Below are 56,579 nucleotides of genomic sequence, written 5' to 3'. Positions count from 1 at the left end.
CTGCAGGACAACCGTCGGCCGTGCAAGCCCGGTCTTGCCATTGGTCCGCTGGTAGGGTTTCGCGAAATGCCGCTCGAGCTTCGCGCCCAAGGCAGAGATCGACCAGCAGAGAGCGAAATACACCACAAGAATGGAGCCATAGACCAGATAGGCCGGGCTTCCTCCGCGCGCGATGGTCGTCTGTTCGATCAGGATCTGCGCCGAGCGCAACAGTTCGTTGACACCGAGGACAGCGCCGAGAGAACTCGCCTGGGTGAGGCTGGTGACAAGGCTGACATAAGGGGGCAGAATGACTGGCATCGCCTGCGGGACGATGACCAGGAACAACCCTTTCCAGCCGCGCAGGCCGGATGACAGGGCAGCTTCCCGCTGGCCGCTCGGCACGGACAGCAGGCCGGCGCGAATAATATGCGCGCCGTTCGCGCCGCCCCAGACCGACACGCTGAGCGCGCTCGACCAGAACGGATTGAACGACAGGCCCGCATGCGGCAGCACAAAATAGACCATCAGCACCGTGACCATCAGCGGAATGTCACGAAGGCATTCGACGAGAGCATAGACAGGCCGCCTCAACCACCCCGATTGAGCGGAAAGACCGGCGGCGAAGATCACCGCGAAGAAGGTGCCGCCGGCGATCATGACCGAGGAAAGAAACAGGGTATTCAGGAGGCCGTCCAGCAGGAAGGACTGGAATTCCAGAAGCAGCATCGTCTACCTCCCGCCGAAAGGTCGGCTGAGACGCCGTTCAACCATGTAGCCAAGGCTAGAAATGGTGAAGACGCAGATCAGATAAATCACGCAGATCGAGGCGAACATCTCGATTGCCCGGAAATCGTAGGCGATCCGGTCGACGGCGACAAAAGTCAGCTCCACCAGGCCGATCGCCTGCAGGTATGCGGAATTCTTCACCGTCGCCACGATCGTATTCATCGCCGACGGCAGAGCCGCACGGGTCGCCAGAGGCAGGATGATGAATATCGAATGTTGCCAGCGCTTGAGGCCGAGCGACGCCGACGCGTCATGCATTCCGGTGCCGACGGCCGCGAGACCGGCGCGGAAATTTTCGATCTGAAAGGCACTTGCCCAGGCCGTCAGCGCAATGACCCCGGACCAGAAGATGCTGAAGCGCAATCCGAGGCTGGGAAGGCCATAAAAGATGAAGAAGATCTGCACGAGATAGGGCGTGCCGCGAATGAATTCGACATAGGCCGTGACGGCATATTGCAGCGGCTTGATCCCGCTTTTTCGCAACACCGCACCCACCAGGCCGATAAGGCAGGACAGGAATATTGCGAGAAAGCTGACGATCAGCGTCGTTTTGAGGCCGGTCATCAGATCCGGCAGGGCCTCGAGAATATAAGCAAAGTCCATGGCCGTCATCCTGCTCGAAAACACCGGTGAACATGGGGTCCTGGCGGTCGAAACCGTCAGGACCGGGTTCGCTTACTTTACGGCCGGCGGATCCGTTTCGAAGGACTTTACCATTTCCGCCGCGACGAGCGGATCCTTGACGAAGGTCGGCACCGTCTTTGAGTAAAATTTCTCGTTCTTCAGCTTCTTGACCACACCATTGACGAAAGCCTTGAGTTCGTCCTCACCCTTGCGGACGCCGACGCCATTGAAGCCGAGATCGACGGGCTCTTCCAGCGTGCGGAATTCCGGATAGTTGGCCGCGAGCGTCGCGATGGTGATTGCATCTCCAACATAGCCATCGGCGCGGCCCTGCTGCAGGGCCTGCAGATTGTCTGCATTGGTGTTGAGCTGGACGAATTCCAGGCTCGGGATGCGTTCCTTCAGCCACTTCAGCTGCGAACCGCCCTTGATAATGAGCATCGACTTGCCGTCGAGGTCGGCCAGCTTCTGAACCTTGCTGTCCTTCGGTACGATCACCCGGCTGCTGCCCCAGTAGTAGATATCGGAATAGTCGATCACCTGTTCGCGCGACGGCGTCTTGCCGAGCGTCGCAATGATCAGGTCGATCTTTCCGCCCGTCAGGGAGGGAATGCGGGCGTCCGTCGCCACGCAGCTCAATTCCGCCTTTTCGGCTGCCCCGAAGGCGGCAATGCCGATTTGCTTCGCCATCTCGATTTCGATGCCGGCCGGCTTGCCGTCGGTGCCGGATGCCCCGAATGGAGGAGAATCGCATTTTGACGCCGATGCGGATCACGCCGGCATCCTTGATCGCCTTGGGTACGGCCTGAGCCGAAGCGGGCAACGCCGAAAGCGTAGAGACGGCAAGAGCGCCGAGAGCTAGGGCCGTGCGGCGAAGCATGCAGATGGATGTGTACATGACAGTCGTTCCCTTTGTTTCATTATTTTGCCCACCGAACGTTTGCCCGTCCGTATGCTTTTTGCCGCAACCAGTCCGGATGCAGAAAATCAGACCTGCTAGTGCAGTATCTGGCTGAGAAATGCCTTTGTCCGGCTTTCCCTTGGATTGCGGAAAAACTCCTCGGGCGGCGCTGTCTCGATGATCCTGCCCGCGTCCATGAACACCACCCGATCCGCCACCTGCCGCGCGAAACCCATTTCATGCGTGACGCACACCATGGTCATGCCGTCGCTCGCCAGCTGCGCCATGGTATCGAGGACTTCACGAACGAGTTCCGGATCGAGTGCCGAGGTCGGTTCGTCGAACAGCATGATCTTCGGACTCATGCAGAGCGATCGGGCGATCGCCGCTCGCTGCTGCTGTCCGCCGGACAACTGGCTTGGATAGAAATCCGCCTTGTCGGGAATCCGCACCCGCTCCAGATAGGCGCGCGCCAGCGCCTCGGCATCCTTTCTCGCAACGCCCTTTACCCAGCGGGGAGCCAGCGTGCAGTTCTCGAGCACGGTGAGGTGCGGATAGAGATTGAAGTTCTGAAACACCATGCCGACATCCTGGCGGACACGGTCGATGACCTTCTGGTTGTCCGTCAGCTCCGTGCCGTTGACGACGATGCGGCCCTTCTGATGCTTTTCCAGGTAGTTGATGCAACGGATCATGGTGGACTTGCCGGAACCCGAGAGACCGCAAACGACCACCTTTTCACCACATCGGACGGTAAGGTTGACGTCGTGCAGCACCTGGAGGATGGAGAACCATTTGTCGACGCCGGACAATTCGACGGCGATTTCCGGGTCGGCCATCTCCGATTTCTTCTCATTCGCCGTCATCTGCAACTCCTCCCTGCAGTTCAGCTTAAGATGCCAAAGCCTGGTTTTTCTGCGCGAACCGGGCGGGCCGGAAATTCGCAAGCAGAGGGCTCGCCTCCCCGGTCACGATTTCCCGCGCGATGAGCTCACCGACAATCAGGCCCAGTGTCGCGCCGCTATGGCTGAAGGCGACGAAATAACCCGGAGTGCCCTCCAGCGGACCGATCACCGGTTCCCCATCACCCGGCACAGGCTTCGGCCCGTAGTGATAGCTTTCCAATTCCAGCACGGGGCTACCCTCGAGCACGTTCGAGGCTTCGGAAAGAAGCCGCCGAAGCGTCTCTTCCTTCACCTCGTAAGGCCCATCGGAGCGACGATTGAGTTCGTCCTCCGACCACGCGGAATCGCAGACGACCGCACCGTCCGGCGTCGGACGCAAGGCTACGTTCGGCGTATTGAGGACGGCGCGCACCGCGGATCTGAAAGGCTTCGATTTGACAAGAAGGGCGATCGGGGTTGCGTCGGCAATGGCATGACCCGCCTGTTTTGCCATATCCGGCACGGCCGCACCGCTGGCGACGAGAACTGCGTCCGCCTTTATATACGTTCCGTTTGCAGTCGAGACCCCGGCTGCCCGACCACCCCTGATGTCCACGCTCGCCTTTCCAGCATGGGCCACGGCCTGGCCACCGAGTGCCTTGAACTCTTCGAGGAGGATATCGATCAGGCAAGGCAGATCGACCCAGCCCTCACCCGGATTGAAAATCGCGCCCCGAGGCGAAACCGCGGCCACATTGATACCGGGCGTCACCTTCGCCACTTCTGCGGCGCCAAGGAGCTGGCAGTCATAACCGATCGATTGCTCGTGAGCGTAGGCTTCCGCAATCCGGTTCGACGCGTCATCCGCGTCCCACGTCAAACCGCCCTCGAAGCGCAGCCAGGCAGCGCCTTCATTGCGGCTTGCCAGTGTCCGATAACGATCGATGCCGACGACCCGTAGACGGTGATATTCGGCGGAACGGAAACGGGCCGAATTGAGCCATGCCAGCGACCGACCGGACGCGCCGCTGGCGAACGCCCCTTCCGTGACCAGGGTGACCTGCGCGCCCAGCCGGGCCAGATGAACCGCCGAGGAAACACCAAAAATACCGCCACCGATGACGGCAATCCGCTGGCTGGAGGATGAGGTTATCAACTGCATGTTCCTTCGTCTTGGATTGTCCCAAGGCCTCGTCGATCCGAGTGTAGAGTCACCCGTTCTCACCTATGAGACCGGTATCAAGCGTATTTGAGACCGGTCTCATATGTCAATGGTGTGATTTTCTTGACGCCGTTTTTTTCTCAGCCTATGTCACGGAACATGATGAAGAGAACGACGTCAAAGCGGCTTGTCACCATCTCGGACGTTGCGCAAAGCGCAGGTGTATCCAAGGCGACCGCCGCACGCGTTCTCGGCAGCTACGGGACAGCGAGCCCCGTCGTGAAGGAGAAGGTTCGGGAAGCCGCAAGGAAGCTCGGCTATCAGGCCAACGAGCTTGCGCGCAGCATGACGACCGGAAAATCGAAGACGATCGGGGTCATCGTGGGCGATATCGAAAACCCGTATTTCGGCCAGGCCGTGCGCGGTATCAGCGATGCGGCGCACGCTGCGGGATTCGATGTCATTCTGTCCAATTCCGGCGAGGATGCCGCCAAGGAAAAGGCGGCCGTCCGCGTCCTGATGGGCAAGCGCGTGGATGGATTGATCGTTACGCCGGCCTCGGTATATGAGACGCAGCACCTGCATGAGGTCCAGAGATCCGGTCGACCTCTCGTCCTTCTGGACCGGACCATCCCGGATCTCGCGGTCGACGCCGTCGTTACGGACGACCGGCAGGCGGCCGAGGCCGCCACGCGAGCCCTGATCGAAGCCGGCCATCGCCGCATTGCCTACATCTCCGCCACGGAGTCGGACGACCCGATCTACCGGGGACCGCACCAGATCAATCTGAGCACGGTGATGGAGAGAATAAAAGGCGTCGTCGCGGCAAGCCTGTCTGCCGGTATCGAGCATCCGGAGCGCTATATCCGGCTGGGTGCCAACCGCCGCGGCGAGGGCGACAAGATCATTTCCGAGCTGCTTCAGGGCCCCGACAGGCCGACTGCCATACTCGCGTCGGACAATGTGGTGGCGCTCGAAGTGTTCAAGACCCTTCGCAGACTGGGCATGTCCATCCCCCAAGACCTGTCGCTGATCGCTTTCCACGATGCCGACTGGACGAGTGTGACCAGCCCGCCGATTACCGTGATTGCCCAGCCGGTCTACGACCTCGGCTTCGAAAGCGCGCAAATCCTTGTCCGACGCATTACCGGCGTCGGCGATGCGCCACGCTGCCGGGTGCTTGCGACGACACTCATCAAGCGGCAATCGATTGGGGCTCCGCCTGAGATCCAGGATGGCCGCGCCGTTTTTCAGAACAACGCCGCTAAAATCGGTTGATGCACGTTTGAATTGGCGTTGATTTCAACCACATCGTCGGCGCTCCAGCGAGCTACGCCGAACTCACTGAACGTAGTCGCCGGCGTCAAACGGCCTCAATGCGGGCCCTGCGCCATGCCTCGAACCGCTCAAGCGTTTCCTTGTTTGGCGGATAGACGCCAAGTGTCGATTTGCCTGACTCGATCTCCAGCTTCAGGAACTCTTCCTGCTCCTCCATTTCAATGGCCTCGTCAGCGATCTCGTTCACATATTCCCGGGGGATGACGATGACGGCCTCGCTGTCACCGAAGATGATGTCGTCGGGATAAACCGCGACGCCGCCGCAGGCGATCGGCTGGTTCATGTCGGAAGCATGGTGGGCAACCAGATTGGCCGGCGCCGCCGGTCCCATGCAATAGGTCGGCAGCCCGAGCTGGGCGATATCGGCCGTATCGCGAACGCCGCCATCCAGCACAAGGCCAGCGCATCCGCGGTAGACGAGGCGCCGGGCCAGCATCGCGCCAATCCCGGCAATCTCCGCCAGCGAGCGGCAATCGAACACGAGGACGTGCCCCTCGGGTATCGTGTCGATCGCCTTGCGTTGCTGATTGGACGGATCGGAACTGTAGGTCGAGCCGTCGATATCCTCCCGGGCGGGAATGTAGCGAACGGTGACAGCCGGGCCGATCATCGGCCTGTCGGCGCCGGCGAGCGGTCGCACGCCACGCACGGCAGTGTTCCTGAGGCCACGCTTCAGCAGCAAGCTACTGAGGCTCGCCGAATTTGTCCGCAAAAGCTTTGCGTGAACCGATGGGTCCAAAGCCGTCATGATAACCTCCGTCTGTCTGGCTGCGAGATCTAGCATAACGGCGCGATAGTTCAATAAAGAATTTCTAGCTTCTTATTTGGACATCGGGTGAACGCCGTTGATGACTTTCATCACCGTGGCAGCGGCGTCGAGGACCTCGCGCCTGATTGATCGAGCGCGCTCCGGCGTCGCCTCGCCAATGAACGGCACGCTGACCGTGGCGACCAGGCGAGTTGCGGAATCGAATATGGGAGCAGCAAAAGCGCGCAAGCCAAGGTTCGATTCCTGATTGTCCTCGGCACTTCCACTGCGGCGAATTTCAGTGAGCGCCTCCTTCAACGTCTCGGGATCGGTGATCGTATACGGCGTCCGGGCCTCCAGGCCGCCGGCGCAATAGGCTTCGATCTCGTGATAGTCGGAATAGGCCAGGGCGAGCTTGCCGGCCGCACCGACATGCTTGCGCGAACGGCCGCCGACCTTGATGAACAGAGCGTAGTCGCCGGGGCTGGGGGCCGCAAATATCGTCATCATTTCATGGCCTTCGGGCGCCGCCAGCCTGAAGGATTCGTAGATCCTGTCAGCCGCGGCCACCAGGACCGGCCTCGCCGCCTCGATCAGCGTCACCCTATCCGCACCGGGTGAAATCCGCCGCGCAAGCTGCACGAATTTCGGCCCCAGTTCGTAGGAAGCCCCGCCGTTCACACGAGCCACAAGCCCATGTGCGGTCAGTGAATTGAGGATGCGATACACAGTTGAACGGGGCACCCCGAGCTGCTCGACCAATGCGCCGAGTGAAATGCCGGTCTTCGCGTCAGCAACCGCCTCAAGCAGATGCGCCGTCTTTTCCACCACCGGAGAGCCATGCTTAGGTTCATTCATGAACTTCAAATTCCATATACGGATTACCTGCCTTGACTTCTTGAGATTGAACGAGCATGTTGGCGTCGCAAGTGTCATATTTGACACTACGCACTTGCAGGAGGAAGTAAAGCCATTTGAGCGCGGGGCGTTCCCGCGGACTCGGATGACTTTGAGGAGAAGATCTCCGAGACGCCATGTGCGGCTCGTTTCGATTTGGAGGAGGGCTTTCATGAAGAAGATCACGGGCATCCATGCGCTGGGCATGGGGCTTTTAATGTCGTTGGCGGCAAGCGTCGCAATTCCCGCTCGCGCTGCCCCGGACAAGCTGACGGTCGTGGTGACGGATGAGCCGAAATCGCTGGACCCCTGCGACACGGACCTTTCGGGCAATTCACGCATTCTGCACAACAACATCACCGAAGCCCTCGTCAATCTCAGCCCCAAGGATGGTTCGGTCGTCCCGAGCCTCGCCACCAGCTGGCGGCAGGTCGATAGCCTGACCTGGGAGTTCAAGCTGCGCGAAGGCGTGACCTTCCACGACAGCAAGCCGTTCGATGCCAATGCGGTGATCGCTGCTCTGAAGCGGGCCCAGGATCCGGCGCTGGCCTGCGAAGTGGGGCTCGCCACACTGAAGGGCCTCAAACTCGCCGCAGAAGCCGTGAACCCGACGACCCTCCTCATCAAGACGGACGTCGTAGAGCCGATCCTGCCGAACAAGATGTCCGCCCTGGACATCGGTTCGCCGGCAACCCCGGGCGACGCCAAGACGCGCACGCCGGCCGGTACGGGGCCTTACAAGCTGGTCGCATGGACGCCCGGCCAGTCCGTCGGTCTGGTGGCCTATGAAGGCTATTGGGGCGACAAGCCGGCAATTCGCAACGCGACGATCATCTGGCGCGCCGAGTCCGCGGTGCGCGCCGCGATGGTCGACACCGGCGAAGCGCAGATCGCCTATGAAATCGCACCCCAGGACGGCACGACCGGACAGGATCATGCTTTCCCGAATGCCGAGACGTCGCTGTTGAGGATCGATGCGCAGATCGCGCCCCTCAACGACAAGCGCGTTCGCGAAGCACTCAATCTTGCGATCGACAGGGACGGTCTCATCGGAACGATCTTCCACAAGGACGCTCAAAAGGCGATGCAGGTCGTGCCACCTTCGGTCTTCGGCTTCAATCCCGACATTTCGGTTTGGACCTACGATCCGGAAAAGGCGAAGTCCCTGCTTGCAGCCGCCAAGGCGGATGGCGTGCCGGTCGACAAGGAGATCGTCATCTACGGCCGCATCGGCATCTATCCGAACTCGTCCGAAAGCCTGGAGGCCATTCAGGCCATGCTGGCGGATGCCGGTTTCAACGCCCGGCTTGAAATGCTCGAGACAAGCCCGTGGCTGAAGCGGCTGCTGAAGCCTTGGAGCAAGGACCGCCAGCCTTCCATCCTGCAGACGCAGATCGACAACGCCGAGGGCGATGCCGTGTTCACGCTGCCGAACCGCTTCACCACCGATGGCAACCAGTCGACCATCACGGACGCCGGTCTCGACAAGCTGATCGCCGATGGCTCGAAGGCAACCGGAGACGAGCGCAAGAGGCTGTTCCAGCAGGCGTTCAAGTACATCGCCGTCGATGCGGTCAACATCGCGCCGCTCTTTCACATGGTCACGATCGCCCGTGTCGCCAAGAACGTGAACTATACGCCTGATGTGCAGGCCGGCAACGAGATCAAGCTGAAGTCGATCAGCTACCGTTGATCAGCCCGGCCGACGGCTTGTATGTCGCTTGAGGAGAGCGGATGTCCTTCACCTATTTCCTGAAACGTGCGGCCTTCGCGGCGCTGGCGCTGGCGGCCCTGATGACCTCCGCCTTCTTCCTCGTGCGGTTGACGGGTGATCCCGTCAATCTCTACCTGCCGATCGACGCTTCGGATGCGGCGCGCGAAACCATGCGCCTGCGTCTTGGGCTCGATCGCTCGCTCCTGGCCCAGTTCTTCGATTGGGCTTGGGATATCCTTCGCCTCGATTTCGGAACCTCTCTCTGGCACAATCGCCCGGCCATGGATGTGGTGCTGGAGGCGCTGCCGAACACGCTGGCGCTCGGCGCCATCGCCTTGGCGCTGGCCTTCGCCGCCGCGATCGTCATGGGATCCATTGCTGCCGTGAATGCCGGTGGCTGGATCGACCGGGGCGTCAATGTCCTGTCGCAGGCAGCCGCAAGCGTGCCGGATTTCTGGCTCGGCCTGATGGGCGTGCTTCTGTTTGCGGTCACCTTCCGCATTTTGCCGACTTCAGGCTTCGGCGGCCCGATTTATTGGGTGCTGCCCGTCGCCTGCCTGTTTGCCCGCCCTTTCGGGACGCTGGTGCAGATCGTCCGCGGCTCGATGATTGAAGCCCTGAATGCGACATTTGTCCGGACGGCACGGGCCAAGGGCGCGCGTGACGGACGGGTCACCTTCGTGCATGCGCTGCGCAACGCTCTCCTTCCGGCGGTCACGGTGACCGGCGACCTGGCCGCCCAGTTCGCCGGCGGTGGTGGCGTCGTCGAGGTGGTCTTCGGGTTTCCCGGCATCGGCAAACTGCTGATCGACGGCATTCTGAAACGCGACTTCGCGATCGTCCAGGCATCGATCTTTGCCGTCGCGGTCGTGATCTTCGTCATCAATATCCTGGTCGACATGCTTTATGCCTCGATCGACCCGCGCGTGAGGGTCGAATGACAGATACGTCTGCCGAATTCCTCCCGACCCGCGAGCGCCGCAGCCGCCGTATTCTCTGGCTCCTGCGTGCGCTCGCGGGTGACCCGATGGCCGTCGCCGCGGCGATCTGGCTTTTGATCGTCGTGCTCGCCATCCTCACCGATTCCCTGTCGCTGCTGGGCGACAACCGCATTTCGCTGAAGGCGCGCAACCTGCCGCCGTTCGACTTCAGCCAGCCCTGGACCTTGTGGCTGGGTGCCGACGCACTCGGACGGCCGCTCCTCGTCCGCCTCATCCAGGCGGCTTCGACGACGATCGGCATCGCCGTAGTGACCGTGCTGACAAGCCTGATCGGCGGAACGTTGCTGGGCGTGACCGCCGGGTATTTCGGCGGCGTCGTCGGAAACGTCATCATGCGGATCTGCGATATCATCCTCGGTTTCCCGACCCTGCTGGTGGCACTCTTCGGCCTCTATCTGTTCGGTCCGAGTGTCGGCAACCTCGTGATCGTGCTCGCCATCACCCGCATGCCGGCCTATATCCGCGTCGCAAGGGCAGAAACGCTGGAGGTCCGCGAACGACTTTTTGTCGATGCGGCGCGCGTCTTCGGCGGGGGGCCGACCTGGATCCTGCGCACCCACATTCTCCCGAGCGTCGCACCCACCATGCTGACGCTCGCCTCGGTCAACCTCGCCATGGTCATGCTGTTCGAATCCGGGCTGAGCTATCTCGGCCTCGGCATCCAGCCACCTTCGGTAAGCTGGGGCCTGATGGTCGCCCAGGGCCAAGGCTATCTGTCGTCCGCCTGGTGGCTCGGCTTTTTCCCCGGCCTCGCCGTCATGCTCACCACCATGTCCTTCAACCTGCTCGCCAACTGGTTCCGGATCGTCAACGATCCGTCGCAGCACTGGCGTCTTGTGAGCCGGAGGCGCTGATGGCTCTTCTCGAAGTCAAGGATCTGCAAGTCAGTTTTGATACGGCGTCCGGCCGCATATTCGCACTCAACGGTGTCTCCTTCTCACTGGAACGCGGTGAAGTTCTGGCGCTTCTTGGCGAAAGCGGCTCCGGCAAGTCCGTGACGGCATCTGCCATCATGGACCTCGTTCCCAATCCTCCGGGCGCGATCGACCGGGGATCGATCCGCTTCGATGGGGCGGAACTGCTGAAGCTCTCGCGCACCGCGCGGCGAGATCTGTGCGGCAGCCGGATCGCCCTCATCTTCCAGGATGCGCTTGCGGCGCTCAATCCCGTCTATCCGGTGGGCTGGCAGATCGCGGAGATGTACCGCATCCACGGTCGCAACCCCGCAGGCGGCGTCGAAAAGGCCGTGATCGACCTCCTGACGGCAATCGGCATTCCCGATCCTGAACGTCGGGCGCGGCAATATCCGCACGAATTTTCCGGTGGCATGCGCCAGCGCATCATGATTGCGATGGCTGTCGCGCTCGAACCGGATGTCATCGTCGCCGACGAGCCGACGACGGCGCTCGACGTCACAATCCAGGCGCAGGTCGTTGATCTTCTGGCAACGATCCGTAAACGCAGCGATGCCGGAATGATCTTCATCACCCACGATCTGGGCGTGGTGGCCGAACTCGCCGACCGCGTGGCCGTCATGTATGCCGGCCGCATCGTCGAGACCGCAAATGTCTTCGAACTCTTCGAAGATGCACGGCATCCCTATAGCGTCGGCCTGCTCGCCTCGCAGCCGCGCCTGGATACCGATGAGGACGAACTGGTGCCGATCCCCGGTTCGGCGCCAAATCCCGTCGCCCTTCCTTCAGGCTGCGCGTTCAGGACGCGCTGTCCGCGCGCCGAAGGGCTCTGTGCCGAGGTCATCCCTCCCCTTGAAACCGTGGGGCCGGGCCGCCAGGCCGCCTGCCATTTCCCGGTGTCGCCAGCATGAATCAGCCCCTTCTCAAAGTCGAACACCTTTCCCGGCACTTCGGCAGCGGCGCGACGGCCGTGCGCGCAGTCGATGACGTCAGCTTCGAGATCGCCCGCGGGGAGACACTCGGGCTTGTCGGCGAAAGCGGTTGCGGCAAGACTTCCCTGGTCAGGACCCTCCTGAAGCTCGGGCCGGCGACCAGCGGCAGCGCCGTTCTCGATGGCGTGGAAATCACCAAAGCGAGTGGAAGGGAGTTGCATGAATTGCGCCGCAAGATGCAGGTCGTCTTCCAGGACCCCTACCAGTCGCTTAATCCGCGCCTGCGGGTCGACCGGCTGATCTCCGAACCGTGGTCGCTGCATCCGGACGCCGTGCCGAAGGCCCGCTGGCGGGAAGAAACGGTCAAGCTGCTTGAATCCGTGGGGCTGCGTGCGGAACATGCGGACCGCTATCCTTCCGAATTTTCAGGCGGCCAGCGTCAGCGGCTTGGAATCGCGCGCGCCCTGACACTCGACCCGACGCTCCTCGTCTGCGACGAGCCGGTCTCCGCCCTCGACGTCTCGGTTCAGGCACAGGTCGTCAACCTGCTCGCGAGGCTGAGGCGCGAGCGCAATCTCGCGATGCTTTTCGTCGCGCACGACCTTGCCGTCGTGCGGCACGTTTCGGATCGCGTGATGGTCATGTATCTCGGCAAGATCATCGAGACCGGGCCGAAGCAATCGATCTTCGGCGCGCCGGCACATCCCTACACGCAGGCCCTGATGTCGGCCGTTCCGACGCCGGACCCAAGGCTTCGCGGGCATCGCAAGCGCATCGTCCTGGAAGGTGACCTTCCAAGCCCTGCCAACCCGCCGAGCGGATGCCGATTCCGGACGCGCTGCTGGAAGGCTACTTCGATCTGCGCCGAACAGGAGCCTGGCCTGACGGCAAGAACGGTTGCCCCGGGGTTGCTGACGGCCTGCCACCATGCCAATGCCAATGCCGAAGCCGCATATTGACCATGGCGGCCGATTTTTTCGGCACCTTCCGCTTCGACAACGTCTGCTTGCGCCCTTGAGACCCTATCTGTCCGGCTTGATACCCTGGTGGAAGGAGGCGCGCTCTATCCCGTGCCGTTGGAGCTTGTCGTAAAAGGTCTTTCGCGGAATTCCGAGCGCCTCGATCGTACGGCGGACATCACCTCCGTTGCTGGCCAGCGTCTCGCGGAGGATTTCCGCCTCATGCTGGTGGAGACGCTGGGGCAGCGTCAGGGTGGCCGCCTGCGGTGGCACCGTCGCCCTGTCGTCCTCCCCTGCCAGCCCGAGGACGAAACGTTCTGTAAAGTGGGACAGTTCGCGGACGTTGCCGGGCCAATGATGGGTTTCGAGGTGATGGCGGATAGACGATGACAGGGCGGGCGTTTGGCGGTTGAACCGCTTGGCGGCCCGCTCGCAAAAGAATCCGAAGAGCAGGAGGATGTCTTCGCGCCGTTCACGCAGCGGCGGAATGGAGATCGTGACGACGTTGAGCCGGTAATAGAGGTCTTCGCGAAACGCGCCGCGCTGCGAGGGATCGCCAAGATCGACCTTGGCGGCCGCCACGACCCTCAGGTCGATCGGCCGCGTCTCGTTGGTGCCGAGAGGTGCCACTTCCCGCGCCTCCAGGACCCGCAGCATATGGATCTGCGTGGCGGGTGGCATACTTTCGATCTCGTCGAGGAAGAGGGTGCCGCCGCTCGAATACTCGATCCTGCCGACGCGCTTCTTCTGCGCGCCGGTAAAGGCACCGGGCTCGTGGCCGAACAATTCGCTTTCGATGATGGTTTCGGGAAGCGCGCCGCAATTGAGCGCGACGAAACTGCCCTTGGACCGCCGGCTCCATCGGTGGATCAGATTGGCAACAACCTCCTTGCCGCTGCCGGTCTCTCCAGTCACCAGAACGTCGACGTCGGTATCGGCAATCTGGCGAAGCGTTCTGCGCAGCCGCTCCATGGCCGCGGTCTGACCGATGAGCGGCAGGTCGTCGCGTGCCTGTTCGGCTGCGTCGCGGAGCGTTCTGTTCTCCAGTATCAGCCGCCGTTTTTCGGCAGCCCGGCGAATGGCCTGCACCAGGCGGTCGGCAGCGAAAGGTTTGGTGATGAAGTCGTACGCACCGTCCTGCATCGCCTTGACGGCCATCGGGATGTCGCCATGGCCGGTCATCAGGATGACGGGAAGGTCCGGATCGAGTTTGCGGATGCGGTCGAAGAGCTGCAGCCCGTCGATCTCGGGCATACGGATGTCGGAAACGATGACGCCGGCAAAACCATCGTCGATCCGGACGAGCGCGTCGGATGCCCTCGAAAATCGGGAGACCGAAAAGCCCGCAAGCTCGATCGTCTGGGCGGTCGCCTTGAGAAGGTCGGCATCGTCGTCGACCAGAACGACAGGTGTTGGATTGTTCATGATACCGCCTTGCGCAGATAGACGATGAAAGTCGTGCCCGTTTCGCCGCTTTCGACCTCGATGCGACCGCCATAGTCCGCGACGATGTCCTTCGAGATGACCAGACCGAGGCCGAGGCCCTTTTCCTTGGAGGTGTTGAAGGGCGAAAAGAGCGAACTCCTAATCGATGGATCGATACCGGGGCCATTGTCGGAGACCCGGATCACGACCTCATCCGCCAACGTCTCCACGGAGACATTCACACTTGCCTCGGCTTTACCCTCCAGCGCTTCCAGGGCATTCTGGAACAGATTGATCAGCACCTGTTCGAAGCGGACGCGATTGCCGGTGACGGCGAGGCCGGGCGGCGGCAGGTCGATCTGCAGTATGTCGAGCCGGCCGGCAAAGCGGCTCCTCAAAAGAACCACCGCGCCTTCGATGGCGCTCCGCAGATCGACGGCTTCCGGCGGCGTTCGTCCCTTGCGTGCGAAGGCCTTGAGTTCCTCGGTGATCATGCCGATCCGCTCGGTCAGGGCGGCGATCTCGCCGAGGTTTTCCTCCGCCGATTCCTTCCGGTTCCGTTGCAGGAAGACACGTGCATTGTCGGCATAGGCCCGGATCGTCGCGACCGGCTGGTTGATTTCATGGGCAACTCCGGCAGCAACCTGACCGAGGATCGCAAGGCGATTGGCCTGCACGAGTTCCTGCTGCACGACCTGCAGCTTCGACTCCGTACTGCGATGGTCGGCGATCTCTTCCTGCAGGAGGTCCCGAGCGCGGCTCAAATCCACGGTTCGTTCCGCGACACGGCGCTCCAGTTCCTCGCGCAGGGCTTTTTCCGCGGCGATACGATTGGCGATCACCTGCCGCCGCCTCAAAAGGAATGCGATCAGTGCCAGGATCGGAACGAGCACCGCAAGTGCAAGCAGCCGCGCTTCGCGTACCGCCGCTGCGACGGAAGGCTCGGTCGGCACGAGATATTCGAGGCGCCAGGACGTCGATGGGACCGGCGTCAGAATGCGGAGATACTCACCTTCGCTTGTGCCCGGCAAAACCGCCGAAACGATCGATACCCCCTCCGAAAGCGTTTCCTGCCGCACGATCGGCAGAGGCGCCAACGGCGCGTTCCCAAATTGCAGGCTTTGGCGGATGGCGCCAAGCCGGTCCGCAGGCAGAGGCGCTACCGTCATGAAGCGCCAGGACGGAATGCTGGTGATCAGGACGACACCGTCGGCGTCGGTGACATAGACGGGACGGTCGGCGTCGTGCCAATCACCTTCGAGCTGATCGAATTCCATCTTCACGACAACGACGCCGAGCGCGCCGGCCTGATTTTCGGCGCGCCGCGAGATGTACAGTCCGGGACGCTTGCTGACGCTGCCCAAGGCGAAATGCTCTGCCGTTCCGTTCTCCATCGCCCGTTGAAAATATTCCCGGAAGGAATAGTCGTTGCCGACGAAGCTCAAGGGTTCGCGCCAGTTGCTGGATGCGACGGCTATGCCATCCCTGCCAGTGACGTAGAGAACGGAGGCATTGGTGCCGGCCACGAGCCCCTCCAGCTTTCGGTCCAGGGCAGCGATGGCCTCTGTGTTTCGGAACGCCAACGCCTCGGCCACCTGTTGATCCTCGGCCAGAAGCAGGGGAAGCGCCCGCGGCCTTTCCAGCACCGCGCGCAACAGCGCAACCTTGAGATTGGCATCGGCGCGACCCTGGTCAAGGAGCGCTTTCACGGCGGAACTGCGGCCGTAAAGACCGGCGGCAAAAAGAGCGGAGAGCAGGAGCGCGGCAGCGGCAAGGGCAAAGACAGGCCATGGCGTCCACGTGAATGCGGGATTCTTGACAGGTTTCTCTCGATGGCGTTGCTCAAGCATCGCCGGATGTGTGCATAAGTCCGCATAAAAAGCAAAGGCCGATGGCGGAAATCCGCACGGCAAATTTCAAAGACGACTGCCGCCGTTCGATCCGACGACGAAGAATCAATGAGTTAGGCGTCAACCGTCCCTCTGGCATGCATGTTGCTCCGGCAAAGCCAGCAGCACACCTGCAGCAACAGTAACGCCACCGCCCCGGGAGGCCAATTGGTTGGGGCGCCATGGAGGACATGATGAACGCAATGATTTCCGATGTGCCAACGCACGACAAACTTCCTTTCTACCGCCACCTTTATTTCCAGGTTCTCGTGGCAATCGCCGCCGGCATCCTGCTCGGTCATTTCTACCCGGATGTAGGCGCGTCGCTGAAGCCGCTCGGCGATGCCTTCATCAAGCTGGTGAAGATGATTATTGCGCCGGTGATCTTCCTGACGGTCGCAACCGGCATCGCCGGCATGGCCGACCTGCAGAAGGTCGGGCGTGTCGCAGGCAAGGCGATGATCTACTTCCTGACCTTTTCGACGCTTGCGCTCGCCGTCGGTCTGCTCGTCTCGAATATCGTCCAGCCCGGCGCCGGCATGCACATAGATCCGGCCACGCTCGACGCCAAGGCGGTGGCGACCTATACGGCGAAAGCCCATGACGCCACGATCACCGGCTTCCTGATGAATATCATCCCGGAGACGATCGTCGGCGCCTTTGCACAGGGTGACATCCTCCAGGTGCTGTTCTTCTCGGTTCTGTTCGGCATCGCGCTCGGCATGGTCGGAGAACGCGGCCGTCCGGTTCTCGATTTCCTGCAGGCATTGACCGCGCCGATCTTCCGTCTCGTGACCATCCTGATGAAGGCTGCCCCGATCGGCGCCTTCGGCGCCATGGCTTTTACCATCGGCAAATACGGCATCGGTTCGATTGCCAACCTGGCCATGCTGATCGGCACGTTCTATCTCACCTCGCTTCTTTTCGTTCTGGTCGTCCTCGGCGCCGTCGCCCGATACAACGGCTTTTCGATCATTTCCCTGATCCGCTACATCAAGGAAGAACTGCTGCTTGTGCTCGGCACCTCCTCGTCGGAAGCGGCGTTGCCCGGACTGATGGCAAAGATGGAACGCGCCGGCTGCAAGCGCTCGGTCGTTGGTCTCGTTATTCCGACTGGTTATTCCTTCAATCTCGACGGCACCAACATCTATATGACGCTTGCCGCACTCTTCATCGCCCAGGCGACCGACACGCCGATCACGCTCGGCGACCAGGTCCTGCTGCTGCTGGTCGCGATGCTGAGCTCGAAGGGAGCGGCAGGCATTACCGGAGCCGGCTTCATCACGCTGGCGGCGACACTTTCGGTCGTTCCATCCGTGCCGGTCGCCGGCATGGCGCTGATTCTCGGTATTGATCGCTTCATGTCGGAATGCCGGGCGCTCACGAACCTGATCGGCAATGCGGTCGCGACCATTGTTGTCGCGCGCTGGGAAAACGAGCTGGACCGGACACAGTTTGCCGCCGCCATGGCGGGCGGCGTCGACGCCGAAGAGGCGGTACTGATACCGGCGGGCCAGCCTGCCGAATAATCACCTTTTTCTATCGCAATCGCCAAGGTCGCCCTGGGGTGGCCTTGGCCAATTTTCTGGCACCACCGATAGGCACGGTGCGAAGAGCACGTGCCCTCCCCGCGCCGATTCAACGCTGCGCTATTCTTCCGGCGCTCCTTCGAGCAGACCGTCATAGACCTCGATGAGTGCATCGGTGATCGCCTGCCCCAGCGCATTGCCGGCGACGCGCACCTCGTCTTCCGTGCCGCTCCGCGAAGCTTTGGCCAGGTCAAAACCCTGTTCGCTGACGATCTGCTTGGCCACTTCGATGGCCCAGAGCCCGAAGTCCCCGCGATTGTCTATCTTGATTGAGTCATCCATCGTGATCTGCCTGTTGGTGGATCCGGCTTCTATATCGCCTCGGCAATGATGGCCAGCCTCTATGAGCAGAATATCCGATCGGCCCGAAAGAAACGGACGGAGGATTTCAGGCTGGTTGAATACTCTCGACAGCCCGCCAAATCGCTGGAATTCCAGATCGTCAATAAAAGGGGGCAAATTTTAGAAGGCACCGACGCTGCTGTGCAGGTGTGTCGGTTTAGAGAAGGCTAACGCGACAGTCGATCGCCATCCATGCGCAGGGTCACGAGCAATCCTTCCGCGGACCAGACGTGCTCGAGAGCGCCACCCAGATGGCCAGCCAGCGTGCGGCGGAGAAGCTTGCTTCCGTATCCACCGGGCCCCTCAGGGGTGCTGACTTCAGGCCCGCCTCTTTCCGTCCAGCGAATTTCGACGTCATTCCCAACCATCGTCCCCGATACATCGAGCGCGCCTTCCGGCACCGAGAGTGCGCCATATTTCAAGGCGTTGGTTGCCAATTCGTGGACGACGAGCGCCAGGCCCGTCGCAGCCGCCTGACCGACGCCGAGACGAGGGACGGCCACCCTGATCCGTCCGGCAAAAGCTCCGTCGTCATCATAGGGGGCGAGCAAAACGGTAAAGATGTCTCCGAGAAGCGCGGCATCGCCCTGGCCACTCGGTAGCGGACGAACAAGATCGTGGGCGCGACCGAGCGCGGTCAGCCGGTTGGTCAGTTGCTTCGTCATGTCTTCGATCGACGCAGACGATCGTGAGGTAATCAGGGTCAGACCCGACGCGATAGCAAGCAGGTTCTTGACGCGGTGGCTCATTTCGCCAGCAAGGAGTTCATGGCTTTCCTCGGCCTGCTTGCGCCCCGTGACGTCCAGAAAGATCCCCGTCATTGCCCGGTTCTTGATGCCCGCATCACTGCCTTGCCCCCGTGCTGATACCCATCGCACCTCCGATCCGACCAATATCCGGAAGTCGATCTCGTAAGGGCCGATCACGGCGCGTGTCGCGACAAAGGCCGCCCTCACCCTGTCCCTGTCGGCCGGATGTATTTTCTCGGACAGGTGCTCGAACGTCAGGGCGACATCGTGTGCGACGTCCCAGAGAGTAAAGCCGTGACCGTCCATAACAAAACGGTCGGTGTCCACGTTCCAGGACCACAAGGCCACGCCCGCCGCTTGGATTGCGCCGCGCAGTTGCTCCAGTCCCCATTCGGGGCTGCGCGTGGTCACGGTGTTGTTCACACTTGCTTCTGCTTCGCGCGCTTCGCGAGCATGATGCCGAGAGCGGTATTCCGGTCGCGCTCCTCCCTGGCAAGGCGGGCTTCCCGAAGGCGCAGGGTCTTCGCCTCCCGTACCTGCGCGACATAATCAAGCTCTTCGACCGCGTGGTCGCGAGCGAAAAACTGCGATTGAACCTGGTCAAAGGCCATCTCGGCCTGCTGCCGGGTCTTGCTGTGCGTCATGATTATTTCCTGTTTGCAAATATGCAGGGTCGAAAACCAAAAAAGGCCGGACATGATGCCCGGCCCTTTAAAAAATCAGCTTCCAGCAGTGCCAGTACATCCGTGGTCAAAGCGGAAGCCGCTTTTGGTCAGGCAGCCTGCAGGTTGCAAGCCGACATCTTACCGGACTTTACGTCGCGTTCGAGTTCGTAGCCGATCTTCTGGCCCTCGACGATTTCCCGCATTCCGGCGCGCTCGACGGCAGAAATGTGCACGAACGCATCAGCGCCGCCATTGTCAGGCTGGATAAAGCCGAAGCCCTTGGTGGAATTGAACCATTTAACTGTGCCTGTGGTCATGATGATGAACCCTTTCAAAGCAAGATTGAGTGACCCCGGAGCCAAAGCCCTGAGAATGGATGATAGCGATTGATTTTGAAAGGGAAGTTCGTCAGGCGCGGTGCTAAGCGCGCGGAAACCAAAGTTCAGCAAGCAAAAGATCGATGAACCATAAATAGAGGCTGCCTACCCATAAGTCAACCTTTAGTTTTGGCGCCTCGTGGAGACTGCTCTGGTCTACGGAGATTTGCGTTCCAGGCACGCCCCAATATGGCGGGCGGCGGTGGATCTTGCAGGAAAGGGTTAGCGCAGCGGATCTCAACCCGCTCGGTTGAGCGCTGAACTGCCGTGGCAACGCACAGGTCTGTGGTTGGCCTGTCCATATGTCTTGCCTGCTGGCGCAGGACCGCCATATAAGGCGCGATGACGTCTGATTCAAAGATATTTGTCGGCCTGCGGTCGACCCGCAAAAAACCGGCTCCGAGCGCCGAACCGAACCATCCGAAATGCCAGTGGGACGGATGCGAAAAGGGTGGCACTCATCGTGCTCCTGTAGGGCGGGATGCCGAGGGCCTTTATCTGCTGTTCTGTCCTCAGCACGTAAAGGAATACACCAAAGGTTATAACTTCGCGCCAAATCTCTCCGACCCGTTGGTGGCGCGCTATCAGCGGGAAGCGGCAAACGGCAGCCGCCCGACCTGGGGCACCGGTGTAAAGCAGGCCTCGGAGATGCCGCTGCCCTCCATGGCTCGCTCCGGTTCGGCAAAAGCGACGAACGCACGCAAAAGCGCTGCGCAACGCCAAGCCGCAAAAGTAGATCTTCAGCGACGTAAGCTCAAGGCACTGGAAGCCAAGGCTTTCGAGACGCTCGGCCTTTCACCGGACGCAACGCCGGAGGAAATCAGAAGCCGCTACAAGCAGAAGCTCAAGATGCATCATCCGGACGCGAACAATGGAGAGCGCAACTCGGAGGATCAGCTCCGGGCCTCGATCGACGCCCATAAGATCCTCAAGCTCAACGGCTTCTGCTAGGGGTGCGGCAAGTGACCCGCCGACGTCCCCGATGCCGGCGAACCCTCCTGCGGCAACGAGACGGCGTCGCTGCGGACGCAGCATCACCACCAAAGCACGAATCGCGCTAGCACTCTCACCACAAGAGTGCTAAGGATGTCCGATCGGGAACCCGCCATTGGGCTGCGCTCCCGCCAAGGAACCCAAAATGAACAATACCAATTTTCGGCCGTTGCACGACCGTGTCGTCGTGCGCCGTATCGAGGCCGAAGCCAAGACCAAGGGCGGGATCATCATTCCCGACACCGCCAAGGAAAAGCCCCAGGAAGGCGAAATCGTCGCTGTCGGCACCGGCACCCGCGACGAGAGCGGCAAGATCGTTCCCCTCGATGTCAAGGCAGGCGACCGCATCCTGTTCGGCAAGTGGTCCGGCACCGAGATCAAGTTCAACGGCGAAGACCTGTTGATCATGAAGGAAGCAGACGTCATGGGCGTCATCGCCTGATCTTCGGCCGCTTCCTTATTTCCTTTTGACGAAGACCATGGGGCCAACGGCCCGGGAGTTTTTCCATGTCTGCCAAACAGATCAAATTCGGCCGTGATGCACGCGAGAAGCTGCTGCGCGGCGTCGATATCCTCGCCGACGCAGTGAAGGTGACGCTCGGTCCGAAGGGCCGCAACGTCGTGATCGACAAGTCCTACGGCGCACCGCGGATCACCAAGGACGGTGTCACCGTCGCCAAGGAGATCGAACTTGACGACAAGTTCGAGAACATGGGCGCCCAGATGGTCCGCGAAGTCGCTTCGAAGACCAACGACGTCGCCGGCGACGGCACCACGACTGCTACCGTTCTTGCCCAGGCGATCGTTCGCGAGGGCGGCAAGGCCGTTGCAGCCGGCATGAACCCGATGGACCTGAAGCGCGGCATCGACCTTGCCGTTACCGCCGTCGTGAAAGACCTGCTTGCCAAGGCCAAGAAGATCAACACATCGGAAGAGATCGCCCAGGTCGGCACCATCTCGGCCAATGGCGAGAAGGAAATAGGCCAGTATATCGCCGACGCGATGCAGAAGGTCGGCAATGAAGGCGTCATCACGGTTGAAGAAGCCAAGACCGCCGAAACCGAACTCGAAGTCGTCGAAGGCATGCAGTTCGACCGCGGCTACCTGTCGCCCTACTTCGTCACCAATGCCGAAAAAATGGTGGCTGAGCTGGAAGATGCCTACGTGCTCCTGCACGAAAAGAAGCTTTCCAACCTGCAGGCCATGCTTCCTATCCTGGAAGCAGTCGTCCAGAGCGGCAAGCCGCTGCTGATCATTTCCGAGGATGTCGAGGGCGAGGCTCTTGCAACGCTCGTCGTCAACAAGCTGCGTGGCGGCCTCAAGATCGCTGCCGTCAAGGCTCCGGGCTTCGGCGATCGCCGCAAGGCCATGCTGGAGGATCTGGCGATCCTGACCGGCGGCACCGTGATTTCGGAAGACCTCGGCATCAAGCTCGAGAACGTCACGCTCGAGATGCTCGGCCGCGCCAAGAAGGTCTCGATCACCAAGGAGAACACCACCGTCGTCGATGGTGCGGGCACCAAGGCGGACATTGACGGACGCATCGGGCAGATCAAGGCCCAGATCGAGGAAACCACCTCGGACTACGACCGCGAAAAGCTGCAGGAACGTCTGGCCAAGCTGGCTGGCGGCGTTGCCGTGATCCGCGTCGGCGGTTCGACGGAAATCGAAGTCAAGGAAAAGAAGGACCGCATCGACGACGCCCTCAATGCAACGCGCGCTGCCGTCGAAGAAGGCATCGTGCCTGGCGGCGGTACGGCCCTGCTTCGCGCCTCGATCGTTCTCGACATCAAGGGCGAGAACGACGATCAGAATGCCGGGATCAGCATCATCCGCAAGGCCTTGCAGTCCCTGGTTCGCCAGATTGCTGAGAATGCCGGCGGCGAAGGCTCGATCGTGGTCGGCAAGATCCTGGAAAGCGATACCGACAACTACGGCTACAACGCCCAGACCGGCGAATTCGGCGACATGATCACCATGGGCATCGTCGATCCGGTCAAGGTGGTTCGCACGGCTCTGCAGAACGCGGCTTCGGTCGCCGGCCTGCTGGTGACGACGGAAGCCATGATTGCCGATCTGCCGAAGAAGGATGCCGCCGGCGGCGGCATGCCTGACATGGGCGGCATGGGCGGCATGATGTAAACGGGTTCCCGTCGGGAACTCGATCACGTCTTCTGCTGTGAAGGGCTCCGATCGATCGGGGCCCTTCATTCGTATATTCGGGAAAATATCGATCGGCAGCCCCGGTGGTGGCGGACGCGGTGTGGGCCGCAGTTGTTTGCCAGCCGCCCAGACTGCAGAGCAAGATGAGGGTCAAATGGTTGTATTGAACAGGCCGCGCAGTTCCGCGCCCTATCCGGACAGGGATATCGGTTGTCAGGAAGCCCTGGAGCAGGTCTTTCTTCAGCTTGCAAGGGGACTGACGCCGGACGATATCGTGGCGACGGCTGGCGGTGATCTGCCGCCAGTGTTGGCCGGCCTTGCAAAACGCGCCGAAAGCGTCGGCTGGACGCTGGAAGAAGCGGAAACCGCCATCAGCGAACTGGCGCAGAACCTGCTGGACGACATGTCGCAGATGTAGCCTTTTGGCGATCCTGAGCGGATTCGCATGCCTCCGCCTCGGGGATCGGCCGGCGGCGGTGAACAATCTGCATCCGGCTCGCCGAGGACACGACCGAAATGTCGACGAACCCTACGCGGAATTCAACCCGAAAGCGTCACGCGCGATCAAGCAAGCAGCGTCTCCTGGAAGGCACTCGCGACACACGTCAGGCCTGATATCGTAGACAAGGCAGGATGTGCCGACACCGACCTGCCCTGACAAGGCAGAACAACGGGATCCTTCACAACGCATTCCTCCTTCGTCCGCAGCGACGAAACGTGCCGACAGCCGATCGAGGTCAGCTTCGCTTTCCATGGAGAACCGTGGCCAATCGGCGGAAAACGAACAACACGCACCGCATGCCTGGCAATCAAAATCGTTCGATAAGGTCATACCCATCTCTTATCACGGCGCCTGCCGAAACTCCACAAAGGCACGCCACACGTGATGATGCTTGACCACGATCCGGCAAACGCAGGCAGGCGGTGTCGCATAGTCACAAAAGGGTCGTGAGTTCGCGGGTATCACTTGGCAAGGCATGCCCCGAGGGCGTGATCATCGTCATCCAGGAGGCCCGCATGAGCGTCGCCGCATCTTTTCTTTATCGTGACGGCCGGCGAGTTGAAGCCGTGCCATTCGACGAGGCGGCCATCCCGGCAATGGACAACGAATTCGTCTGGATCGGGCTGCACAAGCCCACCCGCGAAGACCTTTTGACGCTGCAGGGTCGTTTTGGCCTTCACGAACTCTCCGTCGCCGACGCGCTCAGTCCGCTGCAAATGCCGAAGCTCAGCGTCTATGACGATCAGTTGTTCGTCATCGCGAAGACGGCGCAGTTGGAAGCCGACCATATCACGTATGGGGAAACAGCAATTTTCGTCGGCAAGCGCTATATCATAACCGTCCGCAACGGCTCGGAGCGGGGACATCAAGAGCTGCGCGGCAGACTGGAAACATCGCCGCAGACGCTGTGCCATGGCACTGACTACATCCTGCACGCGATCCTCGATTTCATTATCGACGGTTATCTTCCCATTGTGCGCACGATCGAGGATTCCGTGCTCGACATGGAGCGAAAGATGCTCGATGCCTTCCTGGACCGGAACCAGATCAAGCGCATTTTCAAGCTGCGACGGGAAATTATCCTGTTCCAGCGGGTTCTGGACGCAATGCTCGACCTTTGCGGAAAACTCTACCACCTCGATTTGCCGTCGCTTGACAGGGAAGCGAAGCCTTATTTCCGGGACGCACTTCAGCACATGCACCGCGTCGAAACGATGGTCGCAAGCTTGCGCGACGTGATCACGTCCGTTTTCGAGGCGAGTAATCTGCTCGAACAGCAAAGACAAGGCACGATCACGCGGCAACTTGCGGCCTGGGCCGCCATTCTCGCCGTTCCGACGGCGATCGCCGGCATATACGGCATGAATTTCGACAATATGCCGGAACTGAAAACCAGCTATGGCTATTTTGTCGTTTTGGCAGTCATCGCCGTCATGTGCATCGCACTCTTCGTTCGCTTCAAACGCGCCCGCTGGATATGACGCCGTGAACGTGCCGCGCGACGTATTCGTCATATATGGCTAATTATATGCCTATATCGTTCACATTTACACATTAAATACCCAGCGCTATCTCGGTCTGGTCGTTCACGAAGGCCGCTTCATATTGGCGGGCAAAGGACCCGGAGACGCCGGCCAGTCGAAGCGTGTCACGCCATTCATCAGAAATACACTGCGCCGCATCGCGGATCATCCGACGAGCGTCTGCTTCCGCGATCTCGAAAAACTCGCATGCCTCCAGCGCCAGACGGATCGACCGGTCGTGCACTCCACCTTCCAATATCGCCGTTTCGAGATGCGGATTTCGGTCAGGCGCAGGGTTCACATCAAAAACCGGGGACAATCGCCAGCGGCCTGCCCCCACATAGAGGAAGCCGTGATTCTTCAGATGGTCATCCTTGTTCGCAACGAGGATGGTGAAGATCAGGCGCAGAAAGAGTTCGCGGAAATCGGCCTGCGGATCAGCGGCATTTGCCCTCATGAAATCGACGATCTCCGTATAGGAACCGAGCTCTGTGCCGGACTTGCCAAGGGCAGTACGGGCCGAGATGTAGGGGATACGCGCAGTCCCGCGCCGGTCGAACCGCCGGATCAGAGCGACCGGGAACGGCGTATTGGCGAGTTCCAGCCTGACTTCGGGAGTGCGGATACCGCAGGCCCGGGCGAGCCGGAGCGTGGCGACCTCGACGCACTCGATCGGCTGCTGGTCATGAACCGAAGTGAACTTGGCGAGCCAGAGCGTCTCGCCATCGCGGACATTCGCCTTGGGACGCGCACCGCCCGAACCGCCTGCACCGGCGAGGATCTGCATGTCCTTGGCAGATATCTCCTTGCCCTGCTCGTAGGCCCGGGCGATAGCGGTGATGGCCTCCAGATCGATCAGACGTGGTATTGTGTCGGCCGCTCGCCCCCGGATGATTTCTCCCCTATCGTCCACAAACCGCAGCGCGCCCTGCCGGCACCCATCATCGGACAGCGTCAAATATTCAAACTCGGAAAGGCCGTTACCATATGTGCGTTCGAGAAGCCTGCGGCCCCAGCTATCCGGCGCGGCGTCGGCGAAGACGCCCGGCAATGCGTCGCGGATGTTTCCAGGCTGACCAGATGTGTGAAATGGCCCAGCTTCAAGGGCAAAGCTCGGCTGCACGGCAAAGGCGCGGGGGCTCTCGATCCAGGCTGGATCATAGGCGAAAGTCGAGAACTGTCGGGGGCCTGCCTGCGCGAAACGCAACTGACCAACCGGTATCAGGCTCTCGCCGAGAACGACATGGGCGTTGAAGTCGGGCATCAGAATGCTGCGCCGTCCGGATCGACGACATCTGGATCATCCTGCGCCATTTCACCCTTGGCTTTTTGTCTGCGTAGTGTGGTCGCAAAGGACCGCCCGCGGCGCGGCTGGCGTTGGGCGGTCAACGCCAAGCCCAGATCGTCCTTGCGGATGTCGATCAGGTCGGCCAGTCGGTCCACAAGACCAAGCACAACCAGGATATCCGCGAGCGTGCCGATTCCAACACCGGGGTCACCCTTTTCCAGGCGCGCGACGGTACTCGGCGACGTGCCCGCACGCACCGCCAGATCGGCCACGGCGATGCCGCGCCGCAAACGAGCGCCGCGGACGTCGTGCCCGAGCCTTTGGAGGGCGGACTTTGATTTCGGCGATCCCATAGCAATGATCCAGATACGGCATGCAGGACTGGTTATTAGGTCATATATGGCAATTTGGTGGATTCCGCAAGCTCGGCGCGACGTCATCAAGACATGGACAGGCTTGCCGCGGTCGACGATTGAGGACCGGCCTTGTTCTGGTGGCACTGCTGAGGTCACGGTTGAGCTCGCGGCGGGTAAGGGCCGCGACAATCCTACACGTCCAAGCTGCTTCGCCCCATGGACCCGCATAATGCCGAACAGGCAAACCCCACAAAACACCGTTCATGAACAACAGTTGTCGACGTGTTGCCGATGCTGCGGCCGTTCGGAATTTGGTACTTGGTACAGGCGGCGGAGCCATCGTATTACTTTCTGTCGTAGCTCTATCTCCAGCCTGTCCAGTCGATCATTGCCGGCATCGACCCGGCATTCATTTTTTCTCGTCCGCCAATGCCTCTTTGGGCCGGCGGCGCGGCAGGAGTGATTTGAAGTAGCGCCACATCGGCGAGATAACATAGCTTGCGACCGGAATCGTGACGAAGCCGAGGACAATACCGACGATTCCCGCTCCTGCGGCCTCGACGATCCAGCGCAGCGCGGAGGGCAGAACGGGGATAGCCTGGACGGTCATTTTCCCGGCATCATGGATCAGATGCGCAAGGCCACTGACACCATAAGCCTCCAGCCCGTGAACGATGATGCCGCCGCCGACCCAGATCATCGCAGCCGTTCCGACGATACCCAGGATTTTCAGGAAATAAGGCATGCCGGTGACAAGCCCTCGCCCGATGGCGCGCACCAGCGGTCCCATGGGAGGCGCCGTCTGCGCACGCGCCATCATCAGACCCAGATCGTCGGCCTTCACGATCAACCCCACGCCACCATAAACCATGGCCGTTATGCTCAATCCCACGACTGCAAGGATGAAGGCCTGGGTGAACACGCTGCCTGACGGCACCGCGGCGAGCGTAATGGCCATGATTTCGGCCGACAGAATGAAATCCGTCTTGATCGCGCCGGCAACCTTCTCGTCTTCGAGCGACTGAGCGCTGAGACTTGCGGTTTCGAGGCCTGTTTCGTGGGTGTGAGCAGCATGCGGCAGCAGCATTTCGTAGACTTTCTCCACACCCTCGTAACAGAGGTAGAGTCCGCCGATCATCAGCAGCGGCGTGATGGCCTGGGGTGCGGCAAGGCTTAGGACGAGTGCGGCGGGAAGCAGGATCAGAAGCTTGTTCTTCAGCGAACCGAGCGCGATCTTGCCGATGATCGGCAATTCGCGTTCGGCCGAAAATCCGGTGACATAGCGGGGCGTGACCGCCGCATCGTCGATGACGACGCCTGCCGCTTTTGCGCCGGCCTTGGCTGCCTGCCCGGCGATATCGTCGAGGGACGCGGCAGCCACCTTCGCCAAGGCCGCGACATCGTCAAGAAGGGCGATCAAGCCAATGCTCATTCGAGCCTCCGTGGTTAAGAGATTGCGCAGCGGCAACGGGTAGCCGTCATCCCTTAACGCGAGGACGTGGCATCTTCTATCGCGAAGATGCCACGCGCGGATCTTGACGGCAATGTCCGTTACTCGGCTGGCATCGGACTGAACCCGGCCTCGTTGCTGCTGACGGGACGAGCCTGTTCGTCGCGCTTGCGCGACACGCGCGACAGTATGCTCTGCCGGTTCACCGACTTGCGCTCCGCATCGATCCGGTGGATCAGGATCTGCGCCCGTTCGATCGAACCGAGCAGCGCAAGGATGGTGCCACGTTCCGCAGCGCCGGCATTGGGTCCGAGCGCCAGCGTGCGGGCACGCAGTTCCTCTATTTCGGGGAGACTGACATGACCGGCAGGCATGTCGGGACTGGTGACGCCGTGATCGGGCATGATTTCCTGCAGGGCGGTGCCCAGCTTGTTCAATGCGACATCGACGATCGCCTGGGCCTGGCTGCTGAACTTTTCACGCCTTACCCGCCGGGCAACCTGATGCATCGATTCCGTCAGGGCCGCGGTAAAATCCGCCTCCTCGATCAGGCTTTCGACGAGATCGAGCTGCTCGTAGGGCAGATCCTCCTTCATCAGCGATGCGGTATAGTCGCGAATATCGCGGCTGAGGATATCGGTGGCGAGATAGTGTTCGCCCGGATCGGATGGGGCCGACTTGGCGGAACGGGCGATGTCCAGGAACATGGCACCGGCCTGAAGGTGCCGGGCGGTTTCCTTCTGCACTGCCGGAACCGCAAGGGGAAAATTGCCGGCAAGCTTGCGGTCGAGGAATTTCGGTGTCGAATAATCCTCCGCATCCTCGGCATCCGTGCGCCCGATCCGCGACAGGACCCGGTCGAACACGCCGACGAAGGGAAACAGCAGCGCCGTGTTGAAAACGTTGAAGAACGTGGAATAGAGACCGACGGCCACGGGAACCAGCGGAAAGGTTTCCTTGCCCTCAATCACGACGGCGACACCCGGATCGCCGCCGAACCATTGCATCGCCCATGCCAGCACATCGATCGAGACGAAGAACAGCGGAACGGTGATGCAGACGCCGATGATGTTGAAGGACATATGCGCGTAGGCCGCGCGCTTGGCATTTTTCGAAAGATTGAGGGAAGCGATCCACGAGGTGATCGTGGTCCCCAGATCGGCACCCAGCGAGAAGGCAACCGCTGTCGTCCAGTCGAGGACACCCGCGGCGCCGAGCCCCATGACGATCCCGATCGTTGCGGACGATGAATGGATCATCGCGGTGACGCCGGCGGCGATCAGCACGCATTTGATCAGATTGTAATAGGAGTCCGCCGTCAACGTCGACAGAACGGCCATGACCTCCGGTATTCTGCGCAGAGGCCGGAGACCACCCGTCATCAGATTGAGGCCATAAAAGATCAGCGCAAAGCCCATGCAGGCCAGCGCGATATTGCGCACCTTCTCGTTCTTGGAAAAGCAATAGACCAGCGAGAACGTGCCGGCGAAGATCAGACCGAGGGGACCGAGCGGCAGGGCGATCAGACCGTTTCCAAGGGTCGTGCCGATATTCGCCCCCATGATGACGCTGATGGCCGGCCGCAGGCCGACGACGCCTGCGTTGACGAGGCCCACGACCATGACGGTCATGGCCGTGGAGGATTGAATGACCCCGGTGATGACCGTACCGGCAATAACGCCCTTGATCGGCGTCCCCGCTGCCTTGGCGAGGAACGCCCGCATCTTGTTGACGGAGAGGGCCTGGATGCCGTTCGACATGAACTCCAGACCAAGCATGAAAATCCCGAGGCCGCCGATGACGGGGACCAGAATATCCTTAAAGATATCAATATTCATTACGCCTAACCCCTTTTTGACGCCGTGGCGGCGCGATCCAACAAGGCCTTCGCAACCGGCCCGGAACGCCGGAGTGAAAAACCTGGCTACGAAGCACCAGCCTACTGGCTGGCGGCAGTGTCCTTCTTCAGCCAGTATTTGACGATCTGGCTGACCATTTGGGGTGTCACGGGCACGTAGCCCAGCGCCTCGGCGTCCTTGCCACCCTTTTCGAATGCGAGGCGGAAGAAGTCTTGAACCCGCCCGAACCTGTGCGGTCCTATCTTCCTGGAAACGACCACGAAAGTTGCCCCGGCGATCGGATATGCCCCCTCGGCCGGCTGGTCGGTCAACGACACCGCGAAATCCTTCGATTCATCCCAAGAGGACGCGCTTGCGGCGGCCCGCACGCCTTCCGGCCCCGGCTTGACGAACTTGCCCGCCCTGTTACCGATGGCCGCGTAGGGGAGATTTGCCCGTTTCACCTGGCCGAAATCGGCATAAGAAATGGCGCCCTTGGTCGCCTGCACGGAGCGTATGAGATCCTGGGTGCCCTCCACGGAGGTTCCGATGGGCCACTTGATCAGAGTATCCGCACCATGGGTCGCCTTCCATTCCGGGCTGACGGACGACAGATACTCCGTGAATATAAAGGTGGTCCCCGAACCGTCCTTGCGCGTGACGACGCCGATCGCCAGGTCGGGAAACGCGATATCCGGATTTACGGCCTTGATCGCCGGATCGGCCCAGGACTTGATCTTTCCCAGGTAGATGTCGGCAAGAATAGGTCCGGTAAGCTTGATCCCGTCTTTCTCGATCCCATCGAGGTTGACGGCGACAGCCACGCTGCCGAGCACGATCGGAAACTGCTGCCGGCCATGCTTTGCCAGTTCCTCATGCGAAACAGGCACATCTGATGCGGCAAAGTCGAGTTCTGGCTGGTCGAGGCGCATCAAACCAGCCAGGGAACCCACCAATTCATAGTCGACGGTCCAGTCCGGCGAACTGAAATCGCCGTCGTCCATGCGCGCCTTCTCGTAGTTCTCGGCCCATCTGGCGATAATGGGTGCAGCAAAGGTTGATCCAGCCCCGCGGATCGGATCGGCCATGACCACTGTTGGCCAAAGCATGAAAGCGATCCCGATGAGTCCCCAAAGAGGGGCGCCAGCCGCACCCAGCCCATGCGTCTGTCGAAAGAAACGTTCCATCGGTTATTTCCCTCATGGCCGTTATCAGCGCCCGACGAATGGCCCGATGGCCGGGCATCGTTATTCGGCAGCGAGTTGCCCCGCTCCATGCACCATCCAAAAAGATGTCCCGGGAATTTAGGTATTTGTCTTTGTTAACATCCTGATGACGGATCACTTGTGAAAATCCTCAGGGGTCCTGCGAGGAGGACGCCTTGAGCGGTAGGTGCACCGGCCATGCCAACCGATCGATTGAGATCTTCCGGGAACGAACCCGGCTGCGATCGTACGATCGAATCTCCCCGTCCCTGACCACCAATCCGACAACCTCAACCTTACCGCCAAGCACCCGACAAGATGCGTCTCGTTAACAAGGAAGTCGCGCATGCCTTGAAAGCGGGAGGAATGCGCTATAGGCTCCCGCTCGCGGCAACGGCCGTGCAAACATCAGGAGCCTTCATGCCTACCGGTACTGTCAAATTTTTCAACGAAGACAAAGGGTTTGGCTTCATCACGCCCGAGAATGGTGGAGCGGACGTGTTTGTGCATGTCTCCGCACTGGAACGAGGCGGATCTTTGAGAGAGGGACAAAAGGTAAGCTATGAGCTAGGCCAGGACCGCAAAACTGGAAAATCAAAGGCCGAAAACGTCAGCGCCCTTTAATCGGCACTGCACGTTTAGACTACAAAAGGTCGAGCCGAAAAGGCGAAGCCAGTGAGATGCCGGCGCATCATTTGACAGCCGCCGGCCTCTCCCATCCTATTGAATACAGATGCTGTGCCTGAAAAGCCGTGCGGTTGGATTTTCGATCCTACCTTACAATCGCTTCCAGTGATCCCCAGTCATCCAGGTCGCCGCGACGGCAGAGCGATGGCGTCGCCGATCCTTCCGTGCGTGATCGCCTTCCTCTCAGTTCCGGTTCGAGTGATGACGCCCTTCGACCTGAGTGGATTGAACGGCGCGTGGAGAACGACGTTCCTCGCCGACCGCAACGATGATGGGATGGGTATGGGCCAGATCCGCCAGCTCCTCAACGGTCACCGATAGTTTGGGTTTCCAGTTCGGGTAGGTGTCACTGGTCCCCGGTACGTTCGTGGGCTGTTTCTCGTCCGTCACGTCAGCCAATCGCACTGCCACGAGCAACGACGGCGTCTTCGCGATGAAACGGTGCGCCATCACGGCCAGTGCCGAAATGTCATTCTCGCGCACCGTGGCTTCGCCCGTTGCAGCGACCGGGAGCCCGGCCGCTTTGAACGCCCGCAGAACCTGTCTTCGTTCCCTCTTGCGGTCCTTCATCTGCTGGCGGCCAGCGTCGCCGGAAACGAGCCCGTGGCTGATGCGCATCTCGACGTCTGCCGCCTTCCACCATCCGACAAAAGTCTGGTGATCGTGGGTCGACACACAGGCAAGTGCGAGGGACGGATAGTCCGCGGCCGGCCTGAAGCCATTCCTGGTCTGCTCATAGGATATTATCCGATAGGACAGGATATTCGCCGCTGCCAATTCGGCTTGTAATCCCTTCGGCAGGTTGCCGAGGTCCTCTCCGATCACCACGCAGCGGTATCTCTCGGACAATGCCGCCAGCGTGGCGATCAGCGACGGCTGAGGATAGGCGACATAGGCTCCCTGCTCGGGTCCATTTTCCGCGGGCACCAGAAATAGCCGGCGCAGGGCGGCGGCATGATCGATACGGACAGCACCGGCATATCGCATGACAGCGGACATCAGCTTTTCGAACGGAGATGGCTCGCCTTCGGCAATCGCCGAGGGGTGAAAAGCCGCCAGCCGCCAGTCCTGTCCGCTAGCGGCCATCGGGTCCGGTGGGCTACCTATGCTCGCGCCTTGGACATAGATCCCGCGGTTGCTCCAGGTCCCGGAACCATCGAGGGCTTCGCCAACCGCGACATCGAGGTATAGCCCTATACGCATCCCCAATTTCTGCGCGTGATCGGCAGCCTCCAAGAGCTGCCGATGCGCCAGCCATTGAAGCCACATGTGAAACGCGACCTCATCTTCGTGTTCTTCGGCGAAGCGGGACACGGGTTTGCTTTTCGGATCACGGTATGGTTCCGGCCAGCGGTGCCAGCCCGCCTCTCCGCCCGAAACCACCTGGGCCTCGGAAATGGCCTCGAACAGCGCATGAAGGCGGAGCGCCTCGCCACCATCGTGACGAAACGTCGAGAATTCGCGATCGGCGACACTGTTTTCCCTTCGCAGATGCTTTGAACTCCGCCAGACCCTGCGGAGGTTATCGAGCTTTACGCGGGCCACCCGTCCGTAATCCACCAACGGCGCAAGGCGCAATTGCTCGATCTCGCCCTGCACTTCCGGAGACCATGTAAAGCCCTCGACCTCATCGACGGCGATATAGAGCGGATTGAGAAACCCACGGTTGGACGGTTCGTAGGGGCTGCATCGGTCGGGGGCGGCAAGAAACGGGGCGTGGAGGGGATTGAGGCCGACAAAATCGGCTCCCCACGCTTTTGCCAGGCCTATGACCGATCGGAGGTCGGCAAAATCGCCCATCCCCCAGTTCCGTTCCGACCTCAATTCGTAAAGCTGGCACGACAGCCCCCAGACCCGATCGGTGCTCGCGAAATCCGGGAGGAAACATTTCGGCGGATCGGAAGCGAAATGCGGGGTCCGGGCAGGCGGAAGCCCCTTTAATGCCGAGAGTATTTTTCGCCGGCCGATTTCCGGGACAGGTACATCCTCGCCGCTTGGCGAGGGCCGTTTCGCCTCGACACCATATCGGTCCGCGATCGAATCCTCTTCGCTCACGGCCTTTGATCCGCCTCTTCTCATCGAACCGGCTTCCACGGAAATGATCCCTCGATCCGCTCCATCGCGATCCCTTTCTCCCAGCTCTCGTGCCGATCACGAAGCCAGCGCCATGGAACTATCGCCGCGGCCAAGTGTTCCGGCGGCGAGCAAATAACGGGCCGCCGAACTGCAAAGCGCCGGCGGGGCTCAGCACCCCCGTCGCTGCAACAGCTATTCGCAACGATCCGTCGGCGCAGAATCCCACACCGCGTTCATGAGCTGCGCAATCAGCCCAATGCCACGCCGTTGGTCGCCACGAATACACAATAGAGCGATTTGGTGGCGGTGATGAACAGCCTATTCCTGCGCGGCCCCCCGAAGGTGAGGTTCGCGACCGTCTGCGGCACGAGGATCTTGCCGAGCAGCACCCCGCCGGGCGAGAAGCAATGCACGCCGTCGCCGGCGCTCGTCCAGACATTTCCTTTTACATCGACACGGAAACCATCCGGCAGGCCGTTGTCCAGGCTGCAGAAAATCCGGTCATTGGCGAGACGCTTGCCGTCGACGACATCGAACACCCGGATGTGCCGCGGCGCCCTGATGTCGTGGCTGGAGGCGGAGTCGGCGATATAGAGTTTTGTTTCGTCCGGAGAAAAGGCAAGACCATTCGGCTGTCCGAAATCGGTGACGACCGCCTCAAGATCGCCACTCGCCGGATCGAGGCGGTAGACGTTACGTGTATCCTGTTCCGGCTCGGCCCGGTAACCTTCGTAGTCGGACTTGATGCCGTAGGTCGGATCGGTGAACCAGACGCTGCCGTCCGAGCGCACGACGACGTCGTTCGGCGAATTGAGGCGCTTGCCCTGGTAGCGGTCGGCCAGAATGGTGATCGACCCGTCGATCTCGGTACGCGTCACGCGCCTGCCGCCGTGTTCGCAGGACACCAGCCGGCCCTGACGGTCGCGCGTATTGCCGTTGACGAAATTCGACTGTGAGCGGAACACCGAAACACCGCCTTCCGGTGCCCAGCGCATCATCCGCTGGTTTGGAATATCGCTCCAGATCAGGCAATTCAGGTCAGCGAACCACACCGGTCCCTCGGCCCAGCGGCAGTCGGAATAAAGCTCCTCGAGGGCTGCGCTGGCGACGATCAACTGCCGGAAGGCTTCGTCGTGAATCTCGTAGATGGAGGTTTTCTGCGGCATGGGAATGTGTCCGATTGGAGTTGTTCATCGGTTGGCTTGACGGCCGCCGGCGAGGAGAATGACGGCGATGATGATGAGGCCGGTGAGGATGAGACGGAACCCGGCGCCGAAGCCATAGGTGTTGAGCATCGACACCACAAGGAACATGAACAGCGAGGCCCCCCATATGCCCGGAATGTTGGAATTGCCACCCGCCACGGCGGCGCCGCCGATCACGACAACCGCGATCGACATGAGCAGGTATTCGGAACCCATATTGAGTGCTGCGCCGCCGGAGAAGCTCGCAAGCAGGTAACCGCAGATCGAGGCGAGGACCGCGCAAAGAATGTAGGTGACGAGCCGCGTGCCGTCGATCGGAATTCCCGTCATGCGGGCGGCTAACGTGCTCTGACCGATCGCCGAGATCCAGCGGCCATAGATTGTCTTTTCGAGCAGGACCCAGGCAATCACCGAGAGGATGAGCGCGACGATGGCGATATTGGGAACACCCAACAGATTGGATGTGGTGAAGTTCGCCAGTATCTCCGGGGGCTTGATGCGCAGGCCGCGGTTCGTCCAGATCGCCGTCGACTGGATGATAAAGCTCATGGACAGCGTCGCGATGATCGGCGGGATGCGCAGCAGCTTGATAAGCACGTAGTTGCCGATACCGATCGCAAAGCCCAGCAGGATCGAGGCGAGCAGGCCGACGACGATCATGCCGTCCTGTACGTCCATCAGCTTCAGCGCCAGCGTGCCGGAAAGGGTCATCGTGGCGGGCACGGAGAGGTCGATATTGCCGGGGCCGAGCGTGATCACGAACATCTGGCCGAGGCCGACGATGACGGAGAAGGCTGCGAAAGTCAGAGCCGCCTGCGACAGGCCGAGCGAGCTTGCTCCGCCGGTGAAGAGGACGGTAGCGATCCAGACGGCAATCGTGGCCGCGAAAGACCAGATCCAGGGTTTGGAGTAGAGAAGGCGTACGCCGCTCATCGGCTCTTCTCCCGCTTTTCCAGGCGGTTGAGGAGGAGGCGCAGCGCCAGAACGACGATGAGGATTGCTCCCTGAGCGCCGATCTGCCAGTCGGGGGAAATGCGCATGAAGGACAGGAACGAACCGGCGAGCGTCAGGGTCAACGCCCCGATGACGGCGCCGATCGGGGATACCTTGCCGCCGATGAACTCGCCGCCGCCGAGGATGACACCCGCGATCGACAGCAATGTGTAGCGCAGGGCTATGTTGGCATCCGCCGACGTCGTGAGGCCGACAAGCGCGATGCCGGACAGCACGGCGAAAAAACCGGCCAGCGCATAGGTTCCCGCACGGATGCGGATGACCGACCAACCCGCGCGTTCAACCGAGCGGACATTTCCGCCGACGCCGCGAATCAGCACGCCGACGGAGGAGCGCATGATGGCGAAATGGGTGACTAGCGCGATGATGACGCTGGCGACGATCGCCATCGGCGCGAAGGGGGGCCGGGAGGTCATCAGCCAGCGGGCCCAGCCCGGAGCTTCGCCGCCCGGAGATGGCAGCATGAGGACCGCGAGTCCGCTCCAGACGAAGCTCATACCGAGGGTCACGACGATCGAGGGCAGTTCTCGGACGTGAATGACGACACCAATCACGGCGTAAGCCGCAATAGCACCGAGGAAAATCAGCACCCCAACCGCCGGGGAGGCCTGCAGGAACGTCGCGGTCACGCAAGCGCAGAAGCTGACGAAGGCGCCCATCGACAGATCAAGGTCGTTGACCGCCATGACCAGCATCTGCGCCACCGTCGCGAGGGCGATCGGCACGGCGAGATTGAAGAGCAGGTTGAGGCCGGTATAGCTCATGGCGCGCGGCTGCATGTAGAAGACGGCAGCAAGCAGCAGTGCCAACGAAGCGGCGGGGATGACAAGGCGGATCGTGCCGGTGGATATCCTCATGCCGCTTCGCCTCCGCTGAAGGAGGCTTCGAGAACGTTCTTCTCAGTGACCTCGTCGCCTGCGAGTTCGGCGACGATCGCTCCTTCCCGGAAGACATAAACCCTGTCACAGAGACGTATCTCGTCCATTTCCGTCGAATACCAGATGAAGGTGCGGCCGCCTGCCGCTTCAGAGCGGAGGATGTCATAGACTTCCTGCTTGGTACCGACATCGACGCCGCGCATCGGATCGTCCATCAGCACGATCCTCGCGCTCGTCGCCAATGCGCGGGCGAACAGCACTTTTTGCTGGTTGCCGCCGGAGAGCGACAGGATGCGGTTTTCCATATCCGGTGTGCGGATCTCGATGCGCTTTTTCCAGCCGTTGCCGAGCGCGCCTTCGCGGTTACGGTCCACGATGGTCCTGGCGGAAAAATCGCCAAGCGATGCGACGCTGAGGTTCTTCAGGATGCTCCAGAGCGGGAATATGCCGTTCAGGCTGCGGTCGCCGGCAACGAAGGCGATCTCTTTCCGGCGGGCTGGCCACCAGTTGCTGTTGCGAGACAGATAGAGGTCGAGAAGCGTTTCCGTCTGGCCATGGCCTGCGAGACCGGCAAGGCCGATCATTTCGCCGCGATGGGCTTCAAAGGCAAGACCGTGCCCCCGTCGCGCAGGGGCGCCAAGCACCGGCGCTCGATTGCGTTTGTCACCCGTGCGCTGCCACTCCTTTTCGCGCGCCACGTTGCCCATGGCTTCGACGAGGCTGCGTTTGCTGAACTCCGATGCGGAGCGATCGGCGACGACCCGGCCATCCTTCATCACCACGATGCGGTCCGAGGTGGAGAGGATTTCGCCCAGGATGTGCGAGATCAGCAGGACCGATCCCCCCTCGCCGACGAACCTGCGGATATAGGCCATCAGCTGCGCCGCCAGCCCAGCGTCGAGCGAAGATGTCGGTTCATCGAGAATGACGAGTTTCGGCTTCTGGTTCAGGCCGGCGAAGCTGACGGCGATCTCGACCATCTGTCGCTCGGCGATCGAGAGGTCGTCGATCGTGCTGTCGCAATCGATGCCATGGCCGGGAAAAATTTCCTGCAACTGGAGTTTGACGAGGGCGCCCGCCCTGCTGCGCCAGTTCCAGCCTGCGAGTTCCGCGTGCATGATGCGGGCGTTCTCATTGACGGTCAGGTTGGGGCAAAGCGACAATTCCTGGAAAACGCAGCGAACGCCATTGGCTCGCGCGGTCGAGATGCCGTGCTGGGCGCGGACACCACCATAGCTGATTTCGCCTGCATGGGGGGGCAGGCCGCCGTTGATGACGTTGACGATCGTGGATTTGCCGGCACCGTTATGTCCGACCAATCCGACGCATTCGCCGGCATGGATGACAAGGTCGGCGCCGTCCAGGGCCTTGACGGCGCCGAAGGTGACCTTGATGCCGCGGGCGGCAACGACCTCTTGTCTTGTAGTCACTTCATTCATGCGAAACACGTCATCGACAGTTCGGGAGGCAGCCGGGCACGGATCGGGACACGGCGCGCAAGGGCGCCGCATCCTGTCTTGGGGAGGATCAGCCTACTTGGCTGCGCTGATGACTTTCTGGGCGTCTTCCAGCGAATACTCGACATTGGCGACGCCACCCTTCTGGGTGCCGGCGAGATTGGTTTCGAGATTGCCCTGATCGATGCGCAGGAAGGGGACCACAAGGTCCTTCTTCACCTGCTTGCCGTCGAGGATCTGCTGGGCCACCCAGAAGGCAAGCGTCGAAACGCCGGGAGCGATGGAGACGGACATCGTCTCGTAGCCGTTCTTGTCCTTCTGCTGTTTCCACCAGACGAGTTCGTCCTCGCGGTTGCCCATGACGATGGTCGGAGTGGGGCGATTGGCTGCAGCGAATGCCTGGGCCGCGCCGTAACCGTCGCCGCCCTGGGTTACGACGGCGGTGATTTCCGGAAGGCTCGGAAGAATGCCGGCGACGGCCCGCTGTGCGACGTCCTGCGCCCAGTCGCCGTTGACGGCACCGACGATCTTGAACTGCGGGTTTTTCCGGACGCCAGCCTGGATGCCTGCATGGATTTCGTCATCGACCGAAACCCCGGCGAGACCGCGAATCTCCAGCAAGTTCCCCCCCTTCGGCAGCTTCTTGGCGAGATATTCGACCTGGCTTTCGCCCATCGCCTTGAAATCCACCGCGATGCGCCACGCACAGGGCTCGGTCACGATACCGTCGAAGGACACGACGGTGATGCCGGCATTGCAGGCCTCCTTGACGGCGCCATTGAGCGCGGTCGGCGACGCGGCATTGATGACGATCGCGTCATAGCCCTGCAAGATCATGTTCTGGATCTGGGCCGCCTGCTCGGTCGCCTGGTTCTCGGCCGTCGTGAACGGATCGGCGGCGGCGACGATCTTCTTGGAGACGGCCTCCTTGGTGATTTTGTCCCAGCTCGTCAGCATGGCCTGGCGCCAGGAATTGCCGGCATAATTGTTGGAAAGGGCGATCTTTTTGCCCGAAGTATCGGCCAGGGCGGAGACCGGCCCGGCAATGCAAGCGATAGCGACAGATGCAAAAAGCATCTTCCTGATGATCATGATTTCCTCCCTAAGTCCTCGACGGGTTCTTCGGCCCGCTCCTCAACGGTTGTCCGAAGATAGTGATTGCGCTGAGCCCCGTTTGCTCAGTAAAGCGAGCATGGAGGAGAAATCAGATGTTGTATAGGCGCATACAAGCAACCTTCTTGCGGGTACTCGCGCAAAATTTGCGGGTTCCCGCAAGACAAGAGCAGCGGCGAGGCGTCTAATAACTGGAGGACTGGAGGATGTCCGTCATGCTCAATCCGGCAGCAAACGCGTTGTTTGACCGCTATCTCGGAATATCCCGGCTGCTGGCAGGCCAACTCGATTTCAACTCGATCATCCAGGCGGTTGCGGCTGAGATCAGCCATATCATCCCGCACGATCATCTCGACGTCTGCATCAAGATGCTGGACGGGAAATACCACATCGCCTACGAGAGCGGGCTTGCGACCGCCTGGAGCCAGCAGCCCCCGGCGCTGTTGACCGGTAGCCCGATCCGTACGTTACTTTCCGGCGAGGTGGATTTCCTGCTTTCGCCGGATGCATGTGCCGATCCGCGCTTTCATTTCGCCGGCGCGTTCTCGAGCCCGATCGTCGAACTGTCCCTAAGAAGCCGACTGCATGTGCCGCTGAAAGTTCAGGGCGATATCATCGGTGCCCTGAGCTGCTCCAGTCACGAGCGCGACAAATACTCGATGGAGGATGTCGAGAACGCCCGCTCGATCGCCGATCTGCTGGCACCCTATTTCTTTGCGCTGAGGGCTGCCGAACAGGCCAAACGCTCGGCGATCGTCGAGACGGAGGCCCGCGCCCGCGAAGAGGGATTGCGGCTGGGTGCGCTCAAGCTGACCGAGGCGCTGGAGGCCGAACGCCAGCGGATCGGCATGGACCTTCACGATCAGACGCTCGCAGACCTGACACGGCTCGCGCGGCGCATGGAGCGGCTCTCGGGACTTCCGGAGATGCACGGGGATGCGCTCGAACCGCTCTGCCGTACGCTGCAGCAATGCATGCACGATCTCCGCCAGATCATCGAGGAGGCCAAGCCCACCGTGCTGCAGCTTTTTGGCGTCGCGGAGGCGATCGAGAACCACTTGGAACGCTCGGTACGCGAAAGCGGCCTGCCCGTCGCCTGGCGGATGGTCGACGAGACGGGTGGAGCATTGCTCGACCTCGACCGGACCGTGGCGACCGCGCTCTTCCGCATTGTCCAGGAAGCGGTCAACAACGCGATCCGTCACGGGCAGCCGAAGACGATCCTGGTACATTTGCGTATCCAGGGCGACGCGCTGTCGATCGAGATCAGCGACGACGGGAGCGGCCTGCGCAACGGTCGCGACAAGGCGGGGCACGGGATAGGCAATATGAAGACGCGAGCGCGGCTGATCTCGGCAAAATTCGAGATCGGCGGCAATCCGGGCGGGCCCGGCACGACGGCCAAGGTCGTGCTGTCGATGGAACGCAGGCATGTTGCGGAGAAATCGGCATGAAAGTCTTGATCATCGAGGACGACCCGCTGCACCGATCCTACCTGCACGAGGCAGTGCGGGCGGCATTGCCGGAATGCGACACGGTGCTGGAGGCGGAAAACGGCCATGCCGGTGAGGTGCAGGCGCGCCAATCCCGGGCCGAGCACGTGGTTATGGACTTGCAGATGAGCGAACGCAATGGCATCGAGGCGGCCCGCACCATCTGGCGCGAAAGACCGGATACCAAGATTCTGTTCTGGTCGAACTACTCCGATGAAGCCTATGTGCGTGGCGTGGCGCGTATCGTTCCAGAAGGTGCGACATACGGATACGTGCTGAAATCCACCTCCGACGAGCGGCTGAAGCTCGCACTTCGCGGCGTCTTCATTGAATCCCAATGCGTTATCGACCGCGAGGTCCGGGGCGTCCAGCAGAAAAGCCTCGGCACCGCGCATGGCCTGAGCGACGCGGAATACGAAATCCTGGTGGATGTGGCGCTCGGCCTGACCGACAAGGCAATAGCACAGCGCAAAAAGCTCTCGTTACGCAGCGTCCAGAACCGGCTTCAGCAGCTCTATGAAAAACTGGACGTCTACGAGGAACCAGGCAACGGGCCAGAGGGCTGGTACAATCTTCGCATGCGCGCGGTCGCCGTCGCCCTGCTCCGCAAGGTGCTGAATGCCAGCGCGCTCGAAAGAGGCGAGCGTGAATTGCGCAGCGCCCGCGGGAATGAGGCACATTGACCGGATTGCCGCGATCGCTCCTGCGCGACAAAGCGTGAAGTCTCTACATGGCGAACCGCCTCGAGAGAAAGATCAGGAGGACAAGCGGCCCTCCAAAAAGAGCCGCCATCATGATAGCGGATAGAAGGAACCTGCCGAAGAGGCGCAAGACGGTCTTACGGGTCATTGCTGTGCCGATTTCGGCGAGTGACGTTCGTTTCCGCTGATCGAATGCGTCCTCACCCTCGCCGCGACCCACTGGGTCAGACTGTCGATGCAGGAGAGGATGACAGGCACCACGACCAGGGTCAGGAGGGTAGAGCTGACGAGGCCGCCGATGACGGCATGCGCCATCGGAGCCCGTTGCGCACCACCGCCACCGGCCGCCAGCGCGAGCGGGATCATGCCGGCGATCATCGCGAGCGAAGTCATGATGATCGGGCGGAACCGTACGGCGCCCGCGTTGACGAGTGCCTCGCTAAGGCTCGAACCCCGCTGGCGCTCCCGGTTGGCGAAATCGACCAAGAGGATGCCATTCTTGGTAACGAGCCCCATCAGCATGATGAAGCCGATCATCGAGAACATGTTGACGGTACTTCCCGCGACCATGAGGCCGATGAGCACGCCGATCAGCGACAGAGGAAGGGCGGCCATGATCGCGAGCGGCTGGGTGAAGCTCCCAAACTGCGATGCCAACACGACATAGATGAAGATCACCGCCATGGTCAGTGCTCTGAACAGGCCGCCTGTCGCCTCCCGAATGTCCTCGGAATCGCCGCCGAATTTTATGCGATAGCCCGTCGGCAAATCTTGCCTGGCGACCATGGCCTCCAGTTCAGCTGTGACATCCCCCGCGGCTCGGCCGGATATATCCGCCGAGATCAGAAGCTCTCTGGACATGTCGAGACGACGGATTTCGGAGGCCGCCGGGACGAGCGCGATGTCCGCGACCTGATCCAGCCGGATCATGCGCGGATTGCCGCTTGCGTCATCGCCGGGGGCCTTGATCACCAACTCTCCAATGGCGGCGACGCTGGCACGCTGGTTGCGGGGAAGCCGGACGACAACGTCGTAGGTTTCTCCGCGCCTATCGGTCCAGGTGGAAACGTCTTGGCCGCCGATCAGCGGCGAGAGCATTCCGGCCAGTTCGGAGATGCCGATGCCCAGATCACTCGCCTGCTCGCGCTTGAGCCGGACGGAAAGGATGGAATTTTCGTCGCCGGCGCTTGAATTGATGTCCACCATGCCGGGCACCCGACGCATGCGAGTGGTCAGATCCGCCGCGATCTTCTCCAACACCCGCTGATCGTCACCCAGGACGCTCAGTTGGATCGCACTGGCGCCTCCGCCCAGGCCCTCCTGGATAAGGGCGATCTTGATTCCCGGGATGACGGAAAGACGACCCCGGATGGGATCCTCCATGGCGGCGGGCGTCCGCTTGCGTTGTTCCTGCGGCACGAGGCTGACGAGAATGGCGGCTTTGTGTTTGCCCATGGCGCTGCCGGTGTTGATCGTCGAGTAGATCGAAGCAACTTCGGGAAACTCATGCAGCGCCTTCTCGACCTGCCCCACCTTGGCGCGCGTGTAATCGAGCGAAGAACCTGCCGGCGTCGTCATGCTGATCTGGAATCGTCCTTCATCCGCATTGGGAACGAATTCGACACCCACCAGGGGAACCATCAAAATGCTGCCGACGAGGATGCCGGAAGTCAGCGCGAGCGTTATCAAACGATGGCGCAGCGTCCAGCGGACGACCTCTCGATAGCGCTCGGCGAGCCTTTCGAAACCGGCGTCGAAGCGCGCAATCAGCCGTCCGACTGGTCCGCGCCTTGCGCCGGGCTCCGCATCGGAATCATGCCAGACGCTGGAAAGCATCGGGTCGAGGGTGAAGGCGACGAACAGCGACAGCAGCACGGCCGCGGAAACCGTGACGCCGAATTCGTAGAAGAAACGGCCGACCATGCCTTCCATGAATGCGACGGGCAGGAAGACGGCGACGATCGTGGCGGTCGTCGCCGCCACGGCGAGCCCAACTTCGTTGGTACCGTCGAGAGCGGCCTTTAAATGCGACTTGCCCATGTGCAGATGGCGCGTGATGTTCTCGCGCACCACGATCGCGTCATCGACAAGAATGCCGATCGAGAGCGTCAACGCCAGCAGGCTGAGCATATTGAGCGTGAAGCCGAGAAGGTCGATGACGGCGAGCGTGCCAATCATGGCGATCGGAAGGGTCAGGCCGGTTATCACCGTGCTTCGCCATGAGTTGAGGAACAGGAAAACGATGGCGACCGCCAATGCCGCTCCCTCGATCAGTGTCGATTGCACCTGGCCGAGCGACTCCCGAATGGGGGTGGAGGCGTCCGTGACGACTTGAAGCCGCACGTTTTGGTCGCTCAGTTCGGCGTTCAGTTGATCGAGTCGCTTGCGCAGATCGCTCACCACCTGCACGGTATTGGCATCCCGGACCTTGACGATGGCGATGGCGAGTGCGGCTTCGCCGTTGTAGATCGCCCGGCTTTCCGGATCCGCCGCGCCATCCGTTACGGTGGCAACATCGCGGAGATAGACAGCCCCATCGCCGCGGCGGGCAACGATCACGTCCAGAAAGTCCTTCGGCTCCGCAATCCGTCCCTGTACCTGAATGGTACGGTCGGTAATACCGCCGACCAGGCTTCCGGCGGGTCTGTTCCCGTTGGTGGTCCGGAGGGCGTCGATGACCTCGTCGACTCCGATGCCCAGTGCGCGCATTTGCGTCTCGTCGATGCCTATGCCGACCTGCCGCTTCTGATCGCCGATCAGCGTCGCCTGCCCGACCCCGATGACCGCCGTCAGTTGGCCCAGCACGCGCTGGTCGGCGATCCTCGTGAGTTCCGGTATGCCGAGGGAACCCGAACTGATCGCCACCGAAAGTATCGGTTCGTCGGATGGGTTAAATCGCGCCACGACAGGGTTGTCGGCTTCTTCCGGAAGGTCGGTTTCGAGGGCTGCTATCTTGTCGCGGACGTCCTGCGCTGCCGTCGTGCTCTCCACCTCCAGCTTGAACTGGGCAATGACGATCGACCGCCCTTCGGAGGAGGTCGACGTGATCTCATCGAGGCCGCTGATCGTATTGAGCGCCTCCTCGATGGGCCTGGTCACCTCCGTCTCTATGGTTTCGGGCGTCGCACCCGGAAAGGCTGTCGTCACCACGACAACCGGGACATCGACGTTCGGAAACTGATCGACGCCGAGGCGCTCGTAGGAAAACGCGCCCAGCACGAGCAGCACCGCCATCATCATGGTGGCGAAGACGGGATGATTGATGGAAATGCGGGTGAGAAACATGTCAGCCCGCCTTCGGAATCGTGACGGTGACGTCGGGTCGCAGCTCGGGCAGCGGTACGGTCACGATCGTGTCGCCATAGGCCAGGCCTTCGGAAATCTCAAGGCTGTCGCTCCCGCCCCATCCGGTTCCGACGGTCACGGGCTGGCGGACGAGGCGGCCCTTTTTCAGCTTGAGGACATAGTCTCCCATCTCGTCTTTACGCAGCGAAATAGCCGGTATCACGATTGCGTCGTCGTTTTGCCGGACCAGGATCGAGCCGGTCGCGAACAATCCGCCCCGAAGATGGGTGCCACCGTTGGAGAGCCGGATATAGACCGGAATGAAGCGCGTACCGTGGTCGGCGACCGGACTGATACGATCCACTCGTCCGAGGACGGTTTGCCCGGCAAGCCCGTCGATGTGCAATTCTGCCCGTTGGGCGAGGGCAATACGGTGAACGTCGCGCGTGGAGACCAGGACTTTTGCTTCCAGAATGCGCGTATCGACGATCGTGAAAAGTTCTGCGCCGGCGCCGACGCGGGAGCCCTGGTTGATCGCCCGGTTTGAGATCACCCCGTCGAACGGCGCCAGAACTTCGGCGTCTCGCAAAGCGCTGCGGGCGATATCCGCCTGGGCTGAAAGGCTTTTCAGTCTGGCCGTCGCGGCGGCCACCTCGCTTCGCGCCTTGTCGAGTTGCTCCTGGCTGGCGATGTTCTTTTCGGCAAGCTGCTCGATCCTGTTGAGCGACTGCATGGTAAGCAGCATCTCCGCAGCCGCGACATCGCGATCCCCCTCGCGCTGCCTGAGGACTGACTGGAGATCGTCCGTCTCAAAGCGGACCAGCACGTCCCCCGCCTTGACCGCCTGTCCGGCAACGGCGCGGACTTCCACGATCTTACCTCCTTCCTTGGCGTGCAGGACGGCACGATTGGTCGGCTCGAGGTCCCCGCTGACGCGCAGCCGTTCCACCATGGAAGTGGGCCGGATGTCAGCAATCTCCGAAAGGGTCAGTTCCAGCGGCTTGTCGACCTGGTTCGCCGCGACCGCCTCCACCACCTCTTTCACCCGTTCATTCGCATCGATCGTTCCCCGTGCGGGATCGATAAACACGACAGCGAGGTAGACGCCTCCCAGAAGCATTCCTGCCTTGGTCAATCTCATTTTCCATTTCAAAGCCATAGCGATATTCCTTGGATTTTTGAGCACGGCCGCCTGCGGGCGGCGCCTCGCGTTTTCGCGACTGGATGGTTCCGGTTGCTAGGCTTTGACAATTGCAGCAGCATTACCGGATGGTTCTCTTGTCCCCGTAATGCTGCCGCAATCTTCGCGGCGGAGAAGAACGGGACAGGAGAGCCAAGGGACGATGAGACTTCTATTGATAGAGGACGAGAGAGAGCTGGCCGACGCGCTGTCGGGGGCGCTGAGCAAACACGGCATCGTCACCGACCACACCACGCATCTTGCGGACGCTTTCGAACTGACGCGCCAGAACAGCTACGACGCGATCCTTCTGGATCGGCGTCTTCCCGATGGCGAAGGGCTGAGCTTCATTCCGATGTTGAGGCGGACGGGCACCGATACGCCAATCATCGTGCTGACGGCGCGCAATGAGCCGTTGGAGCGGGTCGAAGGGCTGGATGTCGGGGCGGACGATTATCTGGGCAAGCCGTTCCTCGTGGACGAGCTGATGGCCCGGTTGCGGGCGGTTCTGCGACGCCCGCCAAGCCTGACGGAACTTCAAATCTCAGTGGGACGGATGGCGATCGATCCCCTGCATTTGAGCGTGACCGTCGAATCGATCCCACTCGACCTGCCCCGGCGCGAACTTCTCGTCCTAGTGGCGCTGGCCAAGCGGAAAGACAAAACCGTTCTTCGATCGACGCTCGAAGCCGCGGTCTACAATTATGAAGAAGAAATCCAGTCGAACGCGCTCGATGCGCATATTTCAAGATTGCGCAAAAGACTGCTGGACGCCGGCGCCGGCATCGCGATCCACAATATCCGCGGCGTCGGATATCTCCTGAAGGAGGAATGATGCGCGACAGGTCTAGTCCCTCCCTTTGGTGGAAGCTGAGCTGGCAACTCAGCCTGGTCATCATCGCTGTTGTTGCTGCGGTGATTCTCGGCCTTTGCGTGTGGGCTGCTACGATCATGTCGCCCAACATTGCCATGGAGGAAAAGATCGGTTCGGCTATAGCCGCGGCCACAACACGCGACAGCCAAGGACGTTTGGAGCTACGAGACACACCGGGGCTCAGGGCGCTCAAGGAGCAGAACACCTCCCTTTGGTATGTGGTGGCCACGATAGATGGTGCGTCGGTGTCCTATGGCACCATCCCTCCGGTTTATGCTGAGCTCGCCGATCTGGTCCATCTGTTCGACGACGCGGACATACGGGGATCCACTGCGACAAAGGAGGTCGCGACGATTGACAGTGCCGAAGCGGCCGTCGGCGAGATTCGGATTCTGTTTGGCGGCGTGGCCGACAAAGGCTCGCGAGTCTTCGCCCTTCTGACGAGGGCCTACCCGATCTACGTCTCCTTGCTGGCGGTCGCTCTGCCTGCGATCTTCCTCGCCGTCCCGCGAATCGTCGGCCGCGCGTTGGCAAGGGTGAGCGATGTCGCCCACAAAGCATCGCAGATTGAACCACGCCAGCATGGAACACGCCTGCCGGTGGAAGGTATTCCCAAAGAAGTTGCGCCGCTGGTGATTGCGTTCAACGGTACGCTTGAGCGGCTTGAGAGCGAATTGAAGAAACGCCAGCGCTTCCTGATCGACGCGGCGCATGAGCTCAGAACACCGATCGCCATCATGCAGACGCGGATCGACGGCATGCCCGAGGGGCCGGAACGCAGGCGCTTGTTGAATGACGTTGCGCGTCTGGCCTTGACCGCCGAACAGCTCCTCGACTTTGAGCGCAACGACCAGGCGAGCGATCTCCATGAAGCGGTCGATCTCGTCGAGATTGCACGAACGGTGGTTGCCGACCTCGCACCCCAGGCGATCGCCGCTGGCTACCAGATTTCCTTCCAGAGCGACGTGGAAAGCGCTGAGCGGCGCGGCAGCCCTTCTGCCCTGCCAAGAGCGGTCGGCAATCTGGTCCGCAATGCGATCGACCACGGCGGCAACAGGGGAATGATCACCGTCTCGGTCTCGGCCGCTGGGCGGATCACCGTTGCCGACGAAGGGGCGGGCATACCGGCCGAACATCAGCAGCTGGTTTTCGAACCCTTCTACCGCGTTACCCCAAAAAGCAGAGGCGCAGGCCTTGGTTTGAGCCTGGTCAAACAGATCGTCGCAAACCATGGGGGGCGCGTCAGCCTTCAAAGCGGCACAATCGGAACCCAGGTTGCAATCGAACTCTGACGGACGGCACCGCGCTCGCCCCATCCCGATCCTCTGTAATGCTGCGGCAATCCTTCCCCCGCACTGTCACCCCGGTACACCCATGACGGAGGCCCAAAGGCGTGCGCAGCAATCCATCAATTGAACCACTTCTCCGATTTTCAGGATCTCCATCCACCTCAGCTTTCAGATCTCTATGTTTCGCCCTGCCTCTGACCCTGGCGGTGGCGGGATGCACTTCGGTGCCGCTGAAGGAAGCAGGCACCCTGACTTCCTACAGCAATCTTGGCGCGCCGAAGGGAACGCTGGCCAAGAAACGCCTCTACGTCGATGGGCGCCATCTGGCCACGGTAAGGACGGTCAGCATCGTGCCGACAACCTTCTCTTTCAGCGCCGCATCCCGCATCAAAACGGAAGCCGACCGCTCGCTGGTGTCGAACGCTCTGGACCGGGCGCTCTGCGTCGCACTCAGCGACAAATACCAGATGGTCTCGGCCGGCCAACCGGCGGATCTGACAATACGTTCCGTGGTGACCGATATCGTACCGACGAACAGGACCGTCGCCGGGGTCGCCACCGCCGTAACCGTTGGCACCGGCTTTGTCCTGCCGGTCAGCGTGCCGCGCTTGCCCATCGGCCTCGGAGGATTGGCCGTCGAAGCGGAGGCTGTCGACGGTGGCGGCATTCAGAGCGCGGCGATGGTGTGGGCCCGCGGCGCAAATTCGATCCAGGACAAACCCCGCGTTTCCGAAGTCGGGGATGCCTATGGCCTTGCCTCCAAGTTCGCGTCCGACTTTTCGCGCGTGCTCATTTCCGGCAAGGAGCCGAAAGGATTGGACATCGCCCTTCCCTCAGGGCAGCGGATGCGGTCCTGGCTCGGCGGAAAACCAAAATACCCGGCCTGCGACGCCTTCGGGCGGGCGCCTGGATTGGTGGGAGCCGTGGCGGCCAAGTACGGTGCGCCGCCACAATGGACCGACAAGAAGCCGAAACCGACCCTCACTCACTGACTTATCATCCGAATGGGCCGGCATACGCGTCAGCGGAGCCGATGCACTTTTTACGGAGAACCGGCGGTCGAGCCCTCCAGCGACCGGTCGGCTCCGTAGAGCGGCGTGGACGGGCGGAGCACGGCCGGCACCCCAAAGCCTTGTTCCGTTCGTCCGCTGCTCGACGGCATTCGCAGCAGGATTGGTCGCTATCGCTTCGCCCTGCCGCACCGACATTACCGGCTGGTTTCAGCTCGACTTGTAATGCTGCGGCAATTCTTCAACCGCAACGTCTCACCGAAACCAGACCCGGTTTCTTTAGCTTTTATAATCAGGAGTTAATTTGGTGAGCCAGCAAGATCAACATCATCCGGAAGACCGTCACCGCAATGCGGTCTTGAGCGGAGTTAGGGCTTCCGACATCATTCAGCGACGGTGGACGATAAAAATCTCGATCGCGGCATTGGCCGCAGCCTCGGCACTCTTTCCGGTCACGGCACTCGCGGCCGACCTTGAAGCAAACGACGCGGCGATTGCCCCTCCCCAGCAGTTCGATACCGAACGCTACGGCGGCATTCGCGGCAGACTGCATGACTGGAAGGTAACAATCGGCGTCGGGGCGATCTACATGCCCGAATATGAAGGATCCGACGAATTCGAGGTGCAGCCGTTCCCGCTTGTCTCCGCCCAGTTTGGGGAGCGCGTGCATCTCGATACCGGCGGCCTCACCGTCGATCTTTTCGAAACAAACGGCTTCAGGATAGGCTTGACCGGTGGCGTCGAGATGGGCCGCAAGGAGGACGATTCGGACTACCTGCGTGGTCTCGGCGACATCGACATGGGCGGCGTCATCGGCGGGATCGTCAGCTATGAGGTCGGTCCATTCGGCGTCTATGCCAAGTTGGACAAGACCATAGGCGGCAGCGAGGGGCTGACCGGCACTTTCGGCGCGAAAGTTTCTCATCGGTACGAACGGTTCATCTTCTCCGCCGATGTGTCCGGCACATGGGCCGACGACAAGCACATGGAGTCGTATTTCGGGGTGACCTCGATCCAGTCGGCTCAATCCGGCCTGGTGGAACACCAAGCGAAGGCGGGGATCAAGCGCGTCGATCTCAAGGGCTCGATCACCTACATGATGACCGAGAACTGGAGCGTCACAGGCGCCGGCGGCGCCGGCTTCCTGCTCGGGGATGCCAAGGACAGCCCGATCGTCAAGGACGATGTTCAACCTTTCGCCATGCTGGGCGTAGGCTACCGGTTCTAAAAACGAGCGCGGTCTTGCGGCAGCCCTCATGGCTGCCGCCATTCCGAAGCCGTCTTGCCATGGCGGATCATGCGCGCCGGATTCTCAGGATTGCTGCCCAACGGCGACCTTCACCGCGCTGACGGCATACTCGAACTTATTGGGCCAGCGCCACCAGCCGGCCGCTTGAGGGTTGGCATATGATATCCATGCGGACGTCGTAGATGCGAACCAGTTCCTCGGCCGTCATGACCTCTTGCGGGGTGCCATGGGCGATCAGCCGGCCGGAATGCAGTGCGACGATCTCATCGCAGAAGCGGGCGGCCATGTTGACGTCGTGCAGCACGGTGATGATGGTGATGCCCTTTTCGCGGCAAAGATCGTGCGTCAAGGACAGGACTTCCAACTGATGGCCGATGTCGAGCGCGGAGATGGGTTCGTCGAGCAGAAGGCAGGCGGCGTCCTGTGCCACGAGCATGGCAAGCCAGGCACGCTGGCGTTCGCCGCCCGACAGGCTGTCCACCATGCGTTCCGCGAAAGGGCCGATGCCGGTAAGCTCGATCGCCTCCTCCACCTTCTGCTTGTCGATGGCGGTGAACCGGCCGAGCGCGCCGTGCCAGGGATAACGCCCGAGCGCCACCAGTTCCTTGACCAACATTCCGGGCGCTGCTGGCGTCCGCTGCGGCAGATAGGCGAGCCGGCGGGCGAATTCCCGCGCACTCCAGTCTTCGAGGGGCTTGCCCTCAAACTGGATAGTGCCCGCGCTCAACGCCTGCTGCCGGCCGATCAGTTTCAACATTGTCGATTTTCCGGAGCCATTGTGTCCGATCAGAGCAATCGACCTGCCTGCCCGAAGATCGAGCGTCAGCGGATGCAACAGGACGCGACCTTCGATTGCAAAGCTCGCTTCCTTCAATGACAGGAGAGGGAGATTTGCCTTGGCGATCTCACGCTCGTTTGGGTTCAGCGGCATGGTTACCATCCGTATGTCGTCTTTCAAACCGGAAAACTGGACTCATGTTTCTTCGAATCCGAGGCTCCGGTCAACCGACGTCCTTTGTCGCGTTGTCGCCGCCCAGGTCATGGTCCCGGGCCCATGCCGCCGTGAATATCTGCACCCGGGTGCCGCGCAGATCCGGATGATGCGGCATCTGCAACGTCCGGATTGATACCTTGAGATAAACTTGATAAAAATCAGAAAGTTTATTTACTTGGATAGCAGCATGATGTTTCAACCGCGGATGCAGAACAGGATCGAGGGTTTTTCGGTCATCGGGGGGCTGAGGCGTCGTTACTGGAACGGCATCACTTCCGACCTCTGGGAGGTGGAATGCGCCGCCTATGCGGGCGGCCATTACGTGGCGCGGGACCCGCGACTGTTCATCCTGCTCGACCAGCGCGGCCGCGGGCGCCCTGTCGTGAAGCTTTCGCCGCAATCCCGCGGCGCCCCACAGGACAGCAATGCGAGCCCGATCTCCTACATTCCCGCCGGCATGGACCTTTGGCTGGACATTGCCGACGTGCAGTATGTGCGCCACCTCGATATCCACTTCGATGCGGACATCCTCGGCCGCCGGCTGATGGAAGACATCAACCCCGAAAAGCTCAAGGATCCCCAATTGCTGTTCTCCGACCAGCGGGTCATGGCGCTGGCCGGGCTGATCGCCGCCGAGATTTCCAATCCGGAGCCGCTGCACGACCTCTATGGGGACGGGCTCGCCCTGGCGCTCGTCATCGACGTCCTGAAGATGGTGAAGGTCCCGCCCCGGCGGCGGGGAACGCTGGCAGTCTCGCAGCTGCGGCGCGCTACGGATTTCATCACAGAAAACTGCATGCGCAATATCCGCCTGCAGGAACTCGCCGACCTGACGGGCCTGTCGCCATCGCATTTCAGCCATTCGTTCAAGGCATCGACCGGGATGGCACCGCACGACTGGCAGATGAATGCCCGGCTGGAACGCGCAAAAGCGTTGCTGGTGTCGGACCTCTATCCGTTGACCGAAGTTGCCGTCGAAACCGGCTTCTCGGACCAGGCGCATTTCACCAAGGTCTTCCGCAAGCATGTGGGGACCACCCCAGCCCGCTGGCGGAAGGCCAGGCAGCAGTGATGCATTTTTGCAAATATTTGCTCACTCATTTTGAAATTGCCCAAAAACGTCCAATTGTCGCCGATCGAACCAAGCCGAAGTTTTAAATATGAGTTAACTGCTCACCTTATTGCGATGCCGCTTCCTGCGAGCGGCGAAGAAGTCCGTGTAAGTGGGGCATAGAATGAACAAGAGAGAAGCAGCCTTGGGGGCAAGGCTTGGACTGGGTGCAGGTGTGGCGTTTATCGCCCTTTGCAGCGCGTGGACGGCTCATGCCCAGGACGCCGATACGACGCTGGCACCGATCGTCATTCGTGGCGAGGGCGACGGCGACGGGACCGGCCCGGTCAAAGGTTATGTCGCGAGGCAGTCGACGACCGGTTCCAAGACCGATACGCCGCTCAAGGAAATTCCGCAGTCCGTGTCGGTCATAGGCCGGGAAGAAATGGACGACCGCGGCGCCGTCAGCAAGATCGACCAGGTGCTCCTCTATACGCCGGGCGTGTTCGGCCAGCCCTACGGCTCGGACCCCGACACCGACTGGATCTATGTTCGCGGATTCAACGCATCGCAGACGGGCGTGTTCTTCGACAGCCTCGCGCTCACCAGTCACTCCTATGGCGGCTTCCAGCTCGATCCGTTCATGCTGGAGCGCGTCGAGGTCCTCAAGGGGCCGGCCTCGGTCCTGCTCGGCGGCGCCAATGCCGGCGGCGTCGTCAACCTGATCCGCAAGCGCCCGACCGACGAGCCCTATTACTACACCGAGACCGGCATCAACACGAACGGCAACGCCTTCTTCGGCTTCGATATTTCGGACAAGGTCACCCCGGACGGCACCTTCACCTATCGCCTCACCGGCAAGATCGCCGGGGGCGACAATTATACCGACTACAGCGAGGACCTGCGCGGCTTCATCATGCCGCAGTTCACCTTCTCGCCGGACGCGGGCACCAGCCTGACGGTCTGGGCCTATATCAGCGGCCTCGACCAGGTCCACACGACCAACGGCCTGCTCCCCTACGGCGGCACGGTCGTCAATGCCGGCTACGGCAAGATCCCGCGCGACATGTTCCTCGGCGAGCCCGACTTCGACGACGGCACGGTCGTCCAGAAGATGGTCGGCTACGAGTTCGAACACGAATTCGAAGGCGGCTGGAAATTCAACCAGAACCTGCGTTACGGGCATCTCTTCAAGCGCGAACAGTATGTCTATCCGTTCGACTTCGACCCGACGGATGGCGTGGTAGGCCGCTACGGCGAAGACATTACTTCGACGGCCGATGCCTTCAATGTCGATAACCGGATCGAAAACGAGTTCGATTTCGGCGGCGCCTCGCATAAGCTCATGGCTGGCTTGGACTACCGCTATTATCGGCTGCATACAGACCAGCTTGGTTTGTGTGCAACCCCCTTCCCGCTTTTTCCGGATCCGTTCAATCCCAACAATCCGGCCTATGGCTCGCCGATCACTCTCGCCCGCAACCTGAACCAGATCTACACAATCAACCAGGTCGGCGTTTACGCGCAGGACCAGATCAAGTTCGGCGATGGCTGGATCGCTACGTTCAACGGCCGCTACGACTATGTCCACAACGAGATCGATGATCTCATGCCGGGAGGAACGGCGAACTATTCCAGCAACGACCGCGCCTGGAGCGGCCGCGCGGGCCTGGCATACGAGTTCGACAACGGCCTGACGCCCTATGTCAGCGCCGCGACCTTTTTCAGCCCGATCGTCGGCCTGACGGGCGGCGGCGCGCCGAAACCGGAGAAAGGTTACCAGTTCGAGGCCGGCGTCAAATACGAGCCGACCTGGCTCGACGGCAGCCTGACGGCCTCCGTCTTCGACATCACGAAGCAGAACTACACGATCACCACCGGCTCGGTAACCAGCCAGCTTGGCGAAGTCCGCTCACGGGGCATCGAAGTGGAAGGCAAGGTCAATCTGGACGAGAACTGGAAGGTCATCGCGGCAGCCTCATATACGGATATCGAGATCACCAAGGACGATCCCACGCTGGTCGGAAATACGCCAAACGTCGTGCCTGACGTTATGAGTTCTCTCTGGCTTGATTACACCGTCACGCAAGGGCCGCTGGAAGGGCTCGGCTTCGGTGCCGGTGTCCGTTATCGCGGCAAGTCCTGGGCGGACAATGCGAACACCCTGCGCGTTCCGGATGCGACGGTCGTCGATGCAGCGATCCGCTACGAGAAAAACGACTGGAAGGCGTCCCTGAACGTCACCAACCTGTTCGACAAGGACTATGTCGCAGGCTGCAACACCCAGTATTTCTGCGGCTACGGCGAGGCACGCACCGTCAACTTCAAGATCAGCAAGGTCTGGTAATTTGACAATCTGAGAGTTTTGCAGGAAGGCCCGTTTCGGGCCTTCCTGTGCCTTGGGGAGACATGTCGAGAGTGCAGCAATTCACCCGCAGAACCGTGCTTTCAGCCGCCGCCGTCCTGGCGGCGACGCGCGTTGCGCGAGCGCAGGAAGCGGGACCGCGGGTTGCCACGCTGGACTGGGCACTTCTCGAAACGCTGCTTGCGATCGGCGCCAATGTTGTGGCGGCAACCGAGCTTCGCCAGTTCCGCCAGGTTGCGATCAAACCCGATGTCCCCGAGGGCGTCGCCGATCTCGGCCTGCGCGGCACGCCGAATTTCGAGGTGCTGCACTTCGCCCGCCCGGACCTGATCCTCAACTCGAATTTCTATGCCTGGGCCGATCCGCTGATGAGCCGTATCGCGCCGGTCGAAAGCCATCCGATCTACAAACCCGGCGAAAGCCCATACCTCCTTGCCGAACAGGCGACGCTGGCGATCGGCGAGCGCTTGCGGCGGTCGGCAGCCCGCAGGATGGTCGAGGAACTCGCTTCCCGGCTCGATCGCTACAAGAACCTCTTCGCCAGGGGTGACGGTCGCCCCGTCCTGCCGATCAATCTGGGCGATGCGCGCCATTACCGGGTCTTCGGTTCCGACAGCATGTTCGGCGAGGTGCTGAAACGCGTCGGGCTGGCCAATGCCTGGACGGGCGCGACCAGTTATTCGGCCATGGCGCCGATGGGCATCGAGACGCTGGCCTCCATGCCCGACGCCTGGATCGTCCTCATTCCTCCGCATCCGCAGGATGCATTTGAAGCGCTGGCCGAAAGCGCTTTCTGGAAGGCCCTGCCCGCAGTGCGGGAAAATCGCGTGCTGACGGTCGGATCGATCAATCCCTATGGGGCTCTGCCGGCCGCAAGCCGGTTTGCCGATTTCCTGGCGGAAGGGTTTTCCCATGTCCGGAACGGTTAGCCTTCATACGCCCATGCGCACCGGCCTGCCCCATCTTCTCCCTGCCGCCGCGCTCGGCATCGCCTGCGTTACGTCGTTCATCCTGCTTCTGATGTTTCGCCCGCACGTCCCCGGGGAGGCGGCGACTGCCGCGGTGCTCGATACGATCCTGCTGTGGAACAGCCTCCTGCCCCGCGCTGCGATCGCTTTGATCTCAGGCGCAGCGCTCGGTCTTTCGGGCGCGCTGTTGCAACGGATATTGCGCAATCCGATCGCAGATGCCTCGACCCTCGGCATCGCCTCGGGTGCGCAACTGGCGCTGACGCTCGGCCTTAGTTTTCTGCCGCTTCTGACCGGCATTTCCCGCGAACTGCTCGCCTTTGCCGGCGGCTTTTCGGCGGTCGCGATCGTGCTGGCACTGAGCTGGCGCGGGCTTGATCCGGTCACGGTGGCGATCTCCGGCATGATCGTCAGCCTGATCGCGGCTTCGCTCAGCGTGACGCTGGTTCTGGCGCGCGGCGAATACGCCATGTCGATCCATATCTGGGGTGCGG

Annotated in this window: 51 protein-coding genes (2 of these 51 only partly in view); 23 read left to right on the top strand and 28 right to left on the bottom strand. The window is 61.2% G+C overall.

Annotated elements, in window-relative coordinates; translation table 11 throughout:
* The 5 genes from ACZ9EJ_RS26410 to ACZ9EJ_RS26390 form a co-directional block, all read right to left on the bottom strand.
* Positions 1-708, bottom strand: partial view of an amino acid ABC transporter permease gene (locus ACZ9EJ_RS26410; protein WP_046630376.1) — the 5' portion only. It extends 15 nt beyond the left edge of the window; only the first 708 of its 723 coding nucleotides appear in the window; the start codon lies at positions 706-708; its stop codon lies beyond the left edge, outside the window.
* A gap of 3 nt (positions 709-711) precedes the next feature.
* Complete coding sequence (locus ACZ9EJ_RS26405; RefSeq protein WP_251089613.1) at positions 712-1,371, bottom strand: amino acid ABC transporter permease; 660 nt, start codon at positions 1,369-1,371, stop codon at positions 712-714.
* A 72-nt stretch (positions 1,372-1,443) separates the two neighbouring features.
* Positions 1,444-2,088 (bottom strand): transporter substrate-binding domain-containing protein, encoded by a 645-nt coding sequence (locus tag ACZ9EJ_RS26400; protein WP_476100517.1) that lies wholly within the window; start codon positions 2,086-2,088, stop codon positions 1,444-1,446.
* A gap of 300 nt (positions 2,089-2,388) precedes the next feature.
* A complete protein-coding gene (locus ACZ9EJ_RS26395) occupies positions 2,389-3,159 on the bottom strand; it encodes an amino acid ABC transporter ATP-binding protein (protein ID WP_046641033.1) in 771 nt (256 codons plus the stop codon).
* 25 nt (positions 3,160-3,184) lie between these two features.
* Positions 3,185-4,333: an NAD(P)/FAD-dependent oxidoreductase gene (locus ACZ9EJ_RS26390; protein ID WP_370650431.1), complete on the bottom strand. Its 1,149-nt coding sequence runs from the start codon at positions 4,331-4,333 to the stop codon at positions 3,185-3,187.
* Between the two features lie 165 nt (positions 4,334-4,498).
* On the opposite strand from ACZ9EJ_RS26390, the gene ACZ9EJ_RS26385 reads away from it, so the two are divergent.
* Complete coding sequence (locus ACZ9EJ_RS26385; protein ID WP_080955763.1) at positions 4,499-5,617, top strand: LacI family DNA-binding transcriptional regulator; 1,119 nt, start codon at positions 4,499-4,501, stop codon at positions 5,615-5,617.
* 85 nt (positions 5,618-5,702) lie between these two features.
* On the opposite strand, the gene ACZ9EJ_RS26380 is transcribed toward ACZ9EJ_RS26385, so the two are convergent.
* A complete protein-coding gene (locus tag ACZ9EJ_RS26380; protein WP_046630468.1) occupies positions 5,703-6,425 on the bottom strand; it encodes an RraA family protein in 723 nt (240 codons plus the stop codon).
* 72 nt (positions 6,426-6,497) lie between these two features.
* Positions 6,498-7,283 (bottom strand): IclR family transcriptional regulator, encoded by a 786-nt coding sequence (locus ACZ9EJ_RS26375; RefSeq protein WP_046641046.1) that lies wholly within the window; start codon positions 7,281-7,283, stop codon positions 6,498-6,500.
* A 211-nt stretch (positions 7,284-7,494) separates the two neighbouring features.
* Between ACZ9EJ_RS26375 and ACZ9EJ_RS26370 the strand changes: the two genes are divergently transcribed.
* Genes ACZ9EJ_RS26370 through ACZ9EJ_RS26350 form a run of 5 tightly spaced genes read left to right on the top strand, consistent with a single transcriptional unit; the run spans position 7,495 to position 12,842 of the window.
* The gene (locus tag ACZ9EJ_RS26370; protein ID WP_046641030.1) at positions 7,495-9,015 is read left to right on the top strand and encodes an ABC transporter substrate-binding protein; all 1,521 of its coding nucleotides are present in this window, start codon (positions 7,495-7,497) and stop codon (positions 9,013-9,015) included.
* A 41-nt stretch (positions 9,016-9,056) separates the two neighbouring features.
* On the top strand, positions 9,057-9,977 hold the full coding sequence (locus ACZ9EJ_RS26365) for an ABC transporter permease (protein WP_046641029.1): 921 nt from the start codon (positions 9,057-9,059) through the stop codon (positions 9,975-9,977).
* Positions 9,974-10,891 (top strand): ABC transporter permease, encoded by a 918-nt coding sequence (locus tag ACZ9EJ_RS26360; RefSeq protein ID WP_052764633.1) that lies wholly within the window; start codon positions 9,974-9,976, stop codon positions 10,889-10,891. The genes ACZ9EJ_RS26365 and ACZ9EJ_RS26360 overlap by 4 nt, the downstream gene beginning before the upstream one ends.
* Positions 10,891-11,862, top strand: coding sequence for an ABC transporter ATP-binding protein (locus ACZ9EJ_RS26355; protein WP_046641028.1), 972 nt, complete (start codon positions 10,891-10,893; stop codon positions 11,860-11,862). The genes ACZ9EJ_RS26360 and ACZ9EJ_RS26355 overlap by 1 nt, the downstream gene beginning before the upstream one ends.
* Positions 11,859-12,842 (top strand): ABC transporter ATP-binding protein, encoded by a 984-nt coding sequence (locus tag ACZ9EJ_RS26350; protein WP_046641027.1) that lies wholly within the window; start codon positions 11,859-11,861, stop codon positions 12,840-12,842. Before ACZ9EJ_RS26355 ends, ACZ9EJ_RS26350 begins: the two co-directional genes overlap by 4 nt.
* A gap of 63 nt (positions 12,843-12,905) precedes the next feature.
* On the opposite strand, the gene ACZ9EJ_RS26345 is transcribed toward ACZ9EJ_RS26350, so the two are convergent.
* The gene (locus ACZ9EJ_RS26345; protein ID WP_046641026.1) at positions 12,906-14,267 is read right to left on the bottom strand and encodes a sigma-54-dependent transcriptional regulator; all 1,362 of its coding nucleotides are present in this window, start codon (positions 14,265-14,267) and stop codon (positions 12,906-12,908) included.
* The gene (locus ACZ9EJ_RS26340; RefSeq protein WP_046641025.1) at positions 14,264-16,117 is read right to left on the bottom strand and encodes a sensor histidine kinase; all 1,854 of its coding nucleotides are present in this window, start codon (positions 16,115-16,117) and stop codon (positions 14,264-14,266) included. Before ACZ9EJ_RS26340 ends, ACZ9EJ_RS26345 begins: the two co-directional genes overlap by 4 nt.
* Before the next feature lie 221 nt (positions 16,118-16,338).
* On the opposite strand from ACZ9EJ_RS26340, the gene ACZ9EJ_RS26335 reads away from it, so the two are divergent.
* Positions 16,339-17,685 carry a dicarboxylate/amino acid:cation symporter gene (locus ACZ9EJ_RS26335; RefSeq protein WP_046630346.1) on the top strand — a complete coding sequence of 449 codons (1,347 nt, stop codon included), beginning with the start codon at positions 16,339-16,341 and terminating at the stop codon, positions 17,683-17,685.
* A 120-nt stretch (positions 17,686-17,805) separates the two neighbouring features.
* On the opposite strand, the gene ACZ9EJ_RS26330 is transcribed toward ACZ9EJ_RS26335, so the two are convergent.
* From ACZ9EJ_RS26330 to ACZ9EJ_RS26315, 4 genes are all read right to left on the bottom strand, one after another.
* A complete protein-coding gene (locus ACZ9EJ_RS26330) occupies positions 17,806-18,027 on the bottom strand; it encodes a hypothetical protein (protein WP_046641024.1) in 222 nt (73 codons plus the stop codon).
* A gap of 227 nt (positions 18,028-18,254) precedes the next feature.
* On the bottom strand, positions 18,255-19,259 hold the full coding sequence (locus ACZ9EJ_RS26325; protein WP_046641023.1) for a sensor histidine kinase: 1,005 nt from the start codon (positions 19,257-19,259) through the stop codon (positions 18,255-18,257).
* Positions 19,256-19,480: a hypothetical protein gene (locus ACZ9EJ_RS26320; RefSeq protein WP_080954107.1), complete on the bottom strand. Its 225-nt coding sequence runs from the start codon at positions 19,478-19,480 to the stop codon at positions 19,256-19,258. Before ACZ9EJ_RS26320 ends, ACZ9EJ_RS26325 begins: the two co-directional genes overlap by 4 nt.
* 128 nt (positions 19,481-19,608) lie before the next feature.
* Positions 19,609-19,818 carry a cold-shock protein gene (locus ACZ9EJ_RS26315; protein ID WP_037079037.1) on the bottom strand — a complete coding sequence of 70 codons (210 nt, stop codon included), beginning with the start codon at positions 19,816-19,818 and terminating at the stop codon, positions 19,609-19,611.
* Between the two features lie 402 nt (positions 19,819-20,220).
* On the opposite strand from ACZ9EJ_RS26315, the gene ACZ9EJ_RS26310 reads away from it, so the two are divergent.
* The 4 genes from ACZ9EJ_RS26310 to ACZ9EJ_RS26295 all read left to right on the top strand — a co-directional run bounded on the left by ACZ9EJ_RS26310 (position 20,221) and on the right by ACZ9EJ_RS26295 (position 23,452).
* Complete coding sequence (locus ACZ9EJ_RS26310) at positions 20,221-20,829, top strand: J domain-containing protein (RefSeq protein WP_046641022.1); 609 nt, start codon at positions 20,221-20,223, stop codon at positions 20,827-20,829.
* A 187-nt stretch (positions 20,830-21,016) separates the two neighbouring features.
* On the top strand, positions 21,017-21,313 hold the full coding sequence (groES, locus tag ACZ9EJ_RS26305) for a co-chaperone GroES (protein ID WP_037079031.1): 297 nt from the start codon (positions 21,017-21,019) through the stop codon (positions 21,311-21,313).
* Positions 21,314-21,378: 65 nt separating this feature from the next.
* The gene (groL, locus tag ACZ9EJ_RS26300) at positions 21,379-23,013 is read left to right on the top strand and encodes a chaperonin GroEL (protein ID WP_046641021.1); all 1,635 of its coding nucleotides are present in this window, start codon (positions 21,379-21,381) and stop codon (positions 23,011-23,013) included.
* Between the two features lie 175 nt (positions 23,014-23,188).
* Positions 23,189-23,452: a hypothetical protein gene (locus tag ACZ9EJ_RS26295; RefSeq protein WP_046630331.1), complete on the top strand. Its 264-nt coding sequence runs from the start codon at positions 23,189-23,191 to the stop codon at positions 23,450-23,452.
* A gap of 111 nt (positions 23,453-23,563) precedes the next feature.
* On the opposite strand, the gene ACZ9EJ_RS26290 is transcribed toward ACZ9EJ_RS26295, so the two are convergent.
* The gene (locus ACZ9EJ_RS26290) at positions 23,564-23,866 is read right to left on the bottom strand and encodes a YkgJ family cysteine cluster protein (protein WP_080955766.1); all 303 of its coding nucleotides are present in this window, start codon (positions 23,864-23,866) and stop codon (positions 23,564-23,566) included.
* A 185-nt stretch (positions 23,867-24,051) separates the two neighbouring features.
* On the opposite strand from ACZ9EJ_RS26290, the gene ACZ9EJ_RS26285 reads away from it, so the two are divergent.
* Positions 24,052-25,017 (top strand): magnesium and cobalt transport protein CorA, encoded by a 966-nt coding sequence (locus ACZ9EJ_RS26285; protein WP_046641043.1) that lies wholly within the window; start codon positions 24,052-24,054, stop codon positions 25,015-25,017.
* Positions 25,018-25,090: 73 nt separating this feature from the next.
* Here ACZ9EJ_RS26285 and ACZ9EJ_RS26280 read toward each other — a convergent pair whose 3' ends face one another.
* From ACZ9EJ_RS26280 to pstS, 5 genes are all read right to left on the bottom strand, one after another.
* Positions 25,091-26,323 (bottom strand): type II toxin-antitoxin system HipA family toxin, encoded by a 1,233-nt coding sequence (locus tag ACZ9EJ_RS26280; protein ID WP_046641020.1) that lies wholly within the window; start codon positions 26,321-26,323, stop codon positions 25,091-25,093.
* Complete coding sequence (locus ACZ9EJ_RS26275) at positions 26,323-26,700, bottom strand: helix-turn-helix domain-containing protein (protein WP_046641019.1); 378 nt, start codon at positions 26,698-26,700, stop codon at positions 26,323-26,325. The genes ACZ9EJ_RS26280 and ACZ9EJ_RS26275 overlap by 1 nt, the downstream gene beginning before the upstream one ends.
* Positions 26,701-27,112: 412 nt before the next feature.
* Positions 27,113-28,135 (bottom strand): DUF808 domain-containing protein, encoded by a 1,023-nt coding sequence (locus ACZ9EJ_RS26270; protein ID WP_046630325.1) that lies wholly within the window; start codon positions 28,133-28,135, stop codon positions 27,113-27,115.
* Positions 28,136-28,254: 119 nt separating this feature from the next.
* A complete protein-coding gene (locus tag ACZ9EJ_RS26265; protein ID WP_046641018.1) occupies positions 28,255-29,991 on the bottom strand; it encodes a Na/Pi cotransporter family protein in 1,737 nt (578 codons plus the stop codon).
* 101 nt (positions 29,992-30,092) lie between these two features.
* Positions 30,093-31,100 (bottom strand): phosphate ABC transporter substrate-binding protein PstS, encoded by a 1,008-nt coding sequence (gene pstS / locus ACZ9EJ_RS26260; RefSeq protein ID WP_476100116.1) that lies wholly within the window; start codon positions 31,098-31,100, stop codon positions 30,093-30,095.
* 516 nt (positions 31,101-31,616) lie between these two features.
* On the opposite strand from pstS, the gene ACZ9EJ_RS26255 reads away from it, so the two are divergent.
* Positions 31,617-31,820, top strand: coding sequence for a cold-shock protein (locus ACZ9EJ_RS26255; RefSeq protein ID WP_037079265.1), 204 nt, complete (start codon positions 31,617-31,619; stop codon positions 31,818-31,820).
* A gap of 246 nt (positions 31,821-32,066) precedes the next feature.
* On the opposite strand, the gene malQ is transcribed toward ACZ9EJ_RS26255, so the two are convergent.
* The 6 genes from malQ to ACZ9EJ_RS26225 all read right to left on the bottom strand — a co-directional run bounded on the left by malQ (position 32,067) and on the right by ACZ9EJ_RS26225 (position 39,605).
* Positions 32,067-33,938, bottom strand: a complete 1,872-nt coding sequence (gene malQ, locus ACZ9EJ_RS26250) for a 4-alpha-glucanotransferase (RefSeq protein WP_476100114.1) — start codon at positions 33,936-33,938, stop codon at positions 32,067-32,069.
* 269 nt (positions 33,939-34,207) lie between these two features.
* Positions 34,208-35,125: an SMP-30/gluconolactonase/LRE family protein gene (locus ACZ9EJ_RS26245; RefSeq protein ID WP_046641016.1), complete on the bottom strand. Its 918-nt coding sequence runs from the start codon at positions 35,123-35,125 to the stop codon at positions 34,208-34,210.
* 24 nt (positions 35,126-35,149) lie between these two features.
* Positions 35,150-36,097, bottom strand: coding sequence for an ABC transporter permease (locus ACZ9EJ_RS26240; protein ID WP_046641015.1), 948 nt, complete (start codon positions 36,095-36,097; stop codon positions 35,150-35,152).
* Positions 36,094-37,035, bottom strand: coding sequence for an ABC transporter permease (locus ACZ9EJ_RS26235; protein WP_046641014.1), 942 nt, complete (start codon positions 37,033-37,035; stop codon positions 36,094-36,096). Before ACZ9EJ_RS26235 ends, ACZ9EJ_RS26240 begins: the two co-directional genes overlap by 4 nt.
* Positions 37,032-38,495, bottom strand: coding sequence for a sugar ABC transporter ATP-binding protein (locus ACZ9EJ_RS26230; protein ID WP_046641013.1), 1,464 nt, complete (start codon positions 38,493-38,495; stop codon positions 37,032-37,034). The genes ACZ9EJ_RS26235 and ACZ9EJ_RS26230 overlap by 4 nt, the downstream gene beginning before the upstream one ends.
* Before the next feature lie 93 nt (positions 38,496-38,588).
* On the bottom strand, positions 38,589-39,605 hold the full coding sequence (locus ACZ9EJ_RS26225; RefSeq protein WP_046630311.1) for an ABC transporter substrate-binding protein: 1,017 nt from the start codon (positions 39,603-39,605) through the stop codon (positions 38,589-38,591).
* Positions 39,606-39,841: 236 nt separating this feature from the next.
* On the opposite strand from ACZ9EJ_RS26225, the gene ACZ9EJ_RS26220 reads away from it, so the two are divergent.
* Positions 39,842-41,080, top strand: coding sequence for a GAF domain-containing sensor histidine kinase (locus tag ACZ9EJ_RS26220; protein WP_046630457.1), 1,239 nt, complete (start codon positions 39,842-39,844; stop codon positions 41,078-41,080).
* On the top strand, positions 41,077-41,802 hold the full coding sequence (locus ACZ9EJ_RS26215; RefSeq protein ID WP_046630309.1) for a response regulator transcription factor: 726 nt from the start codon (positions 41,077-41,079) through the stop codon (positions 41,800-41,802). The genes ACZ9EJ_RS26220 and ACZ9EJ_RS26215 overlap by 4 nt, the downstream gene beginning before the upstream one ends.
* A 162-nt stretch (positions 41,803-41,964) precedes the next feature.
* On the opposite strand, the gene ACZ9EJ_RS26210 is transcribed toward ACZ9EJ_RS26215, so the two are convergent.
* Complete coding sequence (locus ACZ9EJ_RS26210) at positions 41,965-45,105, bottom strand: efflux RND transporter permease subunit (RefSeq protein WP_046641012.1); 3,141 nt, start codon at positions 45,103-45,105, stop codon at positions 41,965-41,967.
* Between the two features lies 1 nt (position 45,106).
* The gene (locus tag ACZ9EJ_RS26205) at positions 45,107-46,246 is read right to left on the bottom strand and encodes an efflux RND transporter periplasmic adaptor subunit (protein ID WP_255736495.1); all 1,140 of its coding nucleotides are present in this window, start codon (positions 46,244-46,246) and stop codon (positions 45,107-45,109) included.
* A gap of 202 nt (positions 46,247-46,448) precedes the next feature.
* On the opposite strand from ACZ9EJ_RS26205, the gene ACZ9EJ_RS26200 reads away from it, so the two are divergent.
* The 4 genes from ACZ9EJ_RS26200 to ACZ9EJ_RS26185 all read left to right on the top strand — a co-directional run bounded on the left by ACZ9EJ_RS26200 (position 46,449) and on the right by ACZ9EJ_RS26185 (position 50,686).
* Positions 46,449-47,120 (top strand): response regulator transcription factor, encoded by a 672-nt coding sequence (locus ACZ9EJ_RS26200; RefSeq protein ID WP_046630298.1) that lies wholly within the window; start codon positions 46,449-46,451, stop codon positions 47,118-47,120.
* Positions 47,120-48,451, top strand: a complete 1,332-nt coding sequence (locus ACZ9EJ_RS26195; protein WP_370650390.1) for a sensor histidine kinase — start codon at positions 47,120-47,122, stop codon at positions 48,449-48,451. The genes ACZ9EJ_RS26200 and ACZ9EJ_RS26195 overlap by 1 nt, the downstream gene beginning before the upstream one ends.
* A gap of 101 nt (positions 48,452-48,552) precedes the next feature.
* A complete protein-coding gene (locus ACZ9EJ_RS26190) occupies positions 48,553-49,440 on the top strand; it encodes a DUF3313 domain-containing protein (protein ID WP_370650391.1) in 888 nt (295 codons plus the stop codon).
* 400 nt (positions 49,441-49,840) lie between these two features.
* Positions 49,841-50,686: a MipA/OmpV family protein gene (locus ACZ9EJ_RS26185; protein ID WP_476100513.1), complete on the top strand. Its 846-nt coding sequence runs from the start codon at positions 49,841-49,843 to the stop codon at positions 50,684-50,686.
* 136 nt (positions 50,687-50,822) lie between these two features.
* Here the strand turns inward: ACZ9EJ_RS26185 and ACZ9EJ_RS26180 are convergent, their stop codons facing one another.
* On the bottom strand, positions 50,823-51,638 hold the full coding sequence (locus tag ACZ9EJ_RS26180; protein WP_046630453.1) for an ATP-binding cassette domain-containing protein: 816 nt from the start codon (positions 51,636-51,638) through the stop codon (positions 50,823-50,825).
* Between the two features lie 250 nt (positions 51,639-51,888).
* Here ACZ9EJ_RS26180 and ACZ9EJ_RS26175 point away from each other — a divergent pair, with 250 nt between their 5' ends.
* The 4 genes from ACZ9EJ_RS26175 to fhuB all read left to right on the top strand — a co-directional run.
* Positions 51,889-52,773 (top strand): helix-turn-helix domain-containing protein, encoded by an 885-nt coding sequence (locus ACZ9EJ_RS26175; RefSeq protein ID WP_046641011.1) that lies wholly within the window; start codon positions 51,889-51,891, stop codon positions 52,771-52,773.
* A 163-nt stretch (positions 52,774-52,936) separates the two neighbouring features.
* Positions 52,937-55,099, top strand: coding sequence for a TonB-dependent siderophore receptor (locus ACZ9EJ_RS26170; protein ID WP_476100108.1), 2,163 nt, complete (start codon positions 52,937-52,939; stop codon positions 55,097-55,099).
* A 62-nt stretch (positions 55,100-55,161) separates the two neighbouring features.
* A complete protein-coding gene (locus tag ACZ9EJ_RS26165; protein WP_046630288.1) occupies positions 55,162-56,046 on the top strand; it encodes an iron-siderophore ABC transporter substrate-binding protein in 885 nt (294 codons plus the stop codon).
* On the top strand, positions 56,030-56,579 hold the start of the coding sequence (gene fhuB / locus ACZ9EJ_RS26160; RefSeq protein ID WP_052754097.1) for a Fe(3+)-hydroxamate ABC transporter permease FhuB. It continues 1,448 nt past the right edge of the window; only the first 550 of its 1,998 coding nucleotides appear in the window; it begins with the start codon at positions 56,030-56,032; its stop codon lies off the right edge, out of view. The genes ACZ9EJ_RS26165 and fhuB overlap by 17 nt, the downstream gene beginning before the upstream one ends.

The organism is Neorhizobium sp. USDA 3394 (genome assembly GCF_056280385.1).
Note: the sequence above shows the minus strand (reverse complement) of the source record. Positions and strands in the feature narration are given on the sequence as shown.

Bases quoted from the DNA above. Each gene is read 5' to 3' on its own strand.
- ACZ9EJ_RS26345 (WP_046641026.1), bottom strand. From the start codon at position 14,267: ATGAACAATCCAACACCTGTCGTTCTGGTCGACGACGATGCCGACCTT.
- ACZ9EJ_RS26380 (WP_046630468.1), bottom strand. From the start codon at position 6,425: ATGACGGCTTTGGACCCATCGGTTCACGCAAAGCTTTTGCGGACAAAT.
- ACZ9EJ_RS26365 (WP_046641029.1), top strand. From the start codon at position 9,057: ATGTCCTTCACCTATTTCCTGAAACGTGCGGCCTTCGCGGCGCTGGCG.
- ACZ9EJ_RS26210 (WP_046641012.1), bottom strand. From the start codon at position 45,105: ATGTTTCTCACCCGCATTTCCATCAATCATCCCGTCTTCGCCACCATG.
- ACZ9EJ_RS26350 (WP_046641027.1), top strand. From the start codon at position 11,859: ATGAATCAGCCCCTTCTCAAAGTCGAACACCTTTCCCGGCACTTCGGC.
- ACZ9EJ_RS26255 (WP_037079265.1), top strand. From the start codon at position 31,617: ATGCCTACCGGTACTGTCAAATTTTTCAACGAAGACAAAGGGTTTGGC.
- ACZ9EJ_RS26275 (WP_046641019.1), bottom strand. From the start codon at position 26,700: ATGGGATCGCCGAAATCAAAGTCCGCCCTCCAAAGGCTCGGGCACGAC.
- ACZ9EJ_RS26175 (WP_046641011.1), top strand. From the start codon at position 51,889: ATGATGTTTCAACCGCGGATGCAGAACAGGATCGAGGGTTTTTCGGTC.
- pstS (WP_476100116.1), bottom strand. From the start codon at position 31,100: ATGCTTTGGCCAACAGTGGTCATGGCCGATCCGATCCGCGGGGCTGGA.
- ACZ9EJ_RS26320 (WP_080954107.1), bottom strand. From the start codon at position 19,480: ATGACGCACAGCAAGACCCGGCAGCAGGCCGAGATGGCCTTTGACCAG.
- ACZ9EJ_RS26200 (WP_046630298.1), top strand. From the start codon at position 46,449: ATGAGACTTCTATTGATAGAGGACGAGAGAGAGCTGGCCGACGCGCTG.
- ACZ9EJ_RS26335 (WP_046630346.1), top strand. From the start codon at position 16,339: ATGGAGGACATGATGAACGCAATGATTTCCGATGTGCCAACGCACGAC.
- ACZ9EJ_RS26375 (WP_046641046.1), bottom strand. From the start codon at position 7,283: ATGAATGAACCTAAGCATGGCTCTCCGGTGGTGGAAAAGACGGCGCAT.
- groL (WP_046641021.1), top strand. From the start codon at position 21,379: ATGTCTGCCAAACAGATCAAATTCGGCCGTGATGCACGCGAGAAGCTG.
- ACZ9EJ_RS26270 (WP_046630325.1), bottom strand. From the start codon at position 28,135: ATGAGCATTGGCTTGATCGCCCTTCTTGACGATGTCGCGGCCTTGGCG.
- ACZ9EJ_RS26290 (WP_080955766.1), bottom strand. From the start codon at position 23,866: ATGACCTTATCGAACGATTTTGATTGCCAGGCATGCGGTGCGTGTTGT.
- ACZ9EJ_RS26240 (WP_046641015.1), bottom strand. From the start codon at position 36,097: ATGAGCGGCGTACGCCTTCTCTACTCCAAACCCTGGATCTGGTCTTTC.
- ACZ9EJ_RS26215 (WP_046630309.1), top strand. From the start codon at position 41,077: ATGAAAGTCTTGATCATCGAGGACGACCCGCTGCACCGATCCTACCTG.
- ACZ9EJ_RS26355 (WP_046641028.1), top strand. From the start codon at position 10,891: ATGGCTCTTCTCGAAGTCAAGGATCTGCAAGTCAGTTTTGATACGGCG.
- ACZ9EJ_RS26245 (WP_046641016.1), bottom strand. From the start codon at position 35,125: ATGCCGCAGAAAACCTCCATCTACGAGATTCACGACGAAGCCTTCCGG.
- ACZ9EJ_RS26310 (WP_046641022.1), top strand. From the start codon at position 20,221: ATGACGTCTGATTCAAAGATATTTGTCGGCCTGCGGTCGACCCGCAAA.
- ACZ9EJ_RS26220 (WP_046630457.1), top strand. From the start codon at position 39,842: ATGCTCAATCCGGCAGCAAACGCGTTGTTTGACCGCTATCTCGGAATA.
- ACZ9EJ_RS26265 (WP_046641018.1), bottom strand. From the start codon at position 29,991: ATGAATATTGATATCTTTAAGGATATTCTGGTCCCCGTCATCGGCGGC.
- ACZ9EJ_RS26195 (WP_370650390.1), top strand. From the start codon at position 47,120: ATGCGCGACAGGTCTAGTCCCTCCCTTTGGTGGAAGCTGAGCTGGCAA.
- ACZ9EJ_RS26405 (WP_251089613.1), bottom strand. From the start codon at position 1,371: ATGGACTTTGCTTATATTCTCGAGGCCCTGCCGGATCTGATGACCGGC.
- ACZ9EJ_RS26360 (WP_052764633.1), top strand. From the start codon at position 9,974: ATGACAGATACGTCTGCCGAATTCCTCCCGACCCGCGAGCGCCGCAGC.
- ACZ9EJ_RS26340 (WP_046641025.1), bottom strand. From the start codon at position 16,117: ATGCTTGAGCAACGCCATCGAGAGAAACCTGTCAAGAATCCCGCATTC.
- ACZ9EJ_RS26295 (WP_046630331.1), top strand. From the start codon at position 23,189: ATGGTTGTATTGAACAGGCCGCGCAGTTCCGCGCCCTATCCGGACAGG.
- ACZ9EJ_RS26280 (WP_046641020.1), bottom strand. From the start codon at position 26,323: ATGCCCGACTTCAACGCCCATGTCGTTCTCGGCGAGAGCCTGATACCG.
- ACZ9EJ_RS26205 (WP_255736495.1), bottom strand. From the start codon at position 46,246: ATGAGATTGACCAAGGCAGGAATGCTTCTGGGAGGCGTCTACCTCGCT.
- ACZ9EJ_RS26225 (WP_046630311.1), bottom strand. From the start codon at position 39,605: ATGATCATCAGGAAGATGCTTTTTGCATCTGTCGCTATCGCTTGCATT.
- ACZ9EJ_RS26330 (WP_046641024.1), bottom strand. From the start codon at position 18,027: ATGGATGACTCAATCAAGATAGACAATCGCGGGGACTTCGGGCTCTGG.
- ACZ9EJ_RS26370 (WP_046641030.1), top strand. From the start codon at position 7,495: ATGAAGAAGATCACGGGCATCCATGCGCTGGGCATGGGGCTTTTAATG.
- ACZ9EJ_RS26385 (WP_080955763.1), top strand. From the start codon at position 4,499: ATGATGAAGAGAACGACGTCAAAGCGGCTTGTCACCATCTCGGACGTT.
- ACZ9EJ_RS26395 (WP_046641033.1), bottom strand. From the start codon at position 3,159: ATGACGGCGAATGAGAAGAAATCGGAGATGGCCGACCCGGAAATCGCC.
- groES (WP_037079031.1), top strand. From the start codon at position 21,017: ATGAACAATACCAATTTTCGGCCGTTGCACGACCGTGTCGTCGTGCGC.
- ACZ9EJ_RS26235 (WP_046641014.1), bottom strand. From the start codon at position 37,035: ATGAGGATATCCACCGGCACGATCCGCCTTGTCATCCCCGCCGCTTCG.
- ACZ9EJ_RS26180 (WP_046630453.1), bottom strand. From the start codon at position 51,638: ATGCCGCTGAACCCAAACGAGCGTGAGATCGCCAAGGCAAATCTCCCT.
- ACZ9EJ_RS26230 (WP_046641013.1), bottom strand. From the start codon at position 38,495: ATGAATGAAGTGACTACAAGACAAGAGGTCGTTGCCGCCCGCGGCATC.
- ACZ9EJ_RS26170 (WP_476100108.1), top strand. From the start codon at position 52,937: ATGAACAAGAGAGAAGCAGCCTTGGGGGCAAGGCTTGGACTGGGTGCA.
- ACZ9EJ_RS26285 (WP_046641043.1), top strand. From the start codon at position 24,052: ATGAGCGTCGCCGCATCTTTTCTTTATCGTGACGGCCGGCGAGTTGAA.
- ACZ9EJ_RS26315 (WP_037079037.1), bottom strand. From the start codon at position 19,818: ATGACCACAGGCACAGTTAAATGGTTCAATTCCACCAAGGGCTTCGGC.
- ACZ9EJ_RS26165 (WP_046630288.1), top strand. From the start codon at position 55,162: ATGTCGAGAGTGCAGCAATTCACCCGCAGAACCGTGCTTTCAGCCGCC.